A 57,671-nucleotide genomic window follows, 5' to 3' on the forward strand; every position below is an offset into this window, starting at 1 on the left:
AAGTTGCTCGACTAGTTTTCTTTCCTTAAAAATCCCTTGGGAAGAACGCCAGAAAACCGCATTGCAGAGCCAAAAATCAGCATTTCAGGCACCGTAGGAACCGCCAGCGCCGAATTCAGAACAATCCGGGTCAGAATTCGGTTCTTCAGAACCGGATTCTGACGGCCTTTCGGGGGCAGAGGGGAAGGGCTTCGCAGCGTTTGCGTGGGTGGCAGAAGTTGCCTTTTCGATATATTTTCGAACCGCAGACGGTACATATCTTTTGTAAAAATCCTCCACGGCCTTGCTCAATTCGGTACTGATATCCAGTCCTTTTTCTTCCATAAACTGCTGTGCGGCGGTAAATTTTTGTGGGTCGATTTTGAGCTTTACGGTGATTGTTTTCATATGAAATACCTCGCCTTTCTGAATGTTAAGTTGTGGTCGGCCGGACGGCCGGGAGCGCCTAAAGCAGAGAAAAAATAACAGATTTTTATCCCCTGCTCGACATACAAAAAACCACCGGATTTTCGATGTCCGGTGGTAAAATCTCAAAGCAATTTGCCTTATTCAATTATTGCGTAGCAACGGTATCCGGGCCAATTACGTTCTGGATTTATTTCATTTCGTCGTTCCCTCCATTTCTGAGATCATGGCCACTCTGAGTGCGGTTTCCAGCTCCGGCGGGAAATATAGTTCCCACGTTTATTTCTGATGGGGATTCCGCGGTCCTCGCAGCTATCAAGAATGTCGCCCCATGTGTAATAGACATATATAGTTTCCTCGGCCTGCTTTATGGCTTCTTCATGCGCCATTTTGCGTTCCTTTCTGCCCGTCTGACTGGTAGCGCTGCCATAAGTTTTTAATCAACGTATCCAATGTCCGCCAGTGGAATAGTCCCATTCAATGGTTCCGTCCCCGTACATTTTTATGCCGTGAGCAATGAGTGACCACCGGTCTTTCACTCGCTCCATAACAGCGGAATTTTCATCTGGAATTGATATGCAGAGATAATCGCTGCCATTATGATTGGTGTAGGTGCAGCCGGGAAAGATAGCCGATCCGCTCTTTTCCCAAAGTCTGTCGATGCTGCCGTCCGGATTGATGTTGATTTCTCTTGTTGTGCCATCGTCGATAGTGGCTATTACCGAAACGACAATTCTGTTTTTAAAAGCATAAGCCTGGGCGGCATCAACCGCCTGTTGGCGTAGTGGAGTAGAACCGATATGTTTTCCCCCAGCAGTAATCTCAAATTCTGTAAATCTCATTTTTTAGTCCTTTCTGACGGAATTAGCCGCCCAGCTCGGCATATGTCATTAAATAATTCCTACTAATTTTATTTGCCTATCAGTTTCAAACTTTACGCCTGCAAAATATGCTTTTCCATTGTCACCGCGCGGGTCAAGAATTCGGCTTTTGTGTTTTTTAAGCAGCTCAATGTATCTTTTGCTTTTGCATGGAATGACGCTAACACCATCATGTGAATCTAATATCCCAGCCTTATAAAAATCCAGTTCATAAGCTGTCATTGTTGTTATTTTTTTCATTCTTGACTGCCATTTCTGCCCGTCTGGCCGGTAGCACAGCCTATTGCCATTCGGTGTACTCTTACCGGGCGGCTTCTTCTATTTTTGCAATGTAGAATTCAACAGACATCCCGGAATATTCCGATAAGTCAAAGCAATTTATTGCCATTTCATTGGCTTCATTCCATTTGTACCCCTTATCTGCAATCATCCGGGTTGCCCTTTCCATGTTCTTAAGCGTTCGCCTAATCATGATCCACCATCCTTTCTCCCCGTATTCCCGGCAATGTGATTAATCCTAGTAGAGGTCAAGAATTAAGCGCTGCGGTGGGGTAGTAAACTCAGACAGATCTACCGTCCCTCCGTTCATCAGAAGCCCCCGAATGATATCGTCGCGCTGTTCTTCTGTGCAGTTGACTGCCTCGTCGAAGGCAGTCATGTCTGGGTACTTAATAACATTGTCGCCGGTGGTAACTTTGATGCCGTCAAAAATTTTGATGGTTTTCATTACGCTTACCCTTTCTGCCCTCGTTACCTCCGGGGCGGGCTTTGGTGGTTAATCGTAGAACGGGCAGAGGGTATCGTTCCAGACCTCGTAATACCAGTGGGAAGTATTGAAACGGATGTAGTGATAATCTGTCGCGCAGTAGACGGGGCGGCGGTCGATCTTCCGGCCGGTTTTTCGGACTTGGCGGTGCCGGTTGATTTCGTATTCGTCGATTTCATGGAGGATAGTGATTTTATCCCGGTCAAAGTCGAACTCGCTACAAATCCAATCCTTGGCTTCTTCATCCGTCATATAGTACGCAGTATTCGGTACGCTACTTGCAAGCCTTTCGTAATCGTCCTGCTTTACATTACGGTCGCCGTCGTAAAGTTTCCATTCCTGCTCTCTGTCGAGCTGTGCCTTGAGCCTTTCGACCTCTTTCTCAAGTCCGGAAATCTTTTCCACGTTTTCCTTCTCGGCCTTATCTGATGCAGTGATTTTTGCGATGCTGGCTTTCCGTGCGATAGCATCGGCCATTCCATTTTCATTCTGCTTGTAGGCATTGCAGAAAGCGTCTTTATCAAGATTGCTTTCCATGTAAGCAGCTTCAATGAAGCTGTAAAGGTCTTGGCTGGGGTAGAAACCTGTGCGGCTTTCAAACTCCTGAATCATCATTTTTGTGTCCTCCTGCCTCTTTGCCGGGATTAGTCGCCCGGTTCGGATTTATGATGCTAAGCGACATTCGCCGGATCGAATGTCAGAAACAAATCGTTCAGATCATCCCAATCTTCGGCGGCAAGCTCACTGCGGATTGCACGGCGCATATTTTTGCATGTGGCCCAATCAGCAGCAGGATTAAGATTTGTACACCAGAGGAACTTTCTGCATCCCTCGTTACCGAGTTCTGTAATTTTATTGTCGATAGCCTTTGCAATTTCGATTGTCATTTCTTGACCGCCCCTTTCTTTACTGTAATTACAATTATACACTAATTATAGTGTATAATCAAGATGACATATACACAAATATTAGGGCATATATTTGTGCAATAATGCACTGTTTTTTGTGTATAGTATCAGTTATACTATTAGAAAAAGGGGATGAGTAAAATGCCGATCAAGTTTGATAAATTATTCGTAGTGATGAAGGAAAAGGGACTTTCAACATACAGGATAAGAAAAGAGAATATTATGGGCCAAGCTACGCTACAGAGCCTAAGAAGCAACGAGCCTGTCAGTACCGAAACTATAGCGATCTTATGTGAAATATTAGACTGTCAACCCGGAGATATAATGGAGTATGTGAAAGATGATTCAAGCCGGCCGAGAGCGCCTAAAGCAGAGAAAAAATAACACTTATTATTTCAGATAACTCATCGGGTCAACAGTTTTTCCATTTAGACGGATTTCAAAGTGGCAGTGGTTTCCGGTAGAATCACCGGTGCTGCCGACCAGCGCTATAACCTGACCTTTCTGTACGGTTTCGCCTTTCTTCACAAGCAGCTGTGAGCAGTGGCCATACAAGGACATTGTTGATGAAGAATGTTGAATTGCAACAACATTTCCATATCCGCCGTAACCGCCTCCTGTGACTCCGAAATCAGCGAAGATCACCTTCCCAGATTCGCCAGCATAGATCGGCGTCCCATAGGCTGCGGCGAAGTCCACGCCCTTGTGAAGGGTTCTCTTACCTGTCGTTGGGTCGGAACGGTAGCCGAAGGGAGACGAGATCGTGTATTTTCCCGCCTTGATTGGGTAGCCGAAAATACCGCTACCGGAGCTTCCGGCCGTGCTGTAAAAGCGCAGTACATGGCTGACGTAGTTGACATCACCGTAACTGTCCCATCCCAGCTGCGTTGCCTGCTTCTGTGAAAATTCGACAGCATTCGCCTGTGTGTAGCCGCTTTTTTTCAGCGCCCAGCTGATGTATCCATTTCCAAAATTGTAGCCCTGCAGGGCAAGGCTGATGCCCTGAACGTCGTCCGGTGACTTGCATTTCGCGGCTCTCAGACAGTTTTCAAAATATTTGATTCCGATGCTGATGGAATATTCCGGATCAGTGATTCCGTTGTGCCTTTGCGGGTACTTCGTATTCAATGGACTCTCGCTGCACTGCATAGGGTCATTGCCGGTCCCGCCGCTTTCATTCTGCATGACGGCCATCACAAGGGAAGCATACTGAGGGATGCCGTATTGTGAGCAATATTGGCTGATCAGACCTTCATAAGCGGTGACCTGTTCCGAAACCGTGGACGGACTGTAATCCATTAGAATCTGAGAAAGGTTTATCATGTATTCGCGCTCAGAATCACTGATGGTAATCTGGAAACGCGCTTCAATATTCTTAAAAATCTCTGTCGAATCTGTAACCGGCACCGTGTATTCCTTTATTTTGTAGGTCTTGTTTCCGTTACCGTCCAGAACCGGATTTCCATCAGCGTCACATACAAGAACCTTTTTGGTTTTCCTCTCGTAAAACGCCCGGATGAGCTGCTCCCGGATGTTCGCCTTATCCGGATATCTTGAATTATCGAAGATGGTTACATATGCCGCATACAGCAGCTGCGTATTGATTTCCTGTCCATCTTCCATATCGCTGTTCACAGATGAAACGAGAGGCGCGAAATCCGGTGCAACCTGATTTGTCACATAAACCTGCAGGTTATGGCGGGTCATGCCTGTAACGACCGCAGTAGCAATCAACAGAATAAGAACCAGAAGCCCGCCGATTGCTTTCCATACCCTCTTATCCTTGGCAATCCGGATGAGCAGGGCATACGCCGTGGCGCTCATCATCGGCCACCGGCGTCCCCGAACAGTTCTTTCTTATACGGCGGCGCAATGACATGCAGATGATATCGTTCGTTTCCGCATTTACACAGGCAGAAGCCCCGGTTAGGTTCACGGATCAAATTGTATTCACACTGCTGAAGGGATAACAAACGCTGAAAGTCAGCTTCGTCGCAGTTCTCACCGGGATTAAAGAGAAAGCTGTGTGTCGGAATGCTTAATAATGGCCGGGTGTATTCCACAATACCCGGCAGCATCAGATCTTCCACATTCTGGCTTGCAATGATAACGCCGGAATCCTTTTTTCGGCCGCGCTTCATGAAACTGCGGATATAATCTATGGCAATTCTGTTCTGTAGGAAAAGGTGCAGCTCATCCACTGCCAGCTGGGTTGCCCCTTCAGTCAGGAATTTGTGGCTCATATAAGAGAAGATATTCAGGAACATTGCATTTTTCAGGTTTTCGTTGGTGTCCATCATACCCTTAACGGAGAAGTCAATGAAATCAGCGTTGATGATGTTGGTGTGGCCGTTAAAGAACGTGCTTTCTGAACCGATGCAGATCGACCGCAGCCCCAGTGTCAGAGAGCGGAGAATGTCTTTCGTGTACAGCTGACTGCCGGTGTCCTGATAGGTTTCCAGTTCATGGTGCGCCAAATGAAACAGATCGGAAAGAATGGGATAATCTTCAGACGTGAGCTTGCTGTAATCCGTATCGTCGGTTATTCCGAATTTTGCATAAAGCTTTTCAAGCAGAACCTCCAATGTGTCCAGCTGCTCTGTCGGAAAATCTTTGTAGCAGCGAAAGAAGTCGCGCAGATAGGCAATATGCTGGCTTAACCGCGTGCTTTTGCGAAATGCTGCTGGCACATCCTCCTTTTCATCGGTCACCGGCTCCAAAGTCCAAAGGCGTGGTTCCAAAACATTGATAAAATACCGGCCGGCCATCATGTCAATATAACAGCCTCCAAGGCCAATCGTCAGGTCTTTGTATTCGTCGTCCGGGTCAAGAATGTAAAACTTTTTACCCGCCTGCCTGAAATTTGTTATTAAAAGCTTCAGCAAATACGATTTCCCTTCGCCGGAATTTCCTAAGATCAGGATATGGCCGTTGGTTTTGTCCTGCGCCCTTCGGTCAAAATTGACGATGATATTCGTGCCGCTGACATCTATGCCTATGTACATCCCGTCCGGATCTGTCTTGCCGGAATAAGAAAAAGGATAAAGATTCGCCACACTGCTGGCCGGCAGACTGCGTTCAAACTGTGACCGGAATACATTGCTGCCGGTGAGCATAACCGTCTGAAAGCCCTCCTTTTGGCGAAGCCACAGCCGGTCATACACGATTTTCGCTCTTGTGCAGAAGAAGATTACTTTCTGCTGCAGATCCTGTAATTCTTTCAGTGATTTTCCTATCATCTCAATGAAAACGGCACAGTGCATCAGGCTTTCCTTTGTCTTATGCATCCTGCGAACGATTACCTGAACATCATTGAGATCCTCTTCCGCTTCGATGGCCTGCTGGATACCGTTTGCATTGCTCTTTTTGTGCCGGTTTCTCCGTTCCGATTTTTCAATAATTTTATTTTCCTCAAACTCGGTTACCGGCCGGACGAATAACCGGAGCGTGACGCCGTCCATTTCACCGAGTTCTCGCAGGATGGCTTGATCCTCCGTTGAGGTAGGATATTCCCGGACGGCCCACACGCAGCGGAAGGTATTGCCGCAGATAAAGTAGTCCTGATGCTTAAAATCAAGCACCGAGGGCGTAATCATATCCAGAAAGCCTTGTATATCACTGTCGATATTTTGCTGAAAACCGGAAGCACTTCCGCTTTTTGGCGCTGGCTTCTCTTTCTTTGAGCGCTTATCCTTCTTCTTTTTATCGCCTTGATCTGTTTCGGAATGCCGGCGCGCGGATTCAATCACCTGGATAAAATGATCGGAGGAAGAGCCCTTTATGCTCTGAGAAACGATTTTTTCCACCGGCGTTTCTTCAACCAATTTTTTGTTGCTGTCGCTTGCCAATGTACGCCAGTACTGAGCAAGGCTTAAATCACTTTCGCCGGCACGTCCCTTTTCATAAATGGCAGCAAGTTTCCATTCAATATTGGAATTCGGTTTTTTTCTTTCCTGCTGCTGGAATTCCCGGAATGCCTTAATAAACAGCTGGTCGGCAGAAGCTTGGTCCCGCTCCATCCCGATGCCTGCAGCAAGCATTTTAGCAAGCTCATAATCTGCAAAGGGAATATCTCCATCAGATGCTCTTGTAAACCACAGAGCTGCTTTTGTGTAATTTTGAGGAACGGATATGCCCCAATAATACATTTTTCCCAATGTAAAACTGGCGTATTTATCGCCCCGGTTTGCGGCGGCAAGGTACCAGTCCGGTTCCTGATTAGGGTTATACACCTTGCAAAGCCCCGCCTGTTCCTCGTTTCCATCCGTGACGGCGGCAAGTTCGTACCATGACTGAATCCTTTGCTCCGGGGTCTCCTGCTCCCTCATCACCTCGTCGTTCTGTATTTCCGGCTCCATAAGTCTATTCATAGTTTCATCTCCAATAGCTCCGCATAGCTTTCTCCGTCAAAATCCTGCATCTCTGTTTCAAAGATGTTTTGTTCCAGATAAATGGCAAGCATCCGCTTGATGTCAGGTTTTGCGGCAAGACGCACGATCATCCCGTTATCCTTGAAGACCTGCACTACTTTGCCCATGGTGGATTGTATCTGTTCGGTCGTGTCCTTTACTGAGAACCGCAGGACGGCCAGAAACTCACGGCTGGTGGCCATTGATATTCGTACCTGGTCAAAGAATTCTATGTCCTTCTGATCAAGATCCCTCAGCGTATCATTTGTTTCCCGCTCTTTCAGCTTTGCCAGATAATGTTTGTTGCTGTCATAGCTCTGAGATGAATTCAGGCACAGGAAATCCACAGTGCCGATGTTTTCTAAGGTATCTGTCATTTTTGTGATCCTGCTGCTTATGTTGATCGACGACAGAACATTGAGATTGACAGGCGTAATCATAATGAAGCACAGCCGTTCTCCTGAGGAAACAGCGAGGCAGCTGTCCTCAATGCCAGCTGCCCCGATTAAATCCTGTACACTTTTCCTTTTTTTCTGTTTTTTATCAGTTGTTTTTTTCAAGGCAATCCTCCTTTTCCCAATAAAAAACAAGCTGCTGCGTAATGAAATACCTGCAGAGCTTGCTCAAATATTTGAATATGGAAATGTCGTCAAATGTCACGGTCATGAATGCGTAGAAAGCGGTTATAGCCAACGGAACGAGGCTGCGCGTAAGCGGGTACAGGATTAAAGAAAATACGCCGGCCAATCCGAAGATGAAGATATCGCGGAGTTCCCAAAGGCCCAGCAAAGGCGGCGCCTCCATGTTGGACGGATAATAGTATTTCATTTTGCATAACCTCCCGTTAATGAATAAATGTTTTTCCCAGATTAATGATGGATGTGGTCGTGTGTACCGCGCTGGATAAATTGCCTTTCATGGAAGTGTCCAGCCCAAAGGATTGCGCTATTCGGGGTACCTCCGACGCCGCCAGAATCACGCCGGTTGCAATGACCATCTGATCTTTAAAAATGTTCAGGCCGATCATAAGCATCAGGTTTTGCAGAAAGGCGGTAAAGCAAATGCCGATGATCTGCTTGCACCAGGACATAAACTGATCAAGGTATCCGCGGGGGATACTGAACAGGTACAGGGAACAGACACAGATCTGAATGAACAGGATTCCTCCACGTTTAATGTTCCCAAACAGGATTTTGAAGAAGCCGTAAGCAAACGCAATGATGAAAAACATATCTGTAACCTGCGGTACATGCTGTTCAGCTGGTGTTCCCACAATGCCCGAAAGAACGCTGCCGGCTGCCCCTGTGATATTGACCAACGGGTTAGACGCAACCAGTCCTATAAAAAAGTTAATGGTGTTAGTAATCGTGCTTCCTGAGGAAACAGGTTCCGACAGGGCCGGGTCGCTCATAACACCGGCGATATTCATGAGTTTCCCCATCACGGCCTGCATATTAACAGATAACTGATAGAGCTTTACGGGAAGTGTTGTAAACAGAAGCAGAACCCCCAGCCCTTTGAAAATGTTCATGCCGGTATCCTTTAGGCTTCCTTTTCCCTGCTCAATCGAAGCAAAATATTCTAATAGCGCCAGAACAAGGCCGACGGCAAAGAGGGCGTTCCCCAACAGCTGAAAGAAATAAAGGACTCCCTGAACATATTGATTATCAAAAAGATCCGCCCCCATATTTCCCATATACTGGTTGAAGGAATTTATTCCGTTTAAAATCGTGTAATAAACCCATGCTTCCAGCTGTTCCATGGAATTTCCGACTGTAAACATTTACCTCACCATCCAATGATGGCCCACATCCAAAACGGGGCTGAGATAGATAAAACTAATCCTGCGAAAAGGCCGGCCGGCACTTTCCATTCTATTTGCCCTCCGTGTTGCCGATAATCCACAACCGAGGTAGCGAGCTTGATAACAAAGAAAACCAGCAGAACAACGTCAACCGATCCGAAAACAGCGATATTGACCACGCTTTTGATCTGAGGCTTGATGTATGTATTGAATGCATTGTTGACTGCGTCAGAGACATTTGCGCTGGCGGCATAGGCCGGGATGGCAAATACAGATACGAGGATCGCTATTACTATCATCAGTAATAACGTTTTCTTATATTTCTTCATAGTGCATACTCCTTTTATTGACGGAATCACTGTTCCATTTCCATTGTATTTTCTTCAACCGGCCCAGCTTCAGGCTTTCGGCTGCCCGCCGAAGCAATATAACGTTCCACCTCCTTAATTTCTTCCCGGCTCATGGAGCTGTGGGCTTCTTCCGGAAGAATCACACTGGTGATTTTTCCATCCTCTGCTTTTGCGACAAATATTGATCCAAATTGTTCCTGTATCCCTATAATTTTCTGTTTCATCCGCAGGCCGTAATCCTCTTTATGGGATACGGTCTGATTGTGGAAAAAGGTTTCAGAATAATACAGGGTGGCAATGTCATGCTTTTGGGCATATGAGATTTCTCTTTTCATTCCTTCCGACACAACATCACCGCACACCCAAAGCTCGCTGCAATGCTTTAACAATTCCATTCCCATCATCAGCCCTTTTTGCCGCTGCAGCGGAACGGTGTCATCAAGATACTGGGTAAAGATCGTATGTGGTGCTAAAGGAATTACACCCTGTTCCGCAGCATAGGCACAGTAGGCAGTTGCTTTTTTGATATTTTCCTGCATGTCCCCCTTTAGCGGCGAACAAATATATACCAGTTTCATCATGATCTCCTCCTTTAAAAAGCGGAAGGACTTCCGCTTTTGTTTTTTAGATAGCCATTTCCGGCCCTTCCTCCATTTCTTCTGAATCAACCACCTGTTCCTGATCGCTTCCGATATCGGCCGCCATTTCAATATCAAGCTGGTTCAGCCGTTCTGCTTTTTCGTTATACTCCTGCTCATGCTCCCACGGGAGAGCGAGTTGTGCTTTTGCTTCACCCAACTGTTTTTCGGCCGAATCAATCTCACGTTGACATTTGGATACGGCCGTCTCCAAATCCCGGAGAAGGTTATCCATACGCGCGGTACACCCTATTGCACTGTGTCCCATTTCCGTAATCCGACGCGTGGCTCCGCAAAGAACAATGGAATGTGCCTGCTCCCATTCGCTGTACGTCAGCTCTACCCGAAAGCCCCGGTATTCTCCAATCGGCAAATATTCTCCGGCTTTTCGGAAGCTTCCCGCATTTTTCAAAATGGCTGCGCCGGCGTCCTCTCTCTTCACGTATGTTTTTCCGGATAACTTTATGGAGAAATCTTCGGAAGCGTTGCTGTCCCGCAGAGAAATGTCTTTTCTGAGACCCTCCATCGCCTGCTGGTTAAGCTTGATCTTTTGCGGAAGACGTTTCAGCACGTCGTCCTCCAAGTCGTATTTTTCATGGTTATATTCGGATCTTAATTGAGAAAGCTGTGTGACACGCACCCGCAGTTCTTCCCGCTCCTTGATACGGGGATCCTTGCTCGCAATCATCTTGACGGTCGCATAGTCCAGCGCGGTGTTATCAATGTCGGCCGCATGACGGTCCACAACATTCCCGCGTGAAATCTGACTGATAAAACGCTGTTTCTGTTCTAGAATTTGCCAACTGTACGCGTCGAAGGTTCCTTCCGTCACATACCGGTAGATTCCCACCTCTGAGTTTTCATTGCCCTGGCGCAGGATTCTTCCCTCACGCTGTTCCACGTCCGCAGGCCTCCACGGTGCGTCCAGATGGTGCAGGGCGATCAGATGGCGCTGTGCGTTGGTTCCCGCCCCCATCAGAGGAGTGGAGCCTAAAAGAATGCGCACCTTACCGGCTCGCATAGAAGCAAAGAGCGCTTCTTTTTGCTTTTCTGTTTTTGCATCGTGAATAAAGGCTATTTCATCCTCCGGTACCCCGAACTGCAGCAATTTGTGACGAATGTCAAAGTAGGCGTTAAAACATACCTTTCCGTTTGGGTTGACCATTCTTGCGACACCGTCGATCATTTCCATGTGGATCACTTCATGCGGAGTGGAGAGGTCACAGAAGACCATCTGAGTGCCTTTGATATTTGCTGTCCGTTTCCAGATGTCATAGATATTGCCGACAGCCATATTGATTTTGCTACCCGGGAAGTCCTCTGCATACGGGTCGATCATGCGCATATCAAGCGCACAAAACCGGCCATCATTGGTTGCTTTCAGCGCGTTGTCCTCAAATGGTTCCACTTCGCCGTTATGGATTTGCTCGAATCGGTGGACAATTTCATCAACATATTGAATCTGCCTTTCACTGGGCTTTGACAATACGGTGATGACAGAGCCTGATTTTAAAGTTGGTACAGGGAGTTTCAGCATATCCGCCGATTGAATGTCTGCAACCAGAGAATACAGGGACATCAGCTCCGGCAGATTCACAAATTCCGCAAAGCGTGATTTGTACCGGTATTGGGTTCCATCCGGTGTGAGTTCCAGCGAAGACACCACTCTTCCATAATTTGCTGCCCATGCATCAAAATGGGCTGTTCCTTCGGCTACCAATTTTTCCGGTTCCAGATAGGTCTGCATTGTAAAAAGTTCCGCCATGGAATTTGACACAGGGGTACCGGTCGCAAAGACCACCCCGCGCTGTCCGTTATGGATTTCATTGATATACCGGCATTTCATCAGCATATCAGAGGCTTTCTGTGCCTTTTGCTGACCAATGCCGGCGACATTAACCATCTTGGTTGCGACAAACAGATTTTTGTAATAATGAGCTTCATCCACAAATATCTGATCCACACCCAGCTCTTCAAAGGTAAGAAGATCATCTTTACGGGACTGATTTGTAAGTGTTTTCAGCTGCTCTTCCAGACTCTTTTTTGTGCGTTCCATTGCCTTGACGGTCCAGTCTTTTTCATCTTCCTGTTTTGCGATCTCCATGGCGTCCATAAGGTCATCAATCTGCTTGCTTAACAGCCGTTCAATTCTATCCGGGCTAACCGGAATTTTTTCGAAACTGCTCTGCGCTATGACCACCATATCGTAATCCCCAGTGGCAATTCGGCTGACAAGACGATGACGGTTCTGCTTTTCAAAATCCTTCTTTGTAGCGAGCAGGACATTTGCCCCGGGGTACAGTTTTAAAATATCCGCGCCCCACTGGTCAATCAGATGGCCGGGAACGACCATCATGCTTTTATTACAAAGACCCAAACGCTTGCTTTCCATTGCCGCCGTAATCATGGTGTAGGTCTTTCCAGCTCCGACACAATGCGCAAGAAGGGTATTCCCGCTTTGCAGAATACGGGCAACCGCATCTTTTTGATGAGGATTCAGGGTTATTTCGGGAGTCATACCGGGAAATGTGAGATAGGATCCGTCATATTTCCGGATACGGGTGTTGTTATAGATCTGATTGTACTTCCATACAAGCCGTTCTCGGCGCTGCGGCTCCCCGAACACCCATTCCTCAAATTTCCGTTCGATGACGCGCTGCTTATCCCTCGCAGCCGCCGTAGCCCGTGGATTCATTTTGTAAGAGTTGTCCAACTGCTTATCCCGGATAGTGGGTATCTTTTGATTCAGGGAGATTTCTATCAGATCATAAGCATCAATCCGGGAGGTTCCGTAGGTTTTCCCCGGCAGCACTTTCTGACGCTGTCCGGCGTGATATACGCCATTTATCTTCCATGTCGCCTGCGACGGAATATATCTTACCTTCAGATGCATTTCGTCATATGAATCAGGCTTCAGCAATTCCACAATAAACTGCTTGATGTCGTCCCTGTCCAGCAAGGGAGAACCTAATTTGACGTCAATCTGTGAAGCGTCCAAATCCTTCGGCTGAACCAGTCTGAGAGCCTCCACGTTTGCGGCATATTGATCGTCTTTCTCTGCCGCCGTTTCCGCATCGGTCAGCTTTTGCCGAACGTTTCCGGAAAGATAGGCGTCGGCGGCTTCTAACACGCCAGTTTGCGGGTCTCGGTAAATCAAACCCTTTAGTTCGTCCAGTATTTCATTCTCCGGCTTTCCGACAAGCTGTGCTATATAGGGGATATCCACACAACCCTTAACATCCAGACAGTGGGGCAGGGCTTCCACTGCGGTTTCGCAGCTCGTGATCTCCACCGGAGGCCGGATGGTGCGTTTCGTAAAGATGGCAGCTTTACTGACCTTTCCATCTTCATCGATATTTTCCAGACTGGTCAGAAGCGGGTAATCGGAATCGCTGGAAAAGGCAAGTTTGTTGCCAATGCCGGTCAGATATCCGTATTTATAGGTGAAACTGTCATAGAGCTGCTCCAGTTTGGCCTGTGTCGTGAGAATAACATCATCAGGATAATTTTCACTCTGTACCCGGATGACCTCTCGCAGGGTGTCGCGGATCTCAATCATGCCGCGTATTCTCTGCTCCCGGGTGCCGATGATATTCTGCAGAATCATCTGAGAGTTTTCGCGGAAATACAGTTCATTCTCGACAATGGTGTACGTGTAATTCCTTACGTTCGGGCCTGCCGGAATACTGACCGCCGCCTCACCGTCTTCCAGCTCAATTTCCGGTTCTTGAACCTTCCACTGCAGGGAATTGACGGCCGGAATCAGCTCCTCGCGCCAATCTTTCCCTCCATGCGGAATCAGAGCGGTATCTTTGGCGCTACCGTACATGCTGTCATCAAACACCATGTCGCCCAGCATCATTTCCGGATGGTCGGCAAAATAGGTGTTTACCGGAACTCCGTTTTCCAAATAGGTCAGATTGACCCACTCCGGTTCAATGTCCACCATGCGGTCACGCTTTTGCAAAAAGATCAGGTCAGAGGTTACCCGCGTGTTGCCTTCCGTGTACATCATCGTGTTGGGACAGCGGATCGCGCCGATCAGCTCCGCTCGCCTGGCAATGTAACGCCGTACTTCCGGGTTTGCCTTATCCAGCGTCCCCTTGGAAGTCACAAAAACAATCAGGCCGCCCGGTCTAACCTTGTCCAGAGCTTTGGCAAAGAAATAGTCATGGATCAGGAAATTCTGTTTGCTGTAACGGGCATCCGGCACCTTGAATTCTCCAAAAGGCACATTTCCGAAAGCCAGGTCAAAAAAGTTATCCGGAAAAGCCGTTTTCTCAAAGCCACGGATTTGGATATTTGCTTTTTGGTAGAGCTGCTGAGAGATTCTGCCCGTGATGCTGTCTAGCTCCACACCGAAGAGATTACAGAAGTCCGCAATGTTTTCCGGTATAAAACCAAAAAACCGCCCTGTTCCGCAGGACGGTTCCAAGATGTTGCCGCCGGTAAACTCAAAGTTTTTCAAGGCGGTATGTACGGCGCTGATAACGGCGGGCGGCGTATAGAATGCGGTCAGGGTAGAAGCACGGGCTGCAGCGTATTCTTCCGGGGTAAGCAATTGATTGAGTTCTTCATATTCTTTTTGCCATTTTTCATTCTTTTTATCAAATGCCTGCGGGATGCCGCCCCAGCCGACGTACTTGAACAGCACCTGCTGTTCTTCCCGGGTTGCCAAACGCTGTTCCTTTTCAATGGTTTTCAGAAGTTTAATTGCTTCCACATTCGCCTTATAATGGGTTTTCTGCCCTCCGGCAAATTCCTGAGTGTCTGTGTACCGGAAATTGATACGCTCTGTTCCATAGTCAAAAGCGGAAGTGCTTCCGGTTTTTGCTTCCTCGCTGATAGCGTTCGGCTCCTGTGTCTGCAGGTGAGCGGGGGGGTCTTCTGGAATACCGGGCGACACGGGGCTAAGTGCGCCAAAGGTTAGCTGCTGCGGCCCATGCGCTGGTTTACCTTCTAAAAAATTCCCCGAGTTAATCAGATTCCGGATGTGCTTGCCACATTCATTCCAGCTTATTTTTCGGGAATAGTCACCCTCTTGCATAGCAATATCCAGAGAGATTCCGGTTGGTTGGAACCAGACCCAGGCGTCGCCGCCGGTGCTGTGTATAATAAAGGAAGGATGTTCATTGAACGCTTTTTTTAGAAACTGAGCCGTTTCTTTTTCGCCTGGTTCTCGATCGAGATAGAAATCATAAATACTTTCCCGGATGCTGAGCAGCTGATAGTTTTTTAAAGCAGGGAAAAAATAAGAGTGCAAGAAATCATAATCGGAAAGAAAAGCCGTGTATGCGGGTTTCCCATTGATAGTCGGTAACAAACAAAAACCAACGGAGCCGTTCCCTTGAAAAAGCTCCGTTGGTTCATTTTCTGTTATCGGGGTTATCGGCTCGGGTACACCACGTTCTCGAGCGTCATTTCCTCCGCTGTTTTGTATAGCCAGTTGTTGTACTGTACTGTCTCCATAAAGTCGTCCGTCTTCGGCGCCGGATGTTCCTTGCGCAGCTGCGGGAGAAGATTGTCCTCGTACTCGTTTGCTTCCCGCTCCACCCGATGGCAAACTGCCATCAGCTCGAGATTCTGCAGAAGAATCGCGTACCGGCCCGGATGCTCCTCCTTCAGGTATTTTTTGTACATCGTCCCGTACTTTGTCAGGGGCTTGTCGTCCTCCGGCGCCGCTACTGCCAACTGCGGATATAACAACCCGTCTTTCTCCTGATATTCCATGACCCTGTCTCCTTTTCTGTTCGTGTTCGATCTGTCTGACTGTGCTTTCAATTTGCCGCAGTAGGGTGCAGGAGCGTTGTACAGTTTCATTTCCGAGGAGTGTAAAATGCTCCGGCTGCTCCAACAGGGGGAGTCCACTGAAAGCCAAAAACTGAGGAATTTCACTCGGAAGGACACGGCTGAAAATCATGTACTTCATGCTGTCTAAAACCGTCTCGTAAAACATTTCCTGCATGTTGATACCTTTTAGCTCCGGAAGCGGATTGTCCTGCAAAGTATTCGTAATGTTGTCGTAGTCATGCTCCAGTGTGTGGGTAATCACTGTGCTTAGAAAATCCTTAAACGGAGCACTGTCCGCGGTGATTCCATAACGGTCCTCAAAATCTGTGATAGCTATATTATATTTATCGGCTGAAAGCTTCCAAGGTTGAGGAAGTGTTTTTTCCGCTCCATTTGTATCGGATACATCAAACAGAAATTTCAAGGTCAGCCAATGGTCGGTATCGATGATTGTTGGAATTCCCTTTGCTCCTGCATTCACACTGCGCCCAACTCTATTCCATGTTTCCATCGGGGCCAGGGCGGTTGCATCCGGCCGCTGCGCGTAGGTCAGCAAGGCTGATGAAAAATCATATTTATAAATCCCGGACGCAAACCGGAGAAAGGATGTCCATTCCTTGTTGGAGGATACCACTTTTTGCTGTGTTTTTTGCAGTAATTCTTTGCATTCATTGAGTCTGTCCATTGCGGACCTCCATTCACATAAATTGAGCGGCCGGATTGCTCCGGCCGCCCTTATAAAATCACTCATCCATTAATATTATAACTTGTGCCATCCTTTAAGTAGACTTTTATCGTAACTCTAGTATTACACTTTGTTCCCCAAGTAAAATACATGCTGCAAATTTTTGAATCATCTGCAGAACCATACACATATATAGCTCCCTTGTATTCACTTCCACCCCCATTTCCATTCGTGCCCCCAGTATCATAGCCTCTGGCTGGCAAATTAGCCTGTACAGGGATTACATAGTTTCCAGATGCATCAGTAAAACTACTCATATAACAAGCATACTGTGCATCCATGCTACCCGGTTTTACATAACTGGTAAACCGCTTTGTGTTATTGTTTACATCTTTCAACACAAAAGAAAAATATCCACGATTAAAACTACTATCACCCACTGCACTTGGAGTAACCTCTATTCTATCAATATCAAGGGGCTTATAATAGTGATAATCTACTTCATAGCCACTTCCATCAGTATAATTTGTATTCGCAGTGTAATTAATATAACTAGGGTTTACAACAGAATGATCATATTTACTGCCCCAATCATCATCACATGTGAACTTCTCATTCCAACTCTGATTCTCCGAAGTACCCGTAAAGTTCATTAAAAAGGGCTTTCCGTCAAGAGGTATCACTTTAACCTTTATAGTTGCACTGTCATAATGTTCACGACTCCCATAATCAGAACGTATGGTTATTGTATTTAGTGTTATTCCACTCGGATATCTATACATATCTGAGGTACCTGAACCATAACTATAATGATTATGAGGCTTAGCAAGCTGCACGTCATTAACAGAAACAGTTCCTCCCACTAAAAAGAAATCTCCCCAGTCAATAGTAACCGCAATTCCGCTTCCTGCAGGAAGTACCACAGGTTCCTTAAACGTATAAACTACCTGTCCATATCCGTTTTTCCGACTACTATTCTGAGAATAATTAGCATACAGTGAAGCCGTATTGCTGTTATCACTTGCACTGCAATAGGATGACGATGTTTCATATGTCCATCGATATGCCCTTTCTTTGAAATGTGCAGTTACTGTAACGTCTTCGCTCAGGTTATAAATGGTGTATGTAGTGCTCGCGCCGATGACTGCACCGCTTGAATTTGTCCAACTAACAAACTCATAGTTGTAATCCGGTACTGCGGTCAGCGTTACATTCATCCCGGCCCAATAGATTCCGGTTCCCTCCACATGGCCGTGTACCGCGTTGGCTGACACGACATAGGTGTTCGGTTTAACTTCAACAACGCAATTCGCGGTAAATCCTCCATCCTGTGTAGTTACCGTTATAGTTGCCGTTCCTACGCCGGTGCCGGTGATTACCCCGGACTGGTTAACAGAGCAGACCGCACTGTTGGAGGATGACCAGGTAATTGCCTTATTGGTCGCGTCTGCAGGCCATACCGTCGCGTACAGGATATCGCTCGTTTCTTTGATTATGGAAATAATGGTTTTATTCAGCGTTACCCCTGTGACCGGGATAGTGACCGTAACGGTGCATTGCGCCATATGGACGTTGTCTTTTGCGGTCGCGGAGATCACGGAGGTACCGGCACGAACGGCAGTCACATTGCCGTCCTGATCGACCGTGCAAACTTCTGGACTAGAGCTGGCCCACATCACACCCGGATTAGTTGCGTCTTCCGGCGTGACTGTTGCGGTCAGCTTTTCACTGGATTCCGGTCTTAATGTCATTTCAGTCTTATTTAAGCTCACACCGGATACCGGGCTTTCCACAGTGACCTGACAGGTGGCCATTACGCCGCCCGACCGTGCTTCTACGGATATTTCAGCGGTTCCGGGGCTGACTGCGGTCACTTTTCCGTTTGCATCAATGGTGCAGATATCGGAATTCGATGTTGTCCACCACAGGGACTTGTCCGTTGCGTTGTCCGGCGCAACGGTAGCAACCAGCGTTTCGCTGGCACCTTTGTTCAGCTTTAGATTAGTTTTGTTCAGCGCTACATGGGTAACCGGATTGACAACCGTAACGTCGCATTCTGCCATTCTGCCGTCCGACATGGCAAGGACAGTGGTCGTTCCTGCGTCCATGCCTTTCACTAGCCCCGCCCTGTTGACGGTGGCCACTCCATCATTGGCTGAAACCCATGTAACATCCGGGTCGGTGGCGTCATCGGGTGAAACTTCTGCGGACAGGCTGGCATATTCACCCTTTTGCAGGGTCAAAGCAGACTCATTCAATGCGACACCTGTCACCGGAATGCCGTCGTCATCGGAGCCGTCGCCGTCGCCTGCGCCCAATTCCCCCTGTGGAGAATACCCCGCGGTGACTTTCATAGGGACAACCATCGGCGGAAGGGCCGACCAGCCAAAGGAGAGGGGAACCGTTAATGTGTAGGTAGCTGTGCCGATAAACTGCTGCGTAATATCCGGATTATCCGGAGCAAGCGGCGCATTGTGCAGCTGCACCGACATATTGCTGATTTTGTATTCCGTTTTGCCGTTACTGGTTTTCGTTCCATTGCTGGTTCCCAGCTTGGCGTCTATTTTGGAATTGATATTGATGAGATCAACGTTTTCTGTCCAGTCTGTACTTTCGAGCTTGTATCCGCCGGAATACCCTTCCCGCAGACCGGGATACAGCTGATCGTATTGTTCCGTGCAGGCCTGCGTAATGGCGGACTGCACCGCGTCCCGGCTGCCCTGCGCGACAGTGTTTAACCGGGAATATTCCCACATGGTTGTACCTAAAATGATCACTCCCAGCACCAAAAAGGGAATGATGATGATCGTGCTGCCACTTTTATCCGCTAAAATGGTTTTTAATCTATGTTTCATTTCCAATATACCTCCGATTGGCCGCTTGCTTTTCCTTGAAGCGTTACCGGAAAAGAGCCTACATTTCCAAACAGCCCTAGGTTATATGTTGTTGTGCAGGTTACGGTAATTGTGTCATTGAGCTGAATAGTCCCTGTCTTTGACCATTCAACATTCGGAGAAATTCCTATAGATTGGTTTAATTTTTCCTCCTTCTCTGCGGTTTCGGTTCCCACGCGCCCGGAGATTTCCGCCACGCGACACAGCTCCCCCGCATAGGTATCCAGTTTTTGCTTCACCAGAAATGCCGGAGAAACTTTTAGAAAGAAAGCCACACAGAAGGCAATCGCCATCACGAGGATCGGCAGGGAAATAATGGTGTCTCCACGTCTTGATTTGATGTACCGCATGGTTTACTCCTTTTCTGTAGATTAAAACAAGGTTCCAAGGTAGCTGCCCACCTGCTTGAAAACAACGAATAAGTAGGTGCCGATAATGCAGGCGAGAAGAAGATAAGAGTATTTTTTCAGTTTACCGGGACGTTTCTGCGCTTCCTTCCGAAGCGCCTGTATTTCCAGTTTTTGATAGTCGTGACTCAGCATAGCAAACTGAATTTCTCCGTTGCTTCCGTTCAGGACGGTCAGCAGCCCACGCACTACCTCACTAAGCATCCCGCTTCCCACTCTTCCGGAAAGATGGTTCAGTCCCTGCTCCTGTGAACCGGACTTCATATCGGCAATCGTGATTTCCAACTCGTTTTTAAATACCGGCCCGGCGCTTTCACGGTAGCCTTCCAGCAGAGACAGCACGTCCCTTGTGGCGCTAATCTCTTGTGCGATGGTCGCCACGAACCGGGGCAGCTCCCGTTCGATACTTTTTCTTTTATCTGCTGCGATTTTTTCCGCCGCCTTGGTGCTGTCCCAAAACTTGTTAATCGCCAGAATCAGAACTACCGGAACCAGTAATGGGGATATCCAATAGCAGGGAATCACAAGCAAAAGTCGAACTCCGGTTTTGACAATAATGTCCGACAGGTAAGCTTCCGGAGACAGCTCTATTCCGGCGTATTTCAATGTCGTCGCCATTGACCGGCGGCGGTATTCGTCAAGCCGGATATATTTCGCAAGGATACCGGCCCACTGTCGGAGCAGGGCGTGATATCCTCTTGCCTTCTGGTTCTGTGTCAACTTCAAAGCTGCCCGCGTCGCTTCCAAAGTGGGCATACGCAGCAGATCGCTGAGGATAAAATAGCAGCCTGCCGCCGTAAAGATACCGGCCCCTATCATTGTCGATGTCATAGTAATTACCTCCTGTACTCAACCGGGCGTGTATTTCTCACAACCGCTATCAAGGACACGAAAATCACAGTAAAGATAACGGTGACAATCAGCTGCCCGCCTGTCGTGTGCATCAGGGTATTGTACCACTCGATGTTGATGGTACGAAACAAGGGAAAATTCATGACAGTCAGGACGGCCATGCTGAGAAATTCTTTTAACGGTTCATACATCATATTGTTCAGATCTCCCGACACTTCCCGAACTTCTGACAGCTTTCCCACGATGGGCTGCAGCGTACTCTTCAAGGTACGGTTATCTTGACACAGGATAATTTGATCCACCCATTCCTTAAAGACCGCATTGTCAATGCTGTTCCTCATTTCTTCCAGCAGAGCCGGAATGTCTGTTGAAATCATACTGGACTGGACGAGAAACTTTTCAAATACTTCCTTTACAGGGTACTGCAAAGAATTTACATTCTCCCGGATTGCCACGAGGATATTATCAGTGCGGTTATACGACGAGGTAATCATGTTCAGCGCGGTTTCCAATTCATCGTTGAGCTGCCGTTTGAACTTTGTTGCCGTTGCAAGAATCGTAAGCCAGGGTATAAGGGCAAGGCCCCCTGCCAAAACAGGCGTTAAAAAGTAATTCCCCATGATGAGGCTGATCAGGACGCCGATGGTAAAAAAAACGACCGATGCCAACACATACTTTGGCAAACGGTCTGTCCGGTGCGTCAGCTCCAGCACGGATTTGGATTCCAATAACATTTGCTGGATCCCACGCGGTTCATGTTTCTTCATGCTCCGTCTGATCTGCTCTTTCATGCTGAGCTTTCGGTGCGGCCGCATAGCAAACACTATGCTTTTCAGGCTCTTTGCAAACTCGGTTGGCTGAATATCCAGCAGCAGAAACACTCCCGTGTAAAAGGCCGCAAAGCCCATAAAGTAAAATAGGCTCATTTTTCCTGTCCTCCTTTCAGGAACGATTGAAGAAGATCTTCCGGAATGCCCTTTCTGCGCAGACGCTTCTGCATCTGCACAGAAATCGTTCCACACTTTATGAATTCCCCATGTATAACCGTCTTTCCATTAACAACTTCGTTATATTTTGTATCGTACCGCCATAAGGGAGTAACCTTTGGCCGGTCATTTTCCAGCGTGCATTCGCAGATTTGTGTAACACGGCGAACGCCATCCGCCATTTTTTCGGAATAAAAAAGAATGGGGAATGCTTTCACCGCCATGGAATAAAGGGTTTTGTCACTGAGGGTCGTTCCTTTGATACTTGCGAGCTGTACCAGCCTGTCCGGTATGGTTTCGGCACTGTCCGTATGTGTTGTGCCGATTACAGGATGCCCGGTGAGGGCGGCTTCGATCGTCTCAAACGCTTCGGAGCCTTTGACTTCGGCCATACAGATATAATCCGGATTCATCGTCATGCCCTGTTCCAGCAGCATTTGCTGGGTGATAGCTTGTTTTAGGTCTTCGGATTCCCGCGTGACGGTGTGGATGACACTGTTCAGTATCCGATCAGCCGTATCTCTTACAATGAGATCGAATTCTCTCGTTCCGTTCTCTATGGTGTATAACTTTTTGCTGTACAATACTGCCGCCGCCATGATGATGGCCATCAGGGTTGTTTTGCCGGCGTCGGTTTCCCCAGCCAGCATCAGGGATATGCCGTAACGGTACAAGGCAATGAGAAACTCCATCATTTCTGGAGTCAGTGTGCCAAATTTTATCAGGTCTTCTTTTTTGAGATGGTTCGGGTTTACAAACCGGATGCTCGCGGCAATACCGACATCATCATCCAGTGTTTCAAAGCCGCCATTTACGGTAATACGGATGTTTTTATCCAGATGCCCCCGGACAAGAGGACAGGCATAGTCCATATTAATTTTAGACTGGTGCAATAGCCGGGTAAGTACATCCCGCGCGTGCTTTGGGGATAAAAATTGTCCTTTTGCCGGTTCCATTCTCGAACCGGCAAACTTTACCCATATGCAGTCCCAGGAATTGATTTCAATTCCTTCCACATTGGAGATTTCATAATTTAGATAAGGCGTCAAGAAACTATATTCTGCCATTTCCCGGTACAGCCGGTTTGTCAGCTGTTCCGGGTTCATACCGTCCACACTCAGCCGATTATCCATCAAAAACTGCCGAATTGCGGAGATCAGCATGTCTTTGCGGTCATTTCCCTCTCCGGACAACAGCTCTTTATACTGTTCCGACATGTATCCCTGTACTTTTTCCAGCAGCTCAGGAAAATCCATACTGTTCTGCCGGCTCATAAACAGTTCTGTGTTTTTAATCAACCAAAATCTCCTCCTTTATGATATTCCGAATAACCGGTTCATATTGCTTTGCCTCCCTGCCGGAGAAGGATTCCAATAACCGCACTTCATCAAACTGTGCTTTCAGGGCGTCCAGATGCGGAAGAAGGTAGGCTTTTCCCCCCAGGGCATCCTCATAGGTGCGCACCGGCTGTGATGGAAGTATGTTGTTTATGATATTGACATGGCGGTCGTAGTGAAACCGTTCTTCCGCGAGATACGGCCTTTGCGATTTAAGGTAGAGCAGGCTTTTCGGGTCAGCGTTCGTTACCCGCAGTACGGTCTTTGCCGCTTCCAGCGCGACCGCCGTGAAAACATTGGTCAGCAGATGGTGATAGCAGTCGATCACAACATGGTCGGCGGTGCCGCTCAATATGGAAAGCAAGTCCAGCACGCGTTTTTCTTTATACTCGCCGTAAGTAATTTCGTTTTCTCCGCTCTGATACCCCAACAGGCTTAGATTCCGTCCTGCGGGGATGAGGTGTTGAAAAACAGAAATGGACGTCATGGTGGGCTGGGTGAGCAGATGCCCCAGGGATTTTGTTTCGCCGGAAGGCGGGGCAGCCAACGAGATTGACGGCGTTACCTCATCAGTCAGAATAAGTACAACGTTGCTGTTTTTAGCTAATTCCCTTGCTACTTTGATGCTTGTGGTAGTAGCCCCGCTTCCGGGGCTTCCCCACACGGCAGTAATTTTTTTATTGTCCATCGGAGGAAACACCTCCTGTCCCGGTCACACTGCCCGTAGGCTGCTGGCTGAGATAATCATCCTGCATTTTCAGATACCTTTGTGAATTTTCCTCTGATCCCCTGTACACAAGGGTGGCGTACAGCTTTCCGTTGGTTTCGTAATCAACGAGCTTTGTCGCCTGTTCCGGGGTGACCAGCAGAGTAAGAGTGGCGGGAATATTGTCCTCGTCATTCTCTGTATCCTTTTTCTCGGAGCTCTGCTTTTGATCGGTGTCCGTGCCTTTGGCAGTCGTAGCCGCCAGCAGCAGCACATACCGCAGCTCTGCGGGTGCAACGGTTTGCTTGGTGTCCCCATAATCACTCACAATCAGAGAAACAATGTCGCCGGACTGCAGCTTTCCGGATAGGCCCGCCGCGAATGATTTGATGGAGATGGAAATTGCTTCTTTTTCTCCGTCCAAAGCGGAGAGATAGGCGCTCTTTACGGTATCTGAAACTTTGGAAGTCAGGATATAATCCCCGGTGTCCAATGCTGCCGTGGTATATTTTCCGATTGCGTTCTTTTCATCGTTGATGATGTTCTGCGGAAGGTTAAACCCGCCGACTTTCACTGTCTGGATCATGTCCTTTGTTATTGCGGTGCCTTCCGGGATCGCTTTCACTACACGGATAATTTCTGTTTGACGGTTGGTAGCCTGGTTAACTGTCGGCGCAAGGACAAAGCACACAAAGGCGGCTACCAGCAGGCTTAAAGTGCCTACAAATATTCGGTTGCGAAAAAACTTCATTTATATACCTCCTATGAAGTCAGTAAATACGCGGCAAAGCACCCTATGGATAAATAGGGTGCCAGCGCATACCGTTTGTGCCGGGGATCCCGGCGAAAATAGATCAATAAGTATGTCAATACGAGCAATACGGAGCCTATGACTGTGCCGATGATGACTCCGACCGGCCCCAAAACCCATCCTGCCGCCGCTATCAGTTTGATGTCCCCGCCGCCGATTCCTCCGTGAGTAAGTACGGCTATCAGGTAAAACAGGACGGAAACAATAAAAAAGCCGGTAACCGCTTTTTGTGGTTCCAGCAGAATCAGGCCGTCTATTAACAGAAGAACATGAATCAAATCCGGGATTTCATGGGTTTTGGCGTCTCTGTACGACGCAATGGACAGGATGACCACAAAAGCCAGTCCTTTTACAATATGCGCAGGGTTATGGGGAATGCAGTACAGTAAGCAAGGCATCAGGTAAACTTAAAGATATTTTCGACTGCTGTGGTCAACCCCGGAAAGATATCAGTGTTAAACATGGTTTTCATGAGCGGCAGTATGACTACCACAATCAGGATGAGGACTGCGGCGGCAATTCCCGCGTATTCGACAATTCCGCTTCCGTTCTGGTTGCAAAGAATTTTCTTTGCAAATAAAGATTCCCTGCATTTAATTGCAAAGTTATTTACAATAGACCGAATTTTCTGACCTGTTTTTTTCATTTTAATACCTCCGATATTTTCAGTTTTTATGGAAAAGCGGAAGTCCTTCCGCTTTAGTCACCTTCCTTCCTGCTGGAATAAAATCTATATGAAAAGCACCCTGTGTAAAAACAGAGCGCCGGATTATAAGATCAGGATGCTTTCACCGCCCTTTCGGCTGTATCGAAGCAGCCCTCGCCGATGTAAATATTGACTCCTATTTTGGATACCGGGTATGACTTTCGAACATTGTTTACCATAACCGACAATACTAACGCGCATTCATATAACTCAATCCGGTCGATGATGCCATCCCGCACCTGATCGCCTTCCAGCACTGCGCAAATATCGCCGGGAGCAAAAGGCAGCATCCGTAACATAGATACAGTTTCTTTGTAACTTCCGGGATCTTTGAAAGCGGACGTGCGTCCGGGATCCGGTTCTTCTATCGCGTCCGGTTTTTCTGCAAAAGCGGACGTGCGTCCGGATTTCAGTTCTTCCATCGCATCCGGTTTCTCTGTAAAAGCGGACGTGCGTCCGGATTTCAGTTCTTTCATCGCGTCCGGTTTCTCTGTAAAAGCGGACGTGCGTCCGGATTCCGGTTCTTCTGCCGCGTCCGGTTTCTCTACGGAAGCAGACTGAGCTAATTTATAGGCCCTTTCTATGCTGATATTCCCGTCCATTACCTTTTGTAATTGTTTATCCGATAAAGCTTCTACAATCCGTTTGTATTTGCGGACTTGATGGGTGGATATCCCCAGCATTTCGGAAATGCCCTTTTGAATTGCGCCGGTATATTCTCCGGAATCTTTCATATCACATAAGAGCTGCTCGGCATCAATGTAAAATTGCAATTTTTGTCCTGATGTGTATTCGCGGACGTCCAGATTCGCGGCGTGAAGCATGAGCTGCGCCGCATTGGGGGATAGATGTTCATGCACGGTGCTTGGAATGGTATCCCAATGCAGATACCGGGTGATTGCTTTATACCTTTTTTCACCGGCAATGATCCGGTATTCGGTATCAGTAATTTTATTTAGGAGCAGAGGATAGATCAGTCCGTTTATCTGAATGCTCATGGCTAGGTTGTAAATTTCTTCCTCGGTATCGCCCTTTGCGTAGGGATTTCGTTCAGCAGGCACAATGTATTCAACAGGGACGTCTTGCGGTGTGCCTGACTTCAAGACGTCAGAAACCCGATTCTCCATTTCCGCTTGGGGCTTTTGATCGGGTTTTCCTGTTTTGTCAGGTGAAATAGGACGGGAATTGATTTCAGGTTTCGGAACGACCGGCTGAACGGTGGCCAGCTCCCGCCAGTGCTTTGCTGCAGCCGGATCAGCCTCGTTAATGAGGTTGTTTTCACACAGAATTGCCAATTTCAGTTCAATAATTTTATTTGGCGCTTTTTCCTCCATTTTTAAAAAGGCGCCGTAAGCATTTTCGTACAGTTCGGATGCTAAAGAAGTATCCTTGACCATTCCAAAACCAAACTCGCTCATTTTAGCAAGCTCATAATCCGCAAAGGGATTTGCGGCTGCAGAAGCCCTGGAATACCATGTTCCCGCATGAAGGGGATTTGCTTCTTTTCGGATCCCCTTGTAATACATTTTCCCCAGCACATACATTGCCCGCGCATCGCCTTTGGACGCGGCGGCTTCAAACCACTCTCCGATATCTGTCCCGTCCGGGATTTTCGGTGCTGCTTGACCCATGCTATACCATAAAGAGAGCCTTTCTTCATCGGAAAGGCTTTCCCATTGGGCTGGCTCATCCTTATATGGCTCCGGAATGCTTTTGGGAATCTCAATTTCGGCGGTTTGCTCTAAAACTGTTTTTCGTTTTGCTCCAAACACAGAATCACTCCTCGATATAGATATAATAGTAAAAACCGGAAGTACTTCCGGTTTCTCAGAATTAACCATTGACATATAAGAACACATGTTCTATACTTAATGCGCATATAATAGAACAATTGTTTGTGTGGTGACAGTATGGAACGCGTTATTTTGCATAGCGACTGCAACAGCTTCTACGCCTCGGTTGAATGTTTGCATCATCCGGAGATACGCAACAAGCCGGTGGCAGTCGGCGGGGATGTTGAGCAAAGGCACGGCATCATCCTCGCAAAAAATCAGATTGCCAAAAAATATAATATAAAAACCGGCGAAGCACTGTGGCAAGCTAGGCAAAAATGTCCTGAACTTGTCATCGTGCCGCCCCGGTTCGAATTGTATATGAGGTTTTCAAAGCTTGCCAGACAGATTTATATGGACTATACCGATCAGGTGGAACCGTTTGGCTTGGACGAATGCTGGCTTGATGTTACCAGCAGCGTAGTCAAGGGCGATGGCATGACCATTGCAAAAGAAATCAGCGCCCGAATTAAGTATGAACTTGGCATTACGGTTTCCATTGGAGTTTCCTTTAACAAGATATTTGCTAAATTAGGCTCAGATTACAAAAAGCCTGATGCCATCACATGGATTGGGAAAGATAACTTTAAAGATATTGCATGGCCATTGCCGGTAGGTGATCTGCTTTATGTTGGTCGGTCTACCCAGCGAAAACTTACTAATTTCGGCATTCATACAATTGGAGAGCTTGCGGATACCCCTAGGGAAATCCTCTGTTCCAATTTCGGAAAATGGGGCGATGTTCTTCATTGTTTTAGTAATGGTTATGATAGTTCGCCTGTTGCTGTGTTTGATAATTCTCCGCTTGTAAAGTCCATCGGCAACTCCACGACCACGCCCCGTGATCTGGAAAACGATGCGGATGTGAAAATTATCCTGTATGTACTGGCCGACAGTGTTGCTCGCAGACTGAGGGAGCAGGGATTCAAAGGTCGGACGGTCTGCATCAGCGTAAGGGACAATGAGCTGTCCTCTTTCACGCGCCAACACACGCTCAAAAGTTATACCAGTATCACTTCCGAAATAGCTCGGGCCGGATTGGAACTTTTTCGGAAGCATTATCGCTGGTACAAGCCCATCCGCAGCATTGGAATCAGCATCACTGATTTGGTATGCGATACCATGCCGACACAAACAGATCTGTATTGCGACGAGCGCAGCAGGGAGCGTAAAGAGCATTTAGACACAACTGTAGATCGGTTAAAGAACCGCTTTGGCAGTTATGTGGTACAACCGGCCGTATTGCTGACGGATACACAGTTATCAGGATTTGATCCTAAAAAAGATCACACCATTCATCCGGTTGGATATTTCTAATGGAGGGGTATCAGTGGCATATAAAAAATACGTGGAAATGATCGTAAAATATCTTGAAGATGGAACAATCATGCCTCTGGCCATCCATTGGAATGAAGGGGAACTCTATGAAATAGACCGGGTAGTTGATATACGGCCGTGTGCGTCTCTGAAAGCCGGAGGAGCGGGAATACGTTACACCTGCATGATACAAGGGCGCAAAAAATATATTTGGCTGGAAGAAAACAAATGGTTTGTAGAAGCCAAAGGTGATAAACTAAATGTGGGGTGATAACCATGTGCGGACGGTATGTACTTTTCAGCGATACAGAAATGCAGGATATCCGTGACATTATTGACGAGGTTCAGCGCAAAGTAAACGGAGAGATGAAAACCGGTGAAATATTCCCGACAGACAAGGCCCCGGTACTGATTCAGGAACAAGGGATCATTACCCCTGATGCCGTAAAGTGGGGGTTTCCGAATTTTCGCAATAAGGGAGTCGTCATAAACGCGCGGGCAGAAACTGCTCCGGAAAAGCCAATGTTTCGGCGTAGCCTTGAAACAAAACGCTGTATCATCCCGTGTACCGGATTTTATGAATGGTCGCACAATGGCCCGAAAACAAAATATCAGTTTAATCTTCCTGAATCAGGTGCGCTCTATATGGCTGGACTATGGAATGATTTTGACGGGGAGCGTCGGTTTGCGATCCTGACGACCGAAGCAAATGTTTCCATGTCAGAAATCCATAACCGTATGCCTGTAGTGCTGACACGTCCGGAAATGCAGCTCTGGATGAACAATTATCAGGATGCGTTGGACGTCTTGCAAACTGCCCGACCTGAGTTAATTAAGACTCCGGCCTAAAATATTGAAAACCTTCATAGTAATGTCTGCGTAAAGTAGAATTGCATTACTATGGCGGCGTTTTTATAAAGGGAACCCGGCAGCGGCAGGAAACAGGAATTTTAACCTGCGTGAATTTCGGCATTCCTTTCTTTTGTAATAACTCTCCAGTATTCCTGCAGAAGGGCTCCTTCAATCATGTGGCGTGTCTTGGGGTTGAGTGGAACAATGTATTCCAAATGATTTTTCTTTGCAAACTGGTGTTTAGGAAATTCAGCGAAAAAGCGGCCGTCCGATTGGATAATTTTAATATCGTTTATTGTGAGATCGCCGTCCAAAGTGATACTGGAAACCCCCTTAAGGCGGGGTTTGTCAGGAATCAGCCTGACTTTTACTTTTGTTATTTGCATTGTTATTCTCCTTATAAAAACCGGAAGCACTTCCGGTTTCAGTCAATTTTCTCGTCCATGGATTGCTTAGAAGTATCATTCAGTTTTAACCGCTTTCTAATCAGTTTAGATTCTTCCTCTTTAGTAAGCAGCTTCCCACTTCGTATCATTTCCCTCACATAACCATCCACCTGAGAATAGGTGAGCTGCAGGTGTTTCCTGTTATACTCAATATCCATATGGGATGAGCGACATGTACAATCGCCATGGACTCCGTCCGGAAACATCACACTTCCACCGGAATAACCACAAGAGGGCTTGAGGATTTCTTTAATTGCTTCCGCTATTGTGGGTACCTGGAAGGTATAAAACTGGAAAATTCGCTCAGCATCATAGTGGCGTTTGATGGCAAACTCTATTTTTGATTTCCAATAGGAATCGCTAAAACCGGAAGCACTTCCGCTTTTTGTATTCTTTGTGGCCATTTCGGTTGGAGTATTGCTTTGACTGGAAATACTTTGTTTATCAGCAAAAAGAAAGGCGCCGGCTGCACTGTTATTTTCCTCTCGCACAGGGCCTGTGGTGTTTGCAACCACTTTATCAAGATGATCTTCGCAAAGGTATTCATTCATGCTGTCAATCACAGACATCTGCCGTTCTTCTTTTTGTGATTGGACAATTTGGTAAGCGGTGTCAACGCTGAGTTCTCCTTTCATAACCTGTTGCTGATCTTCCTCGGAAAGATTTTGTAGGATGCCTTTATATTTTCTGATCTGCCGAGTGCTGACGCCCAGCAGTTCCGCCAGGCCCTTTTGGATAGGGCCGTGATAGCTTCCAGATTCCTTCATCCGGGTCAGCAAAAGTTCAAGTTCCCGATAACGCTTGAATTTCTGCTCAGAAGTGTACTCTCTTTGTCGGTTGGCTTCGTACAGTTTCAGCTGGGCCTCATCATCGGAGATACCTTCAAAGACCATAGACGAAATATTTTTGAATTCCGGAAGATATTGCCTGATTGCTGTGAAGCGATGCTCCCCGGCAACCAGCTTATAGCAGGTGTCGGATTTTTTATTGAGGACAAGCGGTTCCAAAAGGCCGTTCGCCTGAATACTCATTGCAAGTTCATACCGGCTTTCGTCTGTATCGTTTTCAGCAAACGGATTATTATCTGCCGGCTCAATGTATTCTACCGGAATCATTTCGTGGTGCGAGACCTTTGACAATGCTTCTGTCAGAGATTTTACTTTATTAAGACCTGCCGTAATATTGCCGACGTTGATTTTTCCCATAGCTTTTGCCTCCTCTATTTGCCTTAATACGATCTGCTTTTCTTCTGCGGGCAAAACGTCTTTTCTGCTCCCATCTGAATTGAAGAATTCTTCAAGGATGAGCTGCTTTGCCCGGATTCCTTTTTTGTTTTGTTCCGGATATATAGCTAGCCTATATCTTCCATCGCTCCCATAATCGGCTGGCCGGCTTGAAAAAGAGCTGTGAGACGGCATTAAACCATCCAACCCATCCGCATAAGCCTGAATTCGTTTTAAAAACTCAAAGTCGAGGCTGTAGATACTGCCAACGCTTTTACTATCGGGATATAGTTGTGCATAGCTGTCGTATTCCAGCCGCCTGCTGCACCGGCATTCATATGCGGTCACTTTTTTATTTGGCCATCCGTCGTAAATAGGAATGATAAAAGGACAGCCATAACATGCATGTCCTTCTCCATAGCCAGATAGACGATACCCTGTAGTATCAGCCGGTGTATTTTTCTGAAAAGACTTTCCGCATTTACAGAAAAAAGTGGTTTTCATCTTGTCACCAGCTCCACGATTTCATCCGTCAGAGCATTGTAATCTATATTGCCGTTGCTTTTCGGCTCATAGAGATTGATCGGCTGATGGGCATTGATGGCTTCCGAAAGTTTTGTGTTCTTCCGGATCGCGGTCTTAAAGCAGGGGAAAATATCCTGATTTTGAAGTGCTTCTTTGTAGGCCATCTTGTTGGCCGTTCTCTCATCAATGGTGATGAGAACTCCCAGCACCTGCAGCTTCGGGTTGACACCCTGCTTGATATCCACAATTGTTTCCGCCATACACTGGAGGCCATGTACGGCGTAATCATCGGGAATGGTGGGGAGTATCAAGTAGTCGGCAAAGGCAAGGGCGTTTGTTTTTACCCTGTCACCACTCGGCGGGCAGTCCATCAGGATAAAGTCATAATTGCTTTCAACATCCTTCAGAGCGTTTTGGAGAGTGTATTCCTGGCGCGATATCTTCATCATCAGAACAGTTTCCATGGCGCGGAAGGAGTAGGTAGAAGGTACCATATCCAGATTTGAAATTCCGGAAGGAATAATTACCTGCTCCGCTTCCGCAGCTCCCTGCATCAGTTCAAAGATGCCCGGTTTGGTATCGTCATACCGGGCATAGTAGCTGGTAGCATAACTCTGATGGTCAAGGTCAACTAACAAGACTTTGTATCCTCTGTCGGCAAGGATCGCAGCCACATTCACAGCGGTGGTTGTTTTGGCAACGCCGCCTTTTTCGTAGGTAATTGCAATTTTAATACTCATAATCGTCTGTCTCCTTTTTATTTGAGATATAAAAATAACCGGCTTTTATACCGGTAATTCGATGTGTATTAAACTTTAAAAGTCATTCTAAATTTGCAGTTTCAGTAATTCCTGCGCCCGGAGAAAGTTGATGAAGGAAGAACGCCAATAGGCATTTACGTTTTTCACTTCTGACAAATCCTTGCTTTTCATGTCCTGCATAAATTCCCTCAGCGTGCAGCTGTCCACTCGATCTATGTATGTTTTCAGAGCTTCCCGGCTCTGAACGACACCGCTGATCTTGGTGGAGGGAGATGTGAGCATGTCCGCCATACACCCGACAATCGTTTCGATGCCGGCAATATCTTCCGGACAATTTTCCTCAAAGTACTCATACTCAATCTGCTCTTTTAAACCTTCGCGCAATTTATCTATCGACCCATCAGATGGAATGATAGATTCAATATTGCGTAGGTCAGTATTACGTGGATCAGTATTACGTCTTTCACCCCCATTTGGCATAGGATGCGGTTCGCATATATTGCCATTCGCATTAGGTACGAAAAGGGGGGCATGGGAAATGTCAGAATTGGCATATACCCCCTTTTGGGGGGTATGGGGATTTTCTGGCGCTGGCATAGCTTTCTTTGATATATTTGGTGCTTTCGGGGGAATCACTTCACCCTTTTTATTCAGATTAATAAGCGAAGGAGTATCCAGATCAGGTTCGTCCAACAAATCATATTCATATTTGAATCTGTCGTTGTCGCCGCTTGGTATCCGATAAATTTTAAGATATCCCGTGTCCTTCAATTCTTTCCATGCTGAATCAAAAGCTTTAGAGCCTTCTTTGCACAATTTGAGCAAATTACGTTTATATAGACGGTAGTTTGGTTTTCCGTTGTAGCACTGAATAAGGGAATAAAGACCTTTGGCCTTTAGGGACAACCGCTCATCCTGCAGAGCCATATTTGAAACTGCTGAAAAATTTGTTCTTCTATGACGGAATACACCGTTTTGGTTCTCTTCCACATTGGTTCTCTCCTTTAAAACTCTTATGCGTCTAATTCATTAAGCGAAATTGTAATCGAACAGCTTATAAGCCCATCGACATGTGATCTTCCTCTATTGCCTCGACTGCTTCTTCATCAATGCTGGTGCAGCACTGCATACAGTCAAGCAGCGATAATTGGGTACCCGGCGGAACAGGGGTTTCCTTGATCTTCTTAGCGGCTTCTAAACATTCCTTAAACGAGTGCAGATATCGCTCCGGGTCTAGATGCCTTCTCATTGTCACCAAATCATCCTGTGAAATTGCTTGTTGAAGCCAGTTCACATAACCTAATATTCTATTTATGGAACAATCTTTTGCCTGTTCAGAGGAAAGGACATCTTGCAGTTTCATAAGACTCTTATATGAAGAATCATTCAAGTAAGCCTGCAATGTTTCCTCTGCCTTTGTTCGAATCATTTCGGCCTGCGCCATATAGTTATTATCCACTTCCCGGGGAGTTGGGAAATCCGCTTCCGGAGGGACCGGCAATTCATATTCTTCACAAAGCTTTTGAATGTCCATCTTGTATGAAATAATATGATTCCTCGTCAAATTCAGTCCTGTTCCGTCAGGCCAAAATGGGTCCTGTCCTCCGATATGGTAAAGATGATTCCAATGCTCAAGTTCCTTTTTGATGCACAGTGCATATTCAGCTATTTGAGATTCCGGCGTTTGCTTTTTCATTCTGATACCCCCTTCTGCTCATTATCCCAAACTGCTATTTTGTATAATTAGGCACCACTCAGATCGTCTAAAAAAGTCAACCCCGAAAAACGGCCAATTTTTCAAATTAGCTGATTTTCGGGGTCTAAAAATATGGTAGCAAAACCACAACATGTTGTGTGTGGGTTTAAGAAATGCGATGTCTTGATTTCTCGCGTTTTCTCTGATTTTTGAATTCTTAGTAATAAGGGGTAACTTTTAATTTACCAGAAATTTAACGTAATCTTCACGGCAATTTCACATAGGCTCGTTATACTGTAATCATTCCAAAGAGCTTACAAGTCCCATATGAGGATTCATATATATCTTTTTCATTTATACCCCTCTGTTACCGCTCCTTAATTGGGGCGGTTTCTTTTTGTTAAGTTCTTTCACAGAAGAGCTTCGTGAATTATGTCCCCCCTTTATTGATAAACATAGCAAAAAGAATTCCACCTACTATAATAATCAGAGGAATTGCTATTGGAATCCAGATTGCCTTAATACATTCCCATAAAAATGAGATAAAATCCAAATATTTTCACCTTCCATGGTTTTATTAGTCCACCAGCTTTGGGCCAATATGCCAATTATCGTAAACTGAACCTTTGATGGTCACATAGTCGTTCAGGTTGATTGACAACATACCGGCCGGCGTCCATGCATCTTCCAGATAGGCGTAAACGGTGTATTTCCCGTCCGGGAACCATAGAGGGGTGAAATGCACAGGCCTGTTATAGGTGGAATAGATATTATTTTTAAACTGGAATGAGGAAGATTCCCCTCCTGCAGAATAAGCAAGGTGCCGCCAATAGGTTTTGTACTGAAACTCAGGGAAATAGCTTACAGCCGTCTGTGCGCCGGTAATATGGGACGATGGGGCAGGGGAGGTCATATCGCTGGTTACACTGATTTTCACACCGTATGCGGACGGCATCAGCTTTCCCTTTGCACTCCATACCTTATCATCCGGTAACAGGCTTATTTTTGCGGAAAGGACGGCCTGATAGTTCGTAAAGCTGTAATTCCAGTACCCTTCATCAACCCACTCGCCATTGTCCTTCCAATGACCACCTGTCGGTGAGCCGGAATCTTCAATCCAGTCCCAATCTTCATGCCATACCCAAACCGGGTACCATTCGGCGCTCCATACGCCCCATGAATTACCTGTCTGCTGCGTGTTTGTCGGTAAACTCGGTATGGAAAAGGAGTCGTTACGGTCGTTGGCTTGCGGATCAGGCGGGTCTTTCCCGTCCAGAGAAACAATGTTGGCCGTAAAGGACGATGTGTTAAGAGAGCCTTTGCTGGCGCTCACAGAGATATGAACGCTCTGCGGAGAGCTGGGCGTATGCCATTTTACCCACACCAATTGCGACTCTCCTTCGGGAATGACAATATTGGTAACGGTGTAGGTACCGCCCATGATAGAGAACGTTACCTTTGCCGGACTGTCAGGGTTGATTTCGTTGTCGGCGCTCAATGTAACCGATGTGATCACGTCTGTGTCTACACGGTACTCTGCGCTGGTGGAGCTGCCTCCACCGTCCCCGCCGTCATCATCCTCGCCACCCGGCTTGAATTTGACAATGCCTAACCCCAGAGATGAAATAATATTTGAATCGGACTGCGGTTTTGATGCAGAGCCGGAATAAGCCGGGAATCCCAAATCAGAGGCTTCCAGAAATAAAGAAAGCGGCAAGTTTTGATGTGTCAAAGAAACCATCTTTGATCTCAACTTACCGCTTAGTTTTTGGTCATATAACGCTGCTTCTGTGGCCGTCATTGCGTATTTCTGGCCATTGAAGGTAAAATACGCAATAGGCTCGATGAGTAGCTTGTAGTTTCCATTGATGAGCTTCTCATAATCTGCTCCAATCAGTCCGGCAATCTTTCGGAGAATCAGTTCGGAACAAAAATAATGTTTAATTGCAGTAATATTTGCGTTGCCGCCATTACTGATGATGCGGGGCATTGGGGAATCGGGTTTCGAATATTTGTATGTTGATGCTGTCCCTGTTAATGTAGCACCATTTTTATAAGCTATTTTGCTTTTTTTCCCAAAGTGTCCTTTTACATCTGTTTCGCTATAGTTTGTCAAATCAATAGAATTTGAAACGACAGATTTATCACTGGCTTTTATAACCGTAACTCTTGTGCCGTCTTCACCTTCATGCCAGAAGTTACTGCCGGTGCCGCTTCCCATTCCGCCACCGCCTCCCTCCATGTTTCCATCCCCCGGATCGGCAAAAACGAATTGGTAAGAAAGAGAAAACAGGATGGATATACATAGTAAAAAGGAAATGATACGTTTAAGCATACTTTTAAGCCTCCTAAAAGAAAAGGACACGGTTAACACCATGTCCACTGTATGTTTAATTTTTAAGGCAGGTCAATCCATGATTCCCACTTGCTCACCGCCCTCATGCATACCGCTTACGACAGTGCCTTCACCACCGCCTGTGCCATCGACCCATCCGAAGCCATCCATCCACGTTTTCCCATTTCTTACTTCTCCGTTTTTAGGAGTGGTTGTCGCTTTTTTAGAGGCAGACGGCTTGCCGGAATAGCTTGGCTTCTTGTTCTTATCCGTCAGTGCTGAACTGGCCGGGGGCGTAGGCTTCGGAGGTGTGGATGTCGGTTTTGATATTGTGGTCAATGACGCTGCCGCGCTTGCTCCGCTTGAAGGGACAAAAGCGGAAGCACTTCCGCTTTCAGATTCCTGTGATACAACTTTTATTTCCGGTACCGATACTTCCGCTTCAGTAGAAGTTGGTGTGCTGGATGCAGGCTCCGCGGCCTGACCTACTGCGCCGGTGGTGTTTATGAGAATCAAAGCAACGGCTCCAATAGAAATAAGAGCGGAGCCGCCGAATGTAAGATATCTTCTTGTGTTTTTATTCATAATAGTTCCTCCTTCAATACAGAATATGTGATGTATCTACAATAGCTCCATGTCCTGTTCTTCATCCTCGTCTAAATGGGGTTTGCTCTCCTGCATGAGGATGTCAAACTGGTCTATAATCTTAGAGCAGTAAGCTTTCAATAGGGGAATATCTTCTGTAATGGTTTCCCATAGACTTTGACTGTCAATTTTGCCATAATTATGCGCTACTATATTTCGGAGGGCTTTGATTTGTACCCATGGGACCTGATTATAGCTCTGCTTAAAGTCATCGGTAAGATGCTTAGTAAGCTCTCCAATCTGTAGAACACACAATGCCGTTGCGTTTTTATAAACGGGATCTCCTTCAAAAATATCATATTCTTTTCCGAATCGTTGGACAGTGTCTTCTATTTGATCGCAATACGATATGATATGTTTAAGAATATCTGCGTTGCGGGAATTGTTCTGCATATAAAAGCACTTCCTCATTTTTTATTCGGTCAAGAAAATCATCATCCAGACTCGCTGTAGTTAGCAGGTCGATTTTTTTATTCAATGCAGCTTCCAACTCTGTATACAAGCCGCATAGAGCAAACATACCTCTTAGTGCGCCTTTATCAATACGCAGGTCAATGTCGCTGTTCTCGTCAGCATCTCCGCGGGCATAAGAGCCAAACAGGTAAACATGTTCCACATTGTATTTTTCAGCAATCGGCGCTACTGTACTTCTTATTTCATCAATTGTCTTTTTCATACCCGTCCCTCCTGACGTTGGGAATCAGCATTGTTCCTTGATATAATTATTAATCTTTTGTGATAAATTGTCAATAGATCGCTTTACATCTCCATTTCGGGGCCTTCATCAAAATCCATAGATGGTTCATTTGACGGAGCGTGAGAATTTGTAGAACATTCTTTCTGAACAATGCCAGAAAGTGTCTTACAATCTACATGGTTGGCCTCTTCCAATTTGCTACTGGTATCAGAAGTGAGTTCTTTTTTTGAATTCATTATTTTGGTCATCTCATCATGCCATTGCATTACCTTTTCCATTTCATTTTCAAGCGTACTATCCTGTGATGCCCCTCGTTCCCCTTTGTATCCCTCAAAAAGTTCATTCAGGTTCTCTTTAATAAATCCAACATCCTCTAAGTCGTCCTCGTCGAGATCTTCCTGTTCCCCGTAAGATTGCAAATCAATCCATTCCTCTATTGCGTCAGACACACTTTCATTTGTAATAAGCCACTGAAGAAAACTTGTTTCACCGAAACCCATGCCAAACCAACATCTGTCAAACCATTGATTGGCATACATTCTTTCGTCAGAGCCATTACTATAAGTTCCGTCAACTAAATCACCAACGAAGTTTTGGAATAATTCAGATACTGTCAACCCGGATTCTCCAGTCTTGTTACAAAGCCTTTCCACATCGGCATCTGAAAGTTTTATGCTGATATTTCTCTCTTTTATGGTTTCGATTTCATCGCGTTGTTGTGTGCTCATTTAACTTCCTCCTTTATTAATAATATAAAAAGAGCCGCATTGTGGCTCAAAAATGGTAATAATAGATCGAAATGATTTGTAATCAGCAGGTCGGGGGTTCAAGTCCGTCTGCCAGCTCCATTTGTAAATAAGTGAAAACTTGTAAATAAAATATGGGAGAGTTCCCGAGTGGCCAAAGGGGGCAGACTGTAAATCTGTTGCTTTATAGCTTCGATGGTCCGAATCCATCCTCTCCCACCAAAAAAACGATAAGAACCAAAGCGTATGCTTTGGTTCTTATCGTTTTTTTATGGTAAAAATCCACCAACGCTGTAATAAATGCACGTTTTAATTGCTCTGCAAACTGAGAAACAGATGCCAAACAATACTTCTATTCTTTTTTCCTTTGTTTAAGAAGCGAAATGGTGAAATTAATAAATTCATCCATGATTTTGGTGCGAAATGCTCCTTTGCGATTGCATAAGAACATACTTCGATAATACGTCTGGTTAATTCGAAAAAATTTTAAACGATCGACGGGCATTCCATACTCGGAGTTAGGAAGAATCGTAAATGCCATTCCCTCCGCTGCCAGGCTGAGACAAGTTTTCCAGCTGTCGGTTTCCAAAATTACCTTTGGGATAAAACCGCTATCCTGGAAAATTCTGTCAATAGTAAATCGCAACTGGTGCTCGGGTTTCATGAGAACGAATGATTCGTTCTCTAAAGTCTTCAGGTCGACAAGACTATCCGTTGACTGATCGGATTCAGAATAGGAATCGGGGACATAACTTAAAGGGGAAATTAATACAAACTCTTCTTTATAGAGCGGAATATACTCAATATTTTTATTCTCGGAATTCCCATAGGTGGTAAAAATCAAATCGAGATTCCCTGACATCAATTTTTTTTCAAGATCCATGCGTTCTCCCTCGGTTAAATTAATCTGTACATCACTGTATCGGTTCTTAAAAACAGGGATGATATAAGGAATCAGTGTTGAGGAAAAGTAGGAGCTGCAACCGATATTCAAACGACCGGCCAATGAATTGGAGATTCGCTCCAGATTGTGATTCAGATCATTTATAATACTGAGAATCTGTTCTGCGGCGTTGATATACTGCTCGCCGGCATATGTCAGTTTTAAGGGAGAAACAGTCCGATCGAACAATTTCACATCAAGCTCTTCTTCCACATGTGCGAGCATACTGCTTAAAGACGGCTGACTAATATACAGCTTTTGCGCAGCAGATGTTAAATTTCCCTCTCGTGCGATTGTCAAAATGTATTTAAGCTGACGATCGTTCACTAAAATTCCCCCTTTCCATAGACATATATTTATCATTTGTATATATAAAATAGTATTTTACTTATCATTTGTTTAAAGTATATACTATTATCAATGAAATGTAAATATATTTGTTAAATTTAAAAAATGCTATATTTACAATATCGAATTAGACATTGCTCACCCTATATTTACTGATTCGGTCATAGCTGCCAATATTATCCCCCTAATATGGCAGTGCTGATAAATATAATGCTAAATGAAGGAGATATTTATGAAAACGTGTAAGATTCTAATGCCAATCGGAAGTTTAGGCGGCGGTATAAATCCTGAAGCATTTGATAACGGCCTTTCCATGAAGCCTGATGTGATTGCAGTTGATGCCGGATCAACCGATTCCGGCCCCGCTTATCTGGCAAACGGCATGTGCAAGTACTCAAGGGCCATGCTGAAAAATGATCTGGAGATTTGCACAGTAGGCGGAAAAAAGCTGGGTATTCCCGTGTTTGTCGGTACCTGCGGCACTTGCGGTACTGACAATATGGTTGACCTGTGTGCGGAAATTGTCGAGGAAATCTATAGAGAAAAAGGATACACCGGCAAAATCGCAAAGGTTTACTCTCAGCAGGATCCGGAAGTTCTGAAAAAGAAGTTTGATGAAGGCAAGATTCATGAATTGGAAGGCGCTCCCACGATAACCAAAGAAACTTTCGATGAGTGCACCAATATTGTCGCGCTGATGGGCTCTGAACCCTATATTAAAGCTTATGAGGATGGCGCCGACGTTGTTTTGTGCGGCAGAACCACCGACACCGCCATTATTGCGGCTTTGCCCATAAAGATGGGCTGCAATGAAGGAGCCGCGTGGCATGGCGCCAAGACCGTGGAATGCGGTTCGCAGTGTACCGACGACACCGACGCCAAGGGCGTATTCCTGACTGTAGATGAAAAAGGATTCCAAGTTACTACATTACTACCCAAAGCACACTGTACTCCCTACAGCGTGTCTGCACATATGCTTTATGAAAATGCCGACCCTTATCACCTGACCGAGCCCGCAGGCACGGTGCTTACCGAAGACGCTGTTTATACCCAGGTTGACGAGCGTTCCGTATATGTGACAGGGTCCAAGTTTGAGCATGCCAAACAGTATACCATGAAGATTGAAGGAGCCTGCATCACAGGTTATCAAACCATCAGTCTGGTGGGCATTGCAGACCGTGCGGTGATGGCCGATCCCGAATTGTGGATTAAAAACATCAGCGAATATGTCAATAGGTATATTCATAAGCTCGGGATTTCTCCGGAAGATTATTCTTTTGCCTTCAAAGCCTACGGCTATAATGCAGTAATTTCCGGCCCTGTTCCTGCGGGAACTCCTGCTCCCAGAGAAATCGGTATGCTGCTGACCGTAACGGCAAAGACGCAGGATCTTGCCACTCAGATTTCAAAGGTGTTTAACCCCTACCTGCTGCATTTCCCTGCAGATCCCAACGCTCAGCTGCCCAGTTTTGCATTCCCGTTCTCACCCGCACATATACCGAGAGGCGCTACCTATGAGTTCAGAATGCATCATGTAGTGGAAACCGATGACCCATTTGAACTCGTCAGATTTAAATATATTGATATAAAGTAAGGAGTGTGTGATTGTGGCTACTGTTAAAGAACTTTCTAAATATGTTCGTTCAAAAAATGCAGGCCCGTTCTGGGTTACCATGGAAATCTTTTGTGACAATCAGGAGAATTATGAGAAAATTAAGAATTCTCCCAATATTACAAAGGAAAAAATTGCGGAATTATACCATACCGACCCTGCTTTGGTAAAGAAGTTTAATGTAGATAATATCATGGTAATCAAATTCTCATATTCCAGACCTGTCCCCTCAGGTTACCGCTATGAAAACGATATGCACAGCGGCCAGCAGTATATACGCTTAGCAGAGACTGAGGTGTAATCGTTATTCCCTCCTGAAATTACGCCAGATGATGCGCTTAGATGAACAGGACCCACTTCCTAAAAAGGATACCCTTTTGCGAAGTGGGTTCTTTTTTCCGCAAGGATGGGCCCCGGAAACGGAAAGGAAATGAACCTTTCCGAGTACGGGAAATGTTATATAGAATTTAATCCATAAAAAGAATAGATTTTGTCGTATTTTACTTATCTCTCTTTAGAATTTATAATAAAACTAACGGATTCGCTCCTTTGGGTCCTGAAACAGCTTGACAAATAGACCGAATGGTTCTTCTTACAGAATAGGAAGAGTTTCAGATGCAGCGGGAAGAAAGGAAATCATCATGATTTCACAGGAACAAAGACAACTTATACAATATTTGAGAGATACAGGCGTTGGAAATACTGTCAGCGAAGAGCTGATGAATAGGTACCATGTGAGAAAAACGGATGATCTGATGGTTCCTACACGAGACGGCCAGACTCATGTCTACATCCATTATCCCGAATCCGACCAAACCCGGCATCCCCTTTTTATTAACATCCACGGCGGCGGATTTATTAAAAGTCACAGGGAGCAGGACACAGTGTTTGCAAAAAATATTTGCAGCCGTGCGGCTTGTGTAGTAATAGATATTGATTATACACCGGTGCCGGATCAAAAGTATCCTTATGCCCTTCACCAATGCTACGATGTTGTGAAATGGGCAGTCAGGAACAGGGAATCATTGCAGATTGATCCGGCTTATCTTTCGTTATGCGGTCACAGCGCGGGCGGGAACCTCGCAGCGGCAGTCTCCATATTGAACAATGTGCGGCATGATTTTAACATTGCATTGCAAATACTGGACTATCCGTGTCTTGATCTGTATACACCGCCGCAGTTTAAACGGAATGCTTATAAAAACCCTCATAAGATACCGCCCGAGTTTGCCAAGATATACAAAAGTGTCTATGCCGACGATGAATACAGGCTTGATCCCACGGCATCTTCCCACATTGCCCAGCTTTATACCGATGCTTATGTTGATGATGAATACAGACTTGACCCGACGGCATCTCCGCTCTTTGCGCCAAGCGAAATGCTGACCGGATTACCGGAAACCTTAATTTTTACCTGCGGTGATGATATATGGGGAGCAGAAACGGAGAAATATGCGTATCGGCTGTTAGAGGCGGGCGTGCCGGTTACGGCAAGAAGATTCCTTGACAGCAGCCATGGTTTTTTGGTACGCAGAAAAGATCAATTCGAAGAAGCGGAAAATATGATTTTTGATGCAATTGGCAGGGTGTTTGCCAAACAATCAAAAATTGATTAATGGAAAAAGTTTTTTACTGTGAGGCGGTAGGCCGGCTTGATTTCGTGTTACCTTTATATAGAATATTATCTATTATAAACAAAAATATAATAGTTATTTTATTATAGAAAAGAGTGCGCAGTGCAGAGGGGAGGGAGCGTCTTGAAGGGCTGTATCACATAGAGCGGTATTCTGATTTCTATACTGAAATGAGACGGACTTCCATTTTCAGTATTGGTGGTTGGCAAGAACAGGGACAGGAGTATGCAAAAGACATTTATAACGAATTCAGAAGGGGGAGTTATCTATTGCAGGCGGAAGTTGTATTAACACCAACAGAATCAAAAAGACTCATTTCTGAGGCAGTATTTCATCTGCCGGAGGTACAGGACGCACTGAAAAACGGAATGGTTGCAATCCATCCGAGCAGTTCTACCATTTTTCTGTACGAAATGATTATGGGCAAAATGCCGCAGGGACTGTGGGTATGCGGTGTAATCGGCAAAAAGGGGCTTTGCGGCTCCAACGAGGCAGTGAAAATGATCCAATCGCGCGGGCCGGGAGCACACGATCCTCTTCAGGCCTCAAAAGAGACATGGTTCTTTAAAAAAGGAATTCTACAGGAATCGCTCCCATTGGGAGAAATTCTGGAACAATTAACGGAAAAGGATGTTTATATTAAGGGAGTCAATGCGCTGGATCCGTTTGGGAAAGTGGGTGTTCTTTTTGGAAATCCCGCAGGCGGCGGCGGTACCATTGGAAAGGTTATGGCAGCCCAGCGCAAAAAAGGGTTTCATGTGATCCTGCCAATCGGTATGGAAAAGCTGATACCGGTCACTATTGAAAAAGCCAGTCATGCGGCCGGGTTCAAAAGGGTTGAACGGGCAATGGGGGTTCCCAGCGGGCTAGTTCCGGTTTCTGGCGAAAAAATGGATGAATGCGACGCACTTTCCCGGTTGTTCGGCGTTAAGGCCACACCGATTGCAGCGGGTGGACTGGCGGGAGCAGAGGGCTCTGTTGTGCTTGCTTTTGAGGGAGAAGATGAGCAGGTAAATCAGGCCTTTGAAATGCTCAAAAGCATCAAGGGCGTTCAGCTGCCGGTATTAAGCCTTCCGGAAAGTACGGATGCTTATTATCCCACTTTTTCTCTATGAAGGCATGGGCGAATTCAAAATTACATGATGCAAAACCCAGCGGTAAGATGTCAAGCGTGAGTTGCAAATTCCGTTTATAAACGAAATGTAGATACGGTCTACAGATACTATTATTAGGGGAGGATAATATGTATATTACAGTTGTTGGAATCATCATGCTGGTCGTTTTCATGACATTGATCTTGACGAAACGCACCAGTGCGCTTACTGCTCTAATCCTTGTACCAATCGTGTTTGGTTTCATTGCGGGGTACGGAACAAATACATTTGTATACGCAATGAAAGGAATTATCGGTGTAGGAACCACCATTTCCATGTTGGTGTTTGCCATTCTTTATTTCGGTATTATGCTCTGTACGGGATTGTTTGATCCTTTGGGCAATATCGTTCAGCGCTTTTTCAAAGGGGATCCGTTCCGGGTCGTTTTAGGAACGGCAATTCTGGCGGCGTTAGTGTCTTTGGACGGCGACGGGACCACGACCATTATGATCTGCTGTGCCATGCTGATGCCGGTATATGCCAAGCTGAAAATCAATCCCGTTTATCTCGCCATATTTATCATTATGCCAAACGGAGTTATCAATCTGCTTCCTTGGGGAGGCCCCACGGCCAGACTGATGGCTGTTGCAAAGCTGGACGCAACCGTGTTGCTCAGAGGCCTGCTGCCGCTGATGGTGGCTGGTCTGTTATCCTCTTTCGCCATGGCGGCCTATGTCGGTCTGAAGGAGCGTAAGCGCCTGGGAATCGCGGCTGATTTTGTAGCGAACGATGTTGAATGCAGTTCCGAAGAATCTGCATTAAGGCGTCCGAAATACATATGGTTCAATCTGGTTCTTACAGTCCTGGCTCTGGTTTCCATTATTGCCCTTGGAATTCCGGGCCCGCTGGTTTTTGCGATTGCTTCATCCATTGCATTGATTGTAAATTATAGAAATTTAAAGGACGAAAGCAAGGTAGTCAGCCACAATGCCCAGGGGATTGTAAACGTAGTTCTGATGATTCTGGGCGCGGGGATTCTGATGGGAGTTCTGAGCGAGTCCGGAATGGCCACGGCAATGGCCGAACGGCTTATTTCCATCATTCCTGAATCCTGGGGAAACATGTTTAACCTGCTTGTTGCCGTTATCAGCGGCCCGGCAGTATGGATTTTGAATAATGATGCATTTTATTTCGGGTTATACCCGGTGCTGGCGGAAACGGCAACTGCGTATGGGTTTACTGCCACGCAGGTGGGTCTGGCGTCCTTAATGGGACAGGCTCTTCGCGGATTCAGCCCCGTTATTCCGGCATTGTATTTCCTTACTACTTATGTTGATGTAGATTTCAGTGAATTCCAAAAAAAGATGATTCCTTTTTGTCTAATCATGTTCGCTTTATATATTGCAACCGGATTCTTAATGAACATTTATTTTCTTGCCTGATTTGTACGGATGCTGTACAGGATGGCTGTTGCCTAATATCAAAAAGGTCCTGCCTTTGATCGGCAGGACCTTTCTGATATGAAACTTTAATACGTGCAGACAAAAGAGCCGGACCCGGGCAGAAAATGATCTGCGCGTCAATAGATATGCTGCCTATCGCCGTAGAAAAACGTTTACTGATTTACGATATTCACAGGAGTTCCCGCAAGGAACATCGCCAGATTCTCAACAGCAATATTCATCAGCCTCTGTCTGCTTTCTTTTGACGCCCATGAAATGTGCGGAGTAATTAGGATGTTTTTCGCGTTGAGGAGCGGATTGTCCATTTGAATCGGCTCCGTAGAAACCACATCAACAGCCGCCCCGCCTACCTTTCCGCTGTTCAGGGCATCTTTCAGATCCTCCTCTACAATCAGCGGACCGCGGGAATTGTTGATAATCATGACGCCGTCCTTCATTTTAGAAATGCTTTCTTTATTAATGATGCCTTTTGTAGCGGGAAACAGCGGACAATGAAGCGTGATGACATCGGATACTTTCAGCAGTTCTTCCAGTTCCACATATTTGCAGGTTTCACTCTCCAAAGCCGCATTTCTGTAGGAATCATAGGCAACGACTTTCATGCCCAGTGCCTGTGCAATCTGACCGGTCTTTTGGCCGATTCTGCCGAAACCAATAATGCCCATCGTTTTGCCCGCCAGTTCAACCAACGGATAATTCCAGAAGCACCAGTCCGCGTTATTGGTCCAGTCACCCTTTTTAACACAATCAGAGTGTTCACCAATATGATGGCACAGCTCGAGCAGGAGTGCAATTGCAAACTGCGAGACTGCATCCGTTCCATAAGTGGGGATATTAGCTACCGGAATTCCCTTTGCCCTTGCCGCTTTCACATCGACAACATTGTAGCCGGTTGCCAACACGCCGATGAATTTCAGATTGGAACATGCGTCCAGTACCGCTTTTGTAATCGAAGTTTTATTGGTATAAACAGCTTCTGCATCCCCAATTCTTTCAACAACTTTGTCAGCCGGAGTTCGATCGTACACGGTCAGTTCCCCTAAGTTTTCAAGTTCCTCCCAGGTTAAATCACCTGGGTTCTCCGTATAACCGTCCAGAACTACAATTTTCATCTGCAAATCCTCCTAAGTAAATCGTCTCCTTATGTCCGCCTCTCAATAGAGCTTTGTGGCCTCAAGGCAACAACAAAACTCAATGAAAGGCGGCTTTACCACTTGAAGTCTGCCGGCTTTAGCCGATAGAGTTTCTGCTAAGATTATAAAAAGAGGAAATTCCTTTAAACACTGCGGAACCTCCAAGTTCCCGCTCAATATAAAGTAAACGATTGTATTTCGATACCCTCTCGCTCCTTGAAGGAGCGCCGGTCTTGATTTGCCCGGCGTTTACAGCGACTGCGAGGTCTGCAATGGTGGTGTCCGCTGTTTCGCCCGAACGGTGAGAAATGACACTTGTGTAGCCTGCCCTTTGCGCGGTTTGAATTGCTTCAAGGGTTTCGGTCAGTGTGCCGATTTGATTGAGCTTGATGAGAATGGAATTGGAAACGTTCAGTCCGATTCCCTTTTCAAGACGGTCGGTGTTTGTGACAAAAAGGTCGTCCCCGACCAGCTGAACTTTTCGCCCAAGTCTTTCGGTAAGCTTTTTCCATCCTTCCCAGTCCTCTTCAGCGAGTCCGTCTTCCAGTGAGATAATCGGGTACTTGGAAATCAGTCCCTCCCAGAAGTCAATGAGTTCTTCCGCTGACATCCTCTTTTGTTTTTTCGTCAGCAGGTAAGAACCGTCTTTTTGATACCATTCGCTGGACGCCGGATCCATTGCAATGCAGAACTGGCTTCCCGGTAAATATCCGGCTTTTTCAATTGCTTCGGTAATCGCCGCCAGCGCGTCTTCGTCATCTTTTAAATTCGGGGCAAAGCCGCCTTCATCACCCACGGCCGTTGAAAGTCCCCGATCAGAGAGTACTTTTTTAAGGCAGTGAAAAACTTCTGTACACCAGCGGAGCGCTTCCGAAAAGGACGGCGCGCCGACGGGCATAATCATAAACTCCTGAATATCAATGTTATTGGACGCGTGGGCTCCGCCGTTCAGAATGTTCATCATCGGCACGGGGAGCGTACGGGATTCACAGCCTCCTATATATCGGTAAAATGGAGTGTCGAGTGCGGCGGCAGCCGCCTTTGCTGCCGCAAGGGACACGGATAGGATAGCGTTTGCCCCAAGCCTTGATTTATTTTCCGTGCCGTCGAGTTCGAGCATCAGACGGTCGATGCCGCTTTGATTACAGGCATCCTCTCCTTTTATATGATTGAAAATGGTTGTGTTGACATTTTCAACCGCTTTTAGCACACCTTTTCCCTGATATCTTTTTTGATCCCCATCCCGTAATTCAATTGCTTCAAACGCGCCGGTAGATGCGCCGGAAGGAACCGCGGCGATTCCTTTTGCTCCGCTTGCAAGAGTTATTTCTGTTTCTATTGTGGGATTTCCCCGCGAGTCAAGGATTTCCATAGCATGTACAAATTCGATGGAATTGGATTTTTTCAAGTGAAATCACTCCTTTGAAAATATAGTGCCGGTTGTTGAGTAAAATTCATACAGGCTCCAGCATGATACCGGGGCCTGTGTTGAAGGGTTCAAGAATATTTTTCTATGTACTCTAACTTGTATTTTTATCTCAGCTTTGCCATATCTCCGCGCCACTGGCGCAACTGTTCCACGGTTGGCTTTATTCCGGTTTGGATAGCTTTACGGCAAGGCTCCAATACTAACAATTCAGACTTAGCTACTCTGCGGCAAGCCTCCGCCAATTTAGGGGCAATGTCAGAAGGAATAACAGTGACTCCATGCCGGTCCGCATGAATAAGATCACCAGGATTGACAGCCAACCCGCAGATTTCCACAGGACAATCATGGTCTGTTAAATGAGATTCCGCTCGGGCAACCATAATGTCGGTCGAGAAAAAATAAAAGCCCAGCGGGCCTACTTCATTCAGGTCCCTTACACCGCCTTGTGTCAACGTACCGACGGCACCTAAAGCCATAAAAGTTGTAGCCTGTACTTCCCCCCAAAAAGAACCGATTGGCTGTTTGTCAACATCCTGAACAATGGCAATGGAGGGTGCCTCTACCTTCCGTACATCTTCGAAAAAAGAAAACATCATCTCTTTCTGTTCGGCGGTAGGAGCTTCTACACCGGAGACTTTTGCAGTTACGGCATAACCAACCATAGGCTTATTGTTGGGAGTGCGAAGCAACATGCCAGGATAACAAAAACCTGTTGTATTTGGGCGAATTTTAAATCCTTCTAATGCATTCCATACGGTTGGAGTATCAAATTCTCTCAATTCTTCCAGTTGCTCTGTGCTCAAATACTTCATTTGAAATTCTCCTTTTTGTTTTTGAAAAGGAATATACCTTTTCAGCTTTTTTGAGCCGGTTCACGTTTGACACAATCATCGACTTACTCTAGAATCAATTGTGTTTATATTTACAATATATACTAATACATATAATAAGTACAATATTATTAATACTATATTATTGATAGATAAAACTCTATCGAAAAGCTCGGAATCTCTTCGCGCTTTGGATCAATAGCACATTTTGGGATGTACCCTATTAAACGCAAAAAGCAGGCTTATTCAGCCTGCTTTTGATTTTCAGAATATAAGCGGCAATAGCGCCTTTTGAATTAACATTTCAAACTGAATATCGCACAATACAACAGCTGTCCGAAACAGAGGAGATCAACATGATCTGCTGCATCGTCTTAGATTCTCGCGACACCGCTGTCTCTTGCGGCTTTGGAAACCGCTGCAGCAACAGCCTTGCCAACGCGCCGGTCAAAGGCTCGTGGAATTATGTATTCTGGAGAAAGCTCGTCACCCGAAACAAGAGACGCCAGCGCATAGGCGGCAGCAAGCTTCATTTCATCGTTTATATCTGATGCGCGTACATCAAACGCCCCACGGAAAATACCCGGGAACGCCAGCACATTGTTGATTTGGTTCGGAAAATCGCTTCTTCCGGTTGCAATGACTTTCGCCCCGCCCAGCTTTGCTTCCTTTGGGAATATCTCCGGCGTCGGGTTGGCGCAGGCGAACAGGATGGAATCTTTTGCCATTTGCCGTACCATGTCGGTTGTTACCGTGTTTGGAGCAGATACTCCGATAAACACGTCGGCCCCGACAAGCATATCGGCAAGCACCCCTTCGCGTTTTGAGAGATTCGTTACCTCAGCGATTTTACTCTTGATTGGGTCCATGTCGTTTTCGCGCCCTTTAAAGATCGCGCCGCTCTTGTCGCATATTACAATATCCTTAAATCCGTAGGTCAAAAGCAGTGTGGTGATTGAAATTCCCGCCGCACCCGCACCGTTTACTACAATACGGACATTTTCTTTTTCCTTGCCTACTATTTTAAGGGCGTTAATGAGGCCTGCCAGCGTAATAATAGCGGTGCCGTGCTGGTCGTCGTGAAATATTGGGATATCGCATTTTTCCTTGAGTCTTTTCTCGATTTCAAAGCAGCGCGGAGCCGCGATGTCCTCAAGATTAATTCCTCCAAAGCCGCCAGATATCAAATGGATTGTATTGACGATCTCCTCTACGTCTTTGGACTTTATGCAGATCGGAAAGGCATCCACATCGCCGAAAGCTTTAAAGAGAACGCATTTTCCTTCCATAACGGGCATGCCTGCCTCGGGGCCTATGTCGCCGAGCCCAAGCACCGCTGTGCCGTCCGTTATGACTGCCGCCATATTCCAACGGCGTGTCAGTTCATAGCTTTTGATTACATCTTTCTGTATTTCCAGACAGGGTTGTGCCACACCGGGTGTATACGCTAGTGCTAAATCGGTCTCTGTTTCGGCAGGCACGGTAGCCTTTACTTCTATTTTTCCTTTCCATTCGCCGTGAAGGCGCAGGGATTCTTTTGCATAATTCATGGTCTGGTTGCCTCCTGAATAAATCATTTGCTCCTTACGGCCGGTAAGCGGAAACGCGCTCAAGTCAGATTGCAGCTTTTCAATCCGGCCGTATGGTTGCCGCGATGCATACGCCGAGCCACAAGCTGTACAAAGCATAGGCTACAGCATACCGCCTGCGGTAAGAAACATTTTTCCGTGACATAGTACCCCATTGTCAAATGCTTTATGACAACGGGGTATATGTCTTAAAAAATCAGGTATTCCATGATAAGCCTTTTATATGTCTTCTAATATTTTAGAGAAAAACTGTTTGACTCCGTCAAGAACTTTTGCCGGCTCGTGCGAAGCTCCATCGATTTCCATTAATTGAACGTTAATATCGTGAGCAAGAAAATTCTGATACAGATTTCTGGTTCTTTCCAAACGGTTCTCTCCATGCTGCAGAATAGATTTGAAATTGTCCGATTCTTCTGAATAATCGATTTTTTCAGTATCTTGCAATCCAACGCTTATCAGAACAGGGACTTTTTTTAGCATTTCAAAGTCGAGCTTCTTGTCAAAAATAGTCTCAAAATTCTTAATTCCGGTATACCATTCTTCATTCTCATCAAGGTATGTAGGCCGACCCGGAGATCCAATCGATACGGCCAGCAGTCTCTCGGGGTGCAAATAATAAAAACGGTTGGTAAACTGCCCGCCCCCGGAAAATCCATGAAGTAAGAACTTATCTCCGATAATTCCGAACGTTTCCGTAACCTCATCAACCATATCCAAAAGCAGAAAATCAAAACGAATATCATGGAATTTTATAAACTTATAATTGTGAATGTCCTGCCGGTCAATGATGCCACAGGGAAATAAAGGGGCCAATATCGCGGTGAAGGTTGAATCTGCAAAGTCCATGAATTCGTTTCTATGCATTTCCGCATTCCTGGTGGTGCCGTGAACTGCCACCCGCTTTTTACAAAAGTGCTTATTTGACTGAGAGAACATCCCGCAATCAAGGCCGCAATGGTAGGGATCACAATAAAGACGATCGGCGGTATAAATTTTCCCTTTATCAATAGTACAAGCACTGCTATAATGGTGACTAATCCAATGATTGTCAATTGGCTCATAAATATCCCCTTCACTTCATTTAATCTGTGAAAGAGCAATTTCGTGCACAAAAATGTCTTTCAGATAAAAACACTAAAAAAATCAATTGATTCCCGGTGTGGTTTTATTGTATAGTGATAATAGAAATATTTCAAATACTATTGGAATTATATTAAATATAGTTTCACAACTATATTGGGGGATAGCAAAAAAAATGAATTTCAATCCTAGAAGTATCCCGTACGTTCAAGCAATTGCGGAAGAACGCAGTATATCAAAAGCGGCGGAGCGTCTCTATATCTCTCAGCCGTCATTAAGCCAGTACATCCTTCGTCTGGAGCGGGAAATAGGCGTTCCGCTCTTCGACCGCAGCAATGTTCCTATAACGCTGACATATGCGGGGGAACGCTATTTAGAGGCGGCAAATGAATTTCTGAAAATAGAGGAGAATATCTCCAGAGAGATGGATGATATTTCACAAAGCAGGCGCGGGCGTATCTGCGTTGGCGTATCAGCGTTTAGGGGGGGCGTGATTGTCCCGCCGATCTTTTCCCGGTTTAAGAAAGCGTACCCCGATGTGGAGCTCAAGTTGGTGGAAAGCTCCAACAATAATAATCTTCTGGATCTCGTGCAGGAAGGAAAAGCGGATTTCGCATTTGTCAGTTCAATCAATGAGGACGTACAAAGCATAAAACTTCTGGATGAAAAAGTACTTCTTGCAGCTCATGCAAATGTTTTTTCAGAGACCCAAAGGGATAAAATGCTGTCAGTCAATCTTCTTGACCTGAAAGAGGAACCGTTTATTCTTTTAACGCCCGGGAAGGGGATTCGAATGATTGCGGACCGTATTTTTGCAGACTATGGATTTCATCCGAAGATAGCTTATGAAACAAGAAGCATTGAAATCGCGTTTCGCCTTGCAGAAGCGGATCAGGGCTGTACGTTTATTGTGGAATCATATTATATGAACCAAAAAACCACCGCTATTAATTGCTTTCACTTAGACAGGGGCAATTATTCCTACCCGTTATATCTTTGCTATAAAAAGGATGCCTATTTATCAAAATCAATGATTTATTTTGTTGAACTATCAAAAATGTTAATTGATAATGCTTCAAGAAGCCATATGAGAATACGATAATGACATCTTTTATTTGAATTGACCCCCAAAAGTGAGACAAATATTAAGCGGCCTCAAGGGCTTGCTGTCTGTAAATTGCAGACGGCAAGTCCTTATTTTTTTGCCTTGCTGTGATCGTTAAGGGGTTCGCACCGCCACTTTATTTTTATAAACGAAATATATAAAAAATATAATTTAAAACTGATTTATCTATTGAATTTTATAAAAGAATGTGATAATATTTGAAACAAATCCAAATAAGAAATGAAGGTTCCATATATGGAATATAATATGAAGCAGTTTATTGAATCTCTGGGGCGGTACAGTTCCTTAAAAGCAGTGCAGATTCTGATTGCCATTTTGAATCAGGGGGAAATCGGGATCAATGAAATCTGCCAGCTGACCGATTTAAAAAAGAGCACGGTGTTCCGGATTCTGCAGGAAATGGTCGAAAGCAATCTTCTTACAAAAAATGAGGAAACAAAGCAATACAGTCTGGGCATCCATGCGATAGACGCGCTTCATATCAAGCGGCTGGATGATGTGCTGGTTGATCTGGCCGGGCCGGAAATGAAAAAGCTGAGTGATCTGAGCAAAGAAACCATTCATTTAATGGCTCCGGACAGTGATGAAGTTACATATATTGCAAAAGTAGACGCTCAAAACGAGATACAGTTGAAATCCAAGGTCGGCTGGCACATTCCCATGTACTGCACCAGCGCGGGCAAGATCTTTCTTGCTTATAAATCACATGAGGAATTGATGCAGTATCTGAGGACGCACGATCTGAGAAAACGGACGGAACATACCATTACGGACGTCGATCAGCTGAGTGCCGAACTGGAGCTGGTCCGCGAGCAGGGGTATGCTCTTGACCGGCAGGAACATGTGCCGGATGTCGTCTGCATTGGAGCGCCTATTTTTAATCAAGAGGGCGCGGTGGTCGGTACCATCAGTATTTCGGCGCCGGAGTACCGTTTCTCGCTTGAAAAGGCAATTTCTTTTTCAGAGGAGGTCAAAAAAAGCGCGGCGACCATAACCGGTTATCTTCAGGACAAGAATTCATAAACAAAGCGGGGGGAAATATGAACGAAAATATAGATTTCAAATACAAGGATACGAAATACCGCAGCTCCAAAGTCGTCAATGGGCTCAGCATGGCCGGCCCCCGCGCACATCTGCGCGGAATGGGTTACACCAGTGAGGAAATGTCAAAGCCGTTTATTGGAGTGATAAACACTTTTAACGAGTTCCATCCGGGACATGTTCATCTGGACACGATTGCAAAAGCCGTAAAAGAAGGAATTTCCGAAGCCGGAGGAATCCCGTTTGAAGTGAACACGATTTCTATCTGCGACGGGTTTACTTTGGGACATGTCGGAATGTGCAACGTGCTTCCGAGCCGCGAAATCATCGCCGACTCCGTCGAAGTCTTTGCAAACGGAAATCAGCTGGACGGGCTGGTTCTGATTGGCGGGTGCGACAAAATTGTGCCCGCTATGCTGATGGCCGCGCTTAGAATCAACATCCCGGCTATCATGGTAACCGGAGGGCCGATGCTTCCGGCGATCTATCAGGGCAAGGAATACGGAACCTATCAGCTGAAGGAAATGGCCGGAAAACTGGTGAAAGGCGAACTTTCAGTCAGCGAGTACACTCATATGGAGGAAATTTTTTCACCCGGTCCCGGCTCCTGTGCCATGATGGGTACCGCAAACAGCATGTCGATCTTTGCGGAGGCAATCGGCATGACACTGCCGGGCTGCGCAACCTCACATGCCGTTCTGGGGAGCAAAAAACGAATCGCAAAGGAAAGCGGACTCAGAATCGTGGAGCTTGTTCAGCAGAACGTTCTGCCCAGGGACATTGTAACGCAGGAAATGCTGAATCTGGGCGTTCAGATCACAATGAGCGCCGGAGGGTCAACGAATCTGTCGCTCCACATCCCGGCCATTGCCCGGGAAGCGCATCTGAAAATGACGCTTGAGGATCTTGGAACAATATCCGAACAGACTCCATACATAGCAAAAATCAAGCCGTCCGGGGATCATACCCTGTGGGATCTTGACCAGGCTGGCGGCGTGCGCGGACTGATGAGGTCGCTTGAAAGTCTGGCCAACCTGGATCAGATGACCGTCAGCGGGAAAACCCACCGCGAAAACGCGGCTGCGCTGGTTGAACGGAATGACGAGGTTATCCGCCCGGTAGACAAAGCCTACGCTCCGCATGGCTCCTTAGTGTTCTTATTCGGTAATCTGGCGTCGGAAGGCTCCGTGGTTAAACAAAGCGCCGTTGTTCCCGAAATGCGCAAGCATTCCGGCCCCGCAAGATGCTTTGAATGTGAAGAGGATGCCGTCAAAGCAATCTACGGTTCTCAAATTCAGCACGGCGACGTCATTGTCATTCGGAATGAAGGCCCTAAAAGCGGGCCGGGAATGCGCGAGATGCTGACGGCGACGGCGGCACTGGTTGGAATGGGCCTGTCGAACTCCGTCGCTCTGATTACGGACGGAAGATTCTCCGGAGCAACACGGGGGCCGTGCATCGGCCACATTTCACCGGAAACCGCGGAGCGCGGGCCGATTGCCGTTATTAAGGACGGGGATGTCATTGATATTGATATAGACCGCCATCTTCTCCAGCTCAGGGTTTCTGACGAAGAAATCCGCAGCCGCCTGGAAAAACTGCCTGAATTTGAGCCGAAGGTCACGGAGGGATATCTGGCTCGCTATGCAAAACAGGTCGGTTCTGCGGCAGAAGGTGCAATTTTAAAATAAGATATAGAAAGCATGGGGTTTCTTAATGATTTTATCTGGTATTATCGTTCCGCTGCTGACACCGTTTAAAATGGATGGACAGATCAATTTCGACGAATACGAACGGTTGATTGACTATACGGTGCGCAACGGCGTGAAGGGGATTTTTGTAGGGGGGACATCGGGGGAATTCGTCAACCTGACTGTCAATGAAAGAATCGAACAGCTGAAATTAGCCAGACAGGTTCTTCCTGCCGGAGTAAAGCTGCTGTTTAATGTAAGCGCGCTGAATCCGGAAGATCTGGATACTTTGATTGCTGCCGCAGGGAAAGAGGGTGTGGACGGAGTTTCCGTTGTAGCGCCTTACTACAATAAATTTGATACGCAAAGCATCGTTGAATATTTTCAATATATCAGTGAACATTGCGCGAAAATGCCGCTTTTCCTGTACAACATGAGCGGTCTGACGCATAACCCGATTACACTCGACGTGCTGAATCAGATTCTGCCGACGTGCCCGAACATCATGGGAATCAAGGACAGCAGCATGAGCTTCACCAATCTGCTTGAAATGTTTTCCAGCTTTAAGCCCGACGGTTTGGAGATCATCACCGGAAACGACGCGGAAATTATGGCCGCCAGAGCGTTTGGCAGCGAGGGTGCCATTGTGGCAATGGCCAACTGCTTCCCCAAACTGGTGTGCAGCGTCTGGAACGATTACGGCATCCGTGATTTTCAAGAAATCTGGGAGAAGCAATCCAAGGTTATTCAAATCAGAAGATTGTTCCGGTCCATCATGCCGATCATGTCCCACAAGGCGGCGCTGGAGCTGCAGGGGTTCAACATGGGGCCCGCAAGATTCCCGTTCCGGTGTCTGACGGTCGAAGAAAAGAAGTCCGTTGCGGATACGCTGGATCAATTGAATATTGAGTTTTAGGGACAATCGAGAGAAGGGGAGGATACGATTTGAACCAGAATAAAAAAGCTTCTATTTTTTATTTCTCAATTACCGCGGTAAGCCTGATTTATTTTCTGTCTGCAATAGAGTTGCCGTTCGGTACTTTTTCAAAGCCCATGCAAGGGTTTTACCCGATTATTCTCAGCGTCATCGCGATTGCTCTGTCTGCGTACAACGGCGTTACTTTGCTTTTGAAAAAGGCAAAGGAAACGGATGAGCAGGAAGAGCCCGGTGTGGAGTTCACAGGCCGGAAAGATGTGCTGAAGTTTTTCGCTTACATTGGCGTGATTATTTTCTTTATTGTGTTCTCGGGGATCATAGGCGCTTATACCTGCCTGTTTTTATTGGTCTTTGCGCTGAGCAAGATCCAGGGGCTGCAGGGAATTTGGAAGCCGCTTCTTCTTGCCGCCGGAACAGCGGTCTGTTTTTATCTTCTGTTCGGCGTGGTGCTGGAAGTGGTGCTGCCCACAGGATTTTTGATTTAATTTTTGGGAGGTGATATAGAATGATATGGGGAAATTTGTTTAACGCGTTTATTCAGACGTTTTCACAGCAGAATCTGCTGGCTTGCTTTATTGGCGTTCTCACCGGAACGGTTGTCGGGGTTCTTCCGGGAATCGGGCCCGTCGGCGCAATGGCTTTGCTGCTTCCTTTCAGTTACGGAATGGACCCGGGCAGCGGACTGATTATGTTTGCCGGTATTTACTACGGCTCCATGTACGGCGGATCAACGACGTCCATCCTGCTGAATATGCCGGGAGAATCTGTGTCGGTTATTACATGCCTTGACGGCTATAAGATGGCGAAAAAAGGAAGGGCGGGAGCTGCCCTGTCTATTTCCGCAATCGGCTCGTTTGTGGCGGGCACGCTGGGGATTGTCGGGCTGATGCTGTTTGCCCCGCCGCTCGCGCGGTTTGCTCTGAGCTTTGCGGCACCGGAGTATTTTGCAATCGCGGTGATCGGAATTATCCTGCTGAGCAATCTCACGGGAAATTCCTTCCTGAAATCCTTTTTAATGGTTATTATCGGCATGATGCTCAGCAGCATCGGAACAGACCCGCTGACCGGGTTTATCCGGCTGACGTTCCATGTTCCCGAGCTGACCAGGGGAATCGACATTCTGCCTATTTCCATGGGTGCGTTCGGTCTGGCGGAAGTGCTGACCACGGTAGTGGAGCCTTATTCGACCGGCGATTTGATTAAAATCAAGGCGAAGGATCTGTACCCGACCAAGAATGAAATGAAACGCTCGACCATGCCGATTTTAAGGGGGTCCCTGCTGGGATTTTTCATTGGACTGATCCCGGGACC

57 protein-coding genes and 1 tRNA gene (1 of these 58 running past the window's edge) are annotated in these 57,671 nt (G+C 46.3%); 16 read left to right on the forward strand and 42 right to left on the reverse strand.

All coding sequences use genetic code 11. The features are described from left to right. Positions 1 to 84 precede the first annotated feature (84 nt). The 7 genes from J5W02_RS10070 to J5W02_RS10100 form a co-directional block, all read right to left on the reverse strand. Positions 85 to 387, reverse strand: coding sequence for a hypothetical protein (locus tag J5W02_RS10070; protein ID WP_219965549.1), 303 nt, complete (start codon positions 385 to 387; stop codon positions 85 to 87). 458 nt (positions 388 to 845) lie between these two features. Next, on the reverse strand, positions 846 to 1,247 hold the full coding sequence (locus tag J5W02_RS10075; protein ID WP_219965550.1) for a hypothetical protein: 402 nt from the start codon (positions 1,245 to 1,247) through the stop codon (positions 846 to 848). A gap of 48 nt (positions 1,248 to 1,295) precedes the next feature. After that, positions 1,296 to 1,526 (reverse strand): hypothetical protein, encoded by a 231-nt coding sequence (locus tag J5W02_RS10080; protein ID WP_219965551.1) that lies wholly within the window; start codon positions 1,524 to 1,526, stop codon positions 1,296 to 1,298. 61 nt (positions 1,527 to 1,587) lie between these two features. Continuing rightward, positions 1,588 to 1,758, reverse strand: coding sequence for a hypothetical protein (locus J5W02_RS10085; protein ID WP_219965552.1), 171 nt, complete (start codon positions 1,756 to 1,758; stop codon positions 1,588 to 1,590). 45 nt (positions 1,759 to 1,803) lie between these two features. Further along, a complete protein-coding gene (locus tag J5W02_RS10090; RefSeq protein WP_219965553.1) occupies positions 1,804 to 2,013 on the reverse strand; it encodes a hypothetical protein in 210 nt (69 codons plus the stop codon). 48 nt (positions 2,014 to 2,061) lie between these two features. Beyond that, entirely contained in the window at positions 2,062 to 2,667 is a 606-nt protein-coding gene (locus J5W02_RS10095; protein ID WP_219965554.1) for a hypothetical protein, read from the reverse strand. Positions 2,668 to 2,723: 56 nt separating this feature from the next. Continuing rightward, entirely contained in the window at positions 2,724 to 2,939 is a 216-nt protein-coding gene (locus J5W02_RS10100) for a hypothetical protein (RefSeq protein ID WP_219965555.1), read from the reverse strand. A 162-nt stretch (positions 2,940 to 3,101) separates the two neighbouring features. On the opposite strand from J5W02_RS10100, the gene J5W02_RS10105 reads away from it, so the two are divergent. Beyond that, positions 3,102 to 3,344: a helix-turn-helix domain-containing protein gene (locus tag J5W02_RS10105; protein ID WP_219965556.1), complete on the forward strand. Its 243-nt coding sequence runs from the start codon at positions 3,102 to 3,104 to the stop codon at positions 3,342 to 3,344. 6 nt (positions 3,345 to 3,350) lie between these two features. Here the strand turns inward: J5W02_RS10105 and J5W02_RS10110 are convergent, their stop codons facing one another. The 19 genes from J5W02_RS10110 to J5W02_RS14835 all read right to left on the reverse strand — a co-directional run bounded on the left by J5W02_RS10110 (position 3,351) and on the right by J5W02_RS14835 (position 27,107). Then, a complete protein-coding gene (locus J5W02_RS10110) occupies positions 3,351 to 4,787 on the reverse strand; it encodes a lysozyme family protein (protein ID WP_219965557.1) in 1,437 nt (478 codons plus the stop codon). Then, the gene (locus J5W02_RS10115; RefSeq protein WP_407928372.1) at positions 4,784 to 7,330 is read right to left on the reverse strand and encodes a helicase HerA domain-containing protein; all 2,547 of its coding nucleotides are present in this window, start codon (positions 7,328 to 7,330) and stop codon (positions 4,784 to 4,786) included. The genes J5W02_RS10110 and J5W02_RS10115 overlap by 4 nt, the downstream gene beginning before the upstream one ends. After that, complete coding sequence (locus J5W02_RS10120; protein ID WP_219965558.1) at positions 7,327 to 7,929, reverse strand: hypothetical protein; 603 nt, start codon at positions 7,927 to 7,929, stop codon at positions 7,327 to 7,329. Before J5W02_RS10120 ends, J5W02_RS10115 begins: the two co-directional genes overlap by 4 nt. Next, positions 7,913 to 8,197 carry a hypothetical protein gene (locus J5W02_RS10125; protein WP_219965559.1) on the reverse strand — a complete coding sequence of 95 codons (285 nt, stop codon included), beginning with the start codon at positions 8,195 to 8,197 and terminating at the stop codon, positions 7,913 to 7,915. Before J5W02_RS10125 ends, J5W02_RS10120 begins: the two co-directional genes overlap by 17 nt. Positions 8,198 to 8,213: 16 nt before the next feature. Beyond that, a complete protein-coding gene (locus tag J5W02_RS10130) occupies positions 8,214 to 9,152 on the reverse strand; it encodes a conjugal transfer protein TrbL family protein (protein ID WP_219965560.1) in 939 nt (312 codons plus the stop codon). Positions 9,153 to 9,157: 5 nt separating this feature from the next. Then, positions 9,158 to 9,502, reverse strand: coding sequence for a DUF3852 family protein (locus J5W02_RS10135; protein ID WP_219965561.1), 345 nt, complete (start codon positions 9,500 to 9,502; stop codon positions 9,158 to 9,160). 26 nt (positions 9,503 to 9,528) lie between these two features. After that, on the reverse strand, positions 9,529 to 10,104 hold the full coding sequence (locus J5W02_RS10140; protein WP_219965562.1) for a DUF7768 domain-containing protein: 576 nt from the start codon (positions 10,102 to 10,104) through the stop codon (positions 9,529 to 9,531). Positions 10,105 to 10,147: 43 nt separating this feature from the next. Then, positions 10,148 to 15,484 carry a DEAD/DEAH box helicase family protein gene (locus tag J5W02_RS10145; protein WP_219965563.1) on the reverse strand — a complete coding sequence of 1,779 codons (5,337 nt, stop codon included), beginning with the start codon at positions 15,482 to 15,484 and terminating at the stop codon, positions 10,148 to 10,150. Between the two features lie 62 nt (positions 15,485 to 15,546). Then, complete coding sequence (locus J5W02_RS10150) at positions 15,547 to 15,891, reverse strand: TnpV protein (RefSeq protein WP_219965564.1); 345 nt, start codon at positions 15,889 to 15,891, stop codon at positions 15,547 to 15,549. A gap of 807 nt (positions 15,892 to 16,698) precedes the next feature. Continuing rightward, complete coding sequence (locus J5W02_RS10155; protein WP_219965565.1) at positions 16,699 to 19,491, reverse strand: Ig-like domain-containing protein; 2,793 nt, start codon at positions 19,489 to 19,491, stop codon at positions 16,699 to 16,701. Continuing rightward, positions 19,488 to 19,880 carry a DUF4320 family protein gene (locus J5W02_RS10160; RefSeq protein WP_219965566.1) on the reverse strand — a complete coding sequence of 131 codons (393 nt, stop codon included), beginning with the start codon at positions 19,878 to 19,880 and terminating at the stop codon, positions 19,488 to 19,490. Before J5W02_RS10160 ends, J5W02_RS10155 begins: the two co-directional genes overlap by 4 nt. A 21-nt stretch (positions 19,881 to 19,901) precedes the next feature. Next, entirely contained in the window at positions 19,902 to 20,768 is an 867-nt protein-coding gene (locus J5W02_RS10165) for a secretion protein F (protein ID WP_219965567.1), read from the reverse strand. A gap of 5 nt (positions 20,769 to 20,773) precedes the next feature. Continuing rightward, positions 20,774 to 21,715 carry a type II secretion system F family protein gene (locus J5W02_RS10170; RefSeq protein ID WP_219965568.1) on the reverse strand — a complete coding sequence of 314 codons (942 nt, stop codon included), beginning with the start codon at positions 21,713 to 21,715 and terminating at the stop codon, positions 20,774 to 20,776. Continuing rightward, entirely contained in the window at positions 21,712 to 23,073 is a 1,362-nt protein-coding gene (locus J5W02_RS10175) for a CpaF/VirB11 family protein (RefSeq protein ID WP_255575677.1), read from the reverse strand. Before J5W02_RS10175 ends, J5W02_RS10170 begins: the two co-directional genes overlap by 4 nt. Beyond that, complete coding sequence (locus J5W02_RS10180) at positions 23,066 to 23,800, reverse strand: P-loop NTPase family protein (protein ID WP_219965569.1); 735 nt, start codon at positions 23,798 to 23,800, stop codon at positions 23,066 to 23,068. Before J5W02_RS10180 ends, J5W02_RS10175 begins: the two co-directional genes overlap by 8 nt. Beyond that, a complete protein-coding gene (gene cpaB / locus J5W02_RS10185) occupies positions 23,790 to 24,569 on the reverse strand; it encodes a Flp pilus assembly protein CpaB (protein ID WP_219965570.1) in 780 nt (259 codons plus the stop codon). Before cpaB ends, J5W02_RS10180 begins: the two co-directional genes overlap by 11 nt. An 11-nt stretch (positions 24,570 to 24,580) precedes the next feature. After that, the gene (locus tag J5W02_RS10190; RefSeq protein WP_219965571.1) at positions 24,581 to 25,027 is read right to left on the reverse strand and encodes a prepilin peptidase; all 447 of its coding nucleotides are present in this window, start codon (positions 25,025 to 25,027) and stop codon (positions 24,581 to 24,583) included. Further along, positions 25,027 to 25,275 (reverse strand): hypothetical protein, encoded by a 249-nt coding sequence (locus J5W02_RS10195; protein ID WP_219965572.1) that lies wholly within the window; start codon positions 25,273 to 25,275, stop codon positions 25,027 to 25,029. Before J5W02_RS10195 ends, J5W02_RS10190 begins: the two co-directional genes overlap by 1 nt. A gap of 131 nt (positions 25,276 to 25,406) precedes the next feature. Beyond that, positions 25,407 to 27,107, reverse strand: coding sequence for a ParB N-terminal domain-containing protein (locus J5W02_RS14835; RefSeq protein WP_219965573.1), 1,701 nt, complete (start codon positions 27,105 to 27,107; stop codon positions 25,407 to 25,409). A 138-nt stretch (positions 27,108 to 27,245) separates the two neighbouring features. On the opposite strand from J5W02_RS14835, the gene dinB reads away from it, so the two are divergent. The 3 genes from dinB to J5W02_RS10215 are packed head-to-tail and all read left to right on the forward strand — an operon-like array spanning position 27,246 to position 29,333. Beyond that, a complete protein-coding gene (dinB, locus tag J5W02_RS10205; RefSeq protein ID WP_219965574.1) occupies positions 27,246 to 28,484 on the forward strand; it encodes a DNA polymerase IV in 1,239 nt (412 codons plus the stop codon). A 13-nt stretch (positions 28,485 to 28,497) separates the two neighbouring features. Further along, on the forward strand, positions 28,498 to 28,755 hold the full coding sequence (locus J5W02_RS10210) for a hypothetical protein (RefSeq protein WP_219965575.1): 258 nt from the start codon (positions 28,498 to 28,500) through the stop codon (positions 28,753 to 28,755). A 5-nt stretch (positions 28,756 to 28,760) separates the two neighbouring features. Beyond that, positions 28,761 to 29,333 (forward strand): SOS response-associated peptidase, encoded by a 573-nt coding sequence (locus tag J5W02_RS10215; RefSeq protein ID WP_219965576.1) that lies wholly within the window; start codon positions 28,761 to 28,763, stop codon positions 29,331 to 29,333. Positions 29,334 to 29,434: 101 nt separating this feature from the next. Here J5W02_RS10215 and J5W02_RS10220 read toward each other — a convergent pair whose 3' ends face one another. The 10 genes from J5W02_RS10220 to J5W02_RS10265 form a co-directional block, all read right to left on the reverse strand. Beyond that, positions 29,435 to 29,722 (reverse strand): septation protein SpoVG family protein, encoded by a 288-nt coding sequence (locus J5W02_RS10220; RefSeq protein ID WP_219965577.1) that lies wholly within the window; start codon positions 29,720 to 29,722, stop codon positions 29,435 to 29,437. Between the two features lie 38 nt (positions 29,723 to 29,760). Further along, the gene (locus J5W02_RS10225) at positions 29,761 to 30,987 is read right to left on the reverse strand and encodes a ParB/RepB/Spo0J family partition protein (protein ID WP_219965578.1); all 1,227 of its coding nucleotides are present in this window, start codon (positions 30,985 to 30,987) and stop codon (positions 29,761 to 29,763) included. Between the two features lie 518 nt (positions 30,988 to 31,505). Further along, positions 31,506 to 32,270 (reverse strand): ParA family protein, encoded by a 765-nt coding sequence (locus J5W02_RS10230; protein WP_219965579.1) that lies wholly within the window; start codon positions 32,268 to 32,270, stop codon positions 31,506 to 31,508. Between the two features lie 87 nt (positions 32,271 to 32,357). Continuing rightward, entirely contained in the window at positions 32,358 to 33,281 is a 924-nt protein-coding gene (locus tag J5W02_RS10235; protein ID WP_219965580.1) for a hypothetical protein, read from the reverse strand. A gap of 64 nt (positions 33,282 to 33,345) precedes the next feature. Further along, a complete protein-coding gene (locus J5W02_RS10240) occupies positions 33,346 to 33,987 on the reverse strand; it encodes a hypothetical protein (protein ID WP_219965581.1) in 642 nt (213 codons plus the stop codon). A gap of 577 nt (positions 33,988 to 34,564) precedes the next feature. Next, entirely contained in the window at positions 34,565 to 36,208 is a 1,644-nt protein-coding gene (locus J5W02_RS10245; protein WP_330659728.1) for a hypothetical protein, read from the reverse strand. Between the two features lie 186 nt (positions 36,209 to 36,394). After that, on the reverse strand, positions 36,395 to 36,907 hold the full coding sequence (locus J5W02_RS10250) for a DUF6550 family protein (RefSeq protein ID WP_219965582.1): 513 nt from the start codon (positions 36,905 to 36,907) through the stop codon (positions 36,395 to 36,397). Between the two features lie 36 nt (positions 36,908 to 36,943). Then, on the reverse strand, positions 36,944 to 37,360 hold the full coding sequence (locus J5W02_RS10255; protein ID WP_255575678.1) for a HepT-like ribonuclease domain-containing protein: 417 nt from the start codon (positions 37,358 to 37,360) through the stop codon (positions 36,944 to 36,946). After that, entirely contained in the window at positions 37,326 to 37,643 is a 318-nt protein-coding gene (locus J5W02_RS10260; protein WP_219965584.1) for a nucleotidyltransferase family protein, read from the reverse strand. The genes J5W02_RS10255 and J5W02_RS10260 overlap by 35 nt, the downstream gene beginning before the upstream one ends. An 83-nt stretch (positions 37,644 to 37,726) precedes the next feature. After that, positions 37,727 to 38,392: a molecular chaperone GrpE gene (locus J5W02_RS10265; RefSeq protein ID WP_219965585.1), complete on the reverse strand. Its 666-nt coding sequence runs from the start codon at positions 38,390 to 38,392 to the stop codon at positions 37,727 to 37,729. Positions 38,393 to 38,546: 154 nt separating this feature from the next. On the opposite strand from J5W02_RS10265, the gene J5W02_RS10270 reads away from it, so the two are divergent. After that, positions 38,547 to 38,632, forward strand: a tRNA-Tyr gene (locus J5W02_RS10270). A gap of 130 nt (positions 38,633 to 38,762) precedes the next feature. Here the strand turns inward: J5W02_RS10270 and J5W02_RS10275 are convergent. Beyond that, a complete protein-coding gene (locus J5W02_RS10275) occupies positions 38,763 to 39,680 on the reverse strand; it encodes a LysR family transcriptional regulator (RefSeq protein WP_219965586.1) in 918 nt (305 codons plus the stop codon). 253 nt (positions 39,681 to 39,933) lie between these two features. Between J5W02_RS10275 and J5W02_RS10280 the strand changes: the two genes are divergently transcribed. The 5 genes from J5W02_RS10280 (at position 39,934) to J5W02_RS10300 (ending at position 45,483) form a co-directional block, all read left to right on the forward strand. Continuing rightward, entirely contained in the window at positions 39,934 to 41,295 is a 1,362-nt protein-coding gene (locus J5W02_RS10280) for an acyclic terpene utilization AtuA family protein (protein WP_219965587.1), read from the forward strand. Positions 41,296 to 41,308: 13 nt separating this feature from the next. Next, positions 41,309 to 41,614, forward strand: coding sequence for a DUF4387 domain-containing protein (locus J5W02_RS10285; protein ID WP_219965588.1), 306 nt, complete (start codon positions 41,309 to 41,311; stop codon positions 41,612 to 41,614). A 376-nt stretch (positions 41,615 to 41,990) separates the two neighbouring features. Next, positions 41,991 to 42,929: an alpha/beta hydrolase gene (locus J5W02_RS10290; RefSeq protein ID WP_219965589.1), complete on the forward strand. Its 939-nt coding sequence runs from the start codon at positions 41,991 to 41,993 to the stop codon at positions 42,927 to 42,929. A gap of 287 nt (positions 42,930 to 43,216) precedes the next feature. Then, a complete protein-coding gene (locus J5W02_RS10295) occupies positions 43,217 to 44,062 on the forward strand; it encodes a hypothetical protein (protein ID WP_219965590.1) in 846 nt (281 codons plus the stop codon). Between the two features lie 128 nt (positions 44,063 to 44,190). Continuing rightward, positions 44,191 to 45,483 carry a CitMHS family transporter gene (locus J5W02_RS10300; protein ID WP_219965591.1) on the forward strand — a complete coding sequence of 431 codons (1,293 nt, stop codon included), beginning with the start codon at positions 44,191 to 44,193 and terminating at the stop codon, positions 45,481 to 45,483. A 173-nt stretch (positions 45,484 to 45,656) separates the two neighbouring features. Here the strand turns inward: J5W02_RS10300 and J5W02_RS10305 are convergent, their stop codons facing one another. From J5W02_RS10305 to J5W02_RS10325, 5 genes are all read right to left on the reverse strand, one after another. Beyond that, the gene (locus J5W02_RS10305) at positions 45,657 to 46,616 is read right to left on the reverse strand and encodes a D-2-hydroxyacid dehydrogenase (protein ID WP_219965592.1); all 960 of its coding nucleotides are present in this window, start codon (positions 46,614 to 46,616) and stop codon (positions 45,657 to 45,659) included. A gap of 118 nt (positions 46,617 to 46,734) precedes the next feature. Further along, a complete protein-coding gene (gene eno / locus J5W02_RS10310) occupies positions 46,735 to 48,045 on the reverse strand; it encodes a phosphopyruvate hydratase (RefSeq protein ID WP_219965593.1) in 1,311 nt (436 codons plus the stop codon). A 125-nt stretch (positions 48,046 to 48,170) separates the two neighbouring features. After that, positions 48,171 to 48,878 carry an RraA family protein gene (locus J5W02_RS10315; RefSeq protein WP_219965594.1) on the reverse strand — a complete coding sequence of 236 codons (708 nt, stop codon included), beginning with the start codon at positions 48,876 to 48,878 and terminating at the stop codon, positions 48,171 to 48,173. Positions 48,879 to 49,270: 392 nt separating this feature from the next. Beyond that, on the reverse strand, positions 49,271 to 50,446 hold the full coding sequence (locus J5W02_RS10320) for an NAD(P)-dependent malic enzyme (protein WP_219965595.1): 1,176 nt from the start codon (positions 50,444 to 50,446) through the stop codon (positions 49,271 to 49,273). 258 nt (positions 50,447 to 50,704) lie between these two features. After that, positions 50,705 to 51,331, reverse strand: a complete 627-nt coding sequence (locus J5W02_RS10325) for an alpha/beta hydrolase family protein (protein WP_219965596.1) — start codon at positions 51,329 to 51,331, stop codon at positions 50,705 to 50,707. A gap of 301 nt (positions 51,332 to 51,632) precedes the next feature. Here J5W02_RS10325 and J5W02_RS10330 point away from each other — a divergent pair, with 301 nt between their 5' ends. The 6 genes from J5W02_RS10330 to J5W02_RS10355 all read left to right on the forward strand — a co-directional run. Then, positions 51,633 to 52,667 (forward strand): LysR family transcriptional regulator, encoded by a 1,035-nt coding sequence (locus J5W02_RS10330; protein ID WP_219965597.1) that lies wholly within the window; start codon positions 51,633 to 51,635, stop codon positions 52,665 to 52,667. A gap of 258 nt (positions 52,668 to 52,925) precedes the next feature. Next, complete coding sequence (locus tag J5W02_RS10335) at positions 52,926 to 53,714, forward strand: IclR family transcriptional regulator (RefSeq protein ID WP_255575680.1); 789 nt, start codon at positions 52,926 to 52,928, stop codon at positions 53,712 to 53,714. A gap of 17 nt (positions 53,715 to 53,731) precedes the next feature. Next, on the forward strand, positions 53,732 to 55,423 hold the full coding sequence (gene ilvD / locus J5W02_RS10340; RefSeq protein WP_219965598.1) for a dihydroxy-acid dehydratase: 1,692 nt from the start codon (positions 53,732 to 53,734) through the stop codon (positions 55,421 to 55,423). Positions 55,424 to 55,448: 25 nt separating this feature from the next. Next, positions 55,449 to 56,339 (forward strand): dihydrodipicolinate synthase family protein, encoded by an 891-nt coding sequence (locus J5W02_RS10345; RefSeq protein ID WP_219965599.1) that lies wholly within the window; start codon positions 55,449 to 55,451, stop codon positions 56,337 to 56,339. A gap of 29 nt (positions 56,340 to 56,368) precedes the next feature. After that, a complete protein-coding gene (locus J5W02_RS10350; protein WP_219965600.1) occupies positions 56,369 to 56,845 on the forward strand; it encodes a tripartite tricarboxylate transporter TctB family protein in 477 nt (158 codons plus the stop codon). Positions 56,846 to 56,865: 20 nt separating this feature from the next. Then, a protein-coding gene (locus J5W02_RS10355) for a tripartite tricarboxylate transporter permease (protein ID WP_219965601.1) crosses the window boundary here: on the forward strand, positions 56,866 to 57,671 show its 5' portion. 697 nt of this gene lie beyond the right edge of the window; the window shows 806 of its 1,503 coding nt (coding positions 1-806); it begins with the start codon at positions 56,866 to 56,868; the stop codon falls past the right edge of the window.

Source organism: Caproiciproducens faecalis (genome assembly GCF_019448085.1).
GTDB lineage: Bacteria > Bacillota > Clostridia > Oscillospirales > Acutalibacteraceae > Caproiciproducens > Caproiciproducens faecalis.

What these genes read in the sequence shown, in the direction of transcription:
- J5W02_RS10305 (WP_219965592.1), bottom strand. Translation starts at nt 46,616, where the DNA reads ATGAAAATTGTAGTTCTGGACGGTTATACGGAGAACCCAGGTGATTTA.
- J5W02_RS10195 (WP_219965572.1), bottom strand. Translation starts at nt 25,275, where the DNA reads ATGAAAAAAACAGGTCAGAAAATTCGGTCTATTGTAAATAACTTTGCA.
- J5W02_RS10320 (WP_219965595.1), bottom strand. Translation starts at nt 50,446, where the DNA reads ATGAATTATGCAAAAGAATCCCTGCGCCTTCACGGCGAATGGAAAGGA.
- J5W02_RS10245 (WP_330659728.1), bottom strand. Translation starts at nt 36,208, where the DNA reads ATGGGAAGCGGCACCGGCAGTAACTTCTGGCATGAAGGTGAAGACGGC.
- J5W02_RS10260 (WP_219965584.1), bottom strand. Translation starts at nt 37,643, where the DNA reads ATGAAAAAGACAATTGATGAAATAAGAAGTACAGTAGCGCCGATTGCT.
- J5W02_RS10190 (WP_219965571.1), bottom strand. Translation starts at nt 25,027, where the DNA reads ATGCCTTGCTTACTGTACTGCATTCCCCATAACCCTGCGCATATTGTA.
- J5W02_RS10165 (WP_219965567.1), bottom strand. Translation starts at nt 20,768, where the DNA reads ATGACATCGACAATGATAGGGGCCGGTATCTTTACGGCGGCAGGCTGC.
- J5W02_RS10115 (WP_407928372.1), bottom strand. Translation starts at nt 7,330, where the DNA reads ATGAATAGACTTATGGAGCCGGAAATACAGAACGACGAGGTGATGAGG.
- J5W02_RS10160 (WP_219965566.1), bottom strand. Translation starts at nt 19,880, where the DNA reads ATGCGGTACATCAAATCAAGACGTGGAGACACCATTATTTCCCTGCCG.
- J5W02_RS10265 (WP_219965585.1), bottom strand. Translation starts at nt 38,392, where the DNA reads ATGAGCACACAACAACGCGATGAAATCGAAACCATAAAAGAGAGAAAT.
- J5W02_RS10255 (WP_255575678.1), bottom strand. Translation starts at nt 37,360, where the DNA reads ATGCAGAACAATTCCCGCAACGCAGATATTCTTAAACATATCATATCG.
- J5W02_RS10240 (WP_219965581.1), bottom strand. Translation starts at nt 33,987, where the DNA reads ATGAAAAAGCAAACGCCGGAATCTCAAATAGCTGAATATGCACTGTGC.
- J5W02_RS10070 (WP_219965549.1), bottom strand. Translation starts at nt 387, where the DNA reads ATGAAAACAATCACCGTAAAGCTCAAAATCGACCCACAAAAATTTACC.
- J5W02_RS10110 (WP_219965557.1), bottom strand. Translation starts at nt 4,787, where the DNA reads ATGATGAGCGCCACGGCGTATGCCCTGCTCATCCGGATTGCCAAGGAT.
- J5W02_RS10105 (WP_219965556.1), top strand. Translation starts at nt 3,102, where the DNA reads ATGCCGATCAAGTTTGATAAATTATTCGTAGTGATGAAGGAAAAGGGA.
- ilvD (WP_219965598.1), top strand. Translation starts at nt 53,732, where the DNA reads ATGAACGAAAATATAGATTTCAAATACAAGGATACGAAATACCGCAGC.
- J5W02_RS10315 (WP_219965594.1), bottom strand. Translation starts at nt 48,878, where the DNA reads ATGAAGTATTTGAGCACAGAGCAACTGGAAGAATTGAGAGAATTTGAT.
- J5W02_RS10135 (WP_219965561.1), bottom strand. Translation starts at nt 9,502, where the DNA reads ATGAAGAAATATAAGAAAACGTTATTACTGATGATAGTAATAGCGATC.
- J5W02_RS10095 (WP_219965554.1), bottom strand. Translation starts at nt 2,667, where the DNA reads ATGATGATTCAGGAGTTTGAAAGCCGCACAGGTTTCTACCCCAGCCAA.
- J5W02_RS10335 (WP_255575680.1), top strand. Translation starts at nt 52,926, where the DNA reads ATGGAATATAATATGAAGCAGTTTATTGAATCTCTGGGGCGGTACAGT.
- J5W02_RS10220 (WP_219965577.1), bottom strand. Translation starts at nt 29,722, where the DNA reads ATGCAAATAACAAAAGTAAAAGTCAGGCTGATTCCTGACAAACCCCGC.
- J5W02_RS10225 (WP_219965578.1), bottom strand. Translation starts at nt 30,987, where the DNA reads ATGGGAAAAATCAACGTCGGCAATATTACGGCAGGTCTTAATAAAGTA.
- dinB (WP_219965574.1), top strand. Translation starts at nt 27,246, where the DNA reads ATGGAACGCGTTATTTTGCATAGCGACTGCAACAGCTTCTACGCCTCG.
- J5W02_RS10075 (WP_219965550.1), bottom strand. Translation starts at nt 1,247, where the DNA reads ATGAGATTTACAGAATTTGAGATTACTGCTGGGGGAAAACATATCGGT.
- J5W02_RS10325 (WP_219965596.1), bottom strand. Translation starts at nt 51,331, where the DNA reads ATGGACTTTGCAGATTCAACCTTCACCGCGATATTGGCCCCTTTATTT.
- J5W02_RS10300 (WP_219965591.1), top strand. Translation starts at nt 44,191, where the DNA reads ATGTATATTACAGTTGTTGGAATCATCATGCTGGTCGTTTTCATGACA.
- J5W02_RS10170 (WP_219965568.1), bottom strand. Translation starts at nt 21,715, where the DNA reads ATGAGCCTATTTTACTTTATGGGCTTTGCGGCCTTTTACACGGGAGTG.
- J5W02_RS10100 (WP_219965555.1), bottom strand. Translation starts at nt 2,939, where the DNA reads ATGACAATCGAAATTGCAAAGGCTATCGACAATAAAATTACAGAACTC.
- J5W02_RS10125 (WP_219965559.1), bottom strand. Translation starts at nt 8,197, where the DNA reads ATGAAATACTATTATCCGTCCAACATGGAGGCGCCGCCTTTGCTGGGC.
- J5W02_RS10180 (WP_219965569.1), bottom strand. Translation starts at nt 23,800, where the DNA reads ATGGACAATAAAAAAATTACTGCCGTGTGGGGAAGCCCCGGAAGCGGG.
- J5W02_RS10085 (WP_219965552.1), bottom strand. Translation starts at nt 1,758, where the DNA reads ATGATTAGGCGAACGCTTAAGAACATGGAAAGGGCAACCCGGATGATT.
- J5W02_RS10250 (WP_219965582.1), bottom strand. Translation starts at nt 36,907, where the DNA reads ATGAATAAAAACACAAGAAGATATCTTACATTCGGCGGCTCCGCTCTT.
- J5W02_RS10150 (WP_219965564.1), bottom strand. Translation starts at nt 15,891, where the DNA reads ATGGAATATCAGGAGAAAGACGGGTTGTTATATCCGCAGTTGGCAGTA.
- J5W02_RS10345 (WP_219965599.1), top strand. Translation starts at nt 55,449, where the DNA reads ATGATTTTATCTGGTATTATCGTTCCGCTGCTGACACCGTTTAAAATG.
- J5W02_RS10080 (WP_219965551.1), bottom strand. Translation starts at nt 1,526, where the DNA reads ATGAAAAAAATAACAACAATGACAGCTTATGAACTGGATTTTTATAAG.
- J5W02_RS10130 (WP_219965560.1), bottom strand. Translation starts at nt 9,152, where the DNA reads ATGTTTACAGTCGGAAATTCCATGGAACAGCTGGAAGCATGGGTTTAT.
- J5W02_RS10230 (WP_219965579.1), bottom strand. Translation starts at nt 32,270, where the DNA reads ATGAGTATTAAAATTGCAATTACCTACGAAAAAGGCGGCGTTGCCAAA.
- J5W02_RS10155 (WP_219965565.1), bottom strand. Translation starts at nt 19,491, where the DNA reads ATGAAACATAGATTAAAAACCATTTTAGCGGATAAAAGTGGCAGCACG.
- J5W02_RS10215 (WP_219965576.1), top strand. Translation starts at nt 28,761, where the DNA reads ATGTGCGGACGGTATGTACTTTTCAGCGATACAGAAATGCAGGATATC.
- J5W02_RS10090 (WP_219965553.1), bottom strand. Translation starts at nt 2,013, where the DNA reads ATGAAAACCATCAAAATTTTTGACGGCATCAAAGTTACCACCGGCGAC.
- J5W02_RS10140 (WP_219965562.1), bottom strand. Translation starts at nt 10,104, where the DNA reads ATGATGAAACTGGTATATATTTGTTCGCCGCTAAAGGGGGACATGCAG.
- J5W02_RS10280 (WP_219965587.1), top strand. Translation starts at nt 39,934, where the DNA reads ATGAAAACGTGTAAGATTCTAATGCCAATCGGAAGTTTAGGCGGCGGT.
- cpaB (WP_219965570.1), bottom strand. Translation starts at nt 24,569, where the DNA reads ATGAAGTTTTTTCGCAACCGAATATTTGTAGGCACTTTAAGCCTGCTG.